The sequence below is a fragment of the Microbacterium sp. SZ1 genome, from assembly GCF_002362255.1.
Lineage (GTDB): Bacteria > Actinomycetota > Actinomycetes > Actinomycetales > Microbacteriaceae > Microbacterium.
Genome location: NZ_LPVV01000002.1, coordinates 110,869 through 166,473, shown reverse-complemented (window position 1 = coordinate 166,473; position 55,605 = coordinate 110,869). Strand labels below are relative to the sequence as shown.

General features: G+C 69.9%; 57 protein-coding genes (2 of these 57 cut by a window edge). 31 read left to right on the top strand and 26 right to left on the bottom strand.

The features are described from left to right. Nucleotides 1-373: the 5' portion of a murein biosynthesis integral membrane protein MurJ gene (gene murJ, locus AUC47_RS02150; RefSeq protein WP_096713589.1), read on the bottom strand. It extends 1,247 nt beyond the left edge of the window; the window shows 373 of its 1,620 coding nt (coding positions 1-373); the start codon lies at nt 371-373; the stop codon falls past the left edge of the window. Then, entirely contained in the window at nt 366-2,474 is a 2,109-nt protein-coding gene (locus tag AUC47_RS02145) for a DUF6049 family protein (protein WP_096713588.1), read from the bottom strand. Before AUC47_RS02145 ends, murJ begins: the two co-directional genes overlap by 8 nt. Nucleotides 2,475-2,572: 98 nt before the next feature. Between AUC47_RS02145 and AUC47_RS02140 the strand changes: the two genes are divergently transcribed. Continuing rightward, nucleotides 2,573-4,105, top strand: coding sequence for a DUF7059 domain-containing protein (locus tag AUC47_RS02140; protein WP_096713587.1), 1,533 nt, complete (start codon nt 2,573-2,575; stop codon nt 4,103-4,105). A gap of 139 nt (nt 4,106-4,244) precedes the next feature. Continuing rightward, nucleotides 4,245-5,300: an LLM class flavin-dependent oxidoreductase gene (locus AUC47_RS02135; protein WP_096713586.1), complete on the top strand. Its 1,056-nt coding sequence runs from the start codon at nt 4,245-4,247 to the stop codon at nt 5,298-5,300. 52 nt (nt 5,301-5,352) lie between these two features. On the opposite strand, the gene AUC47_RS02130 is transcribed toward AUC47_RS02135, so the two are convergent. Continuing rightward, on the bottom strand, nt 5,353-5,952 hold the full coding sequence (locus AUC47_RS02130) for a TetR/AcrR family transcriptional regulator (protein ID WP_096713585.1): 600 nt from the start codon (nt 5,950-5,952) through the stop codon (nt 5,353-5,355). A gap of 81 nt (nt 5,953-6,033) precedes the next feature. On the opposite strand from AUC47_RS02130, the gene AUC47_RS02125 reads away from it, so the two are divergent. The 5 genes from AUC47_RS02125 (at nt 6,034) to AUC47_RS02105 (ending at nt 10,018) form a co-directional block, all read left to right on the top strand. Further along, entirely contained in the window at nt 6,034-6,729 is a 696-nt protein-coding gene (locus tag AUC47_RS02125; RefSeq protein WP_096713584.1) for a GOLPH3/VPS74 family protein, read from the top strand. A gap of 88 nt (nt 6,730-6,817) precedes the next feature. After that, nucleotides 6,818-7,369 carry a small multidrug efflux protein gene (locus tag AUC47_RS02120; protein WP_096713583.1) on the top strand — a complete coding sequence of 184 codons (552 nt, stop codon included), beginning with the start codon at nt 6,818-6,820 and terminating at the stop codon, nt 7,367-7,369. Between the two features lie 44 nt (nt 7,370-7,413). Beyond that, complete coding sequence (locus tag AUC47_RS02115; protein ID WP_096713582.1) at nt 7,414-9,402, top strand: MSCRAMM family protein; 1,989 nt, start codon at nt 7,414-7,416, stop codon at nt 9,400-9,402. Between the two features lie 41 nt (nt 9,403-9,443). Beyond that, nucleotides 9,444-9,677, top strand: coding sequence for a ribbon-helix-helix protein (locus tag AUC47_RS02110; RefSeq protein ID WP_096713581.1), 234 nt, complete (start codon nt 9,444-9,446; stop codon nt 9,675-9,677). Then, nucleotides 9,674-10,018, top strand: coding sequence for a type II toxin-antitoxin system PemK/MazF family toxin (locus tag AUC47_RS02105; RefSeq protein WP_096713623.1), 345 nt, complete (start codon nt 9,674-9,676; stop codon nt 10,016-10,018). Before AUC47_RS02110 ends, AUC47_RS02105 begins: the two co-directional genes overlap by 4 nt. 6 nt (nt 10,019-10,024) lie before the next feature. Here AUC47_RS02105 and AUC47_RS02100 read toward each other — a convergent pair whose 3' ends face one another. Then, entirely contained in the window at nt 10,025-11,779 is a 1,755-nt protein-coding gene (locus AUC47_RS02100; RefSeq protein WP_256999406.1) for an alkaline phosphatase family protein, read from the bottom strand. A gap of 59 nt (nt 11,780-11,838) precedes the next feature. Between AUC47_RS02100 and AUC47_RS02095 the strand changes: the two genes are divergently transcribed. From AUC47_RS02095 to AUC47_RS02075, 5 genes are all read left to right on the top strand, one after another. Beyond that, nucleotides 11,839-12,132 carry a DUF4229 domain-containing protein gene (locus AUC47_RS02095; RefSeq protein ID WP_096713580.1) on the top strand — a complete coding sequence of 98 codons (294 nt, stop codon included), beginning with the start codon at nt 11,839-11,841 and terminating at the stop codon, nt 12,130-12,132. Between the two features lie 135 nt (nt 12,133-12,267). Next, the gene (locus AUC47_RS02090; protein WP_096713579.1) at nt 12,268-13,695 is read left to right on the top strand and encodes a CCA tRNA nucleotidyltransferase; all 1,428 of its coding nucleotides are present in this window, start codon (nt 12,268-12,270) and stop codon (nt 13,693-13,695) included. Nucleotides 13,696-13,888: 193 nt separating this feature from the next. Continuing rightward, nucleotides 13,889-15,223 (top strand): GAF domain-containing protein, encoded by a 1,335-nt coding sequence (locus tag AUC47_RS02085; protein WP_096713578.1) that lies wholly within the window; start codon nt 13,889-13,891, stop codon nt 15,221-15,223. Nucleotides 15,224-15,411: 188 nt separating this feature from the next. Further along, nucleotides 15,412-16,971, top strand: a complete 1,560-nt coding sequence (gene exaC, locus AUC47_RS02080; RefSeq protein WP_096713577.1) for an acetaldehyde dehydrogenase ExaC — start codon at nt 15,412-15,414, stop codon at nt 16,969-16,971. Further along, nucleotides 16,971-17,363, top strand: coding sequence for a DUF779 domain-containing protein (locus AUC47_RS02075; protein ID WP_096713576.1), 393 nt, complete (start codon nt 16,971-16,973; stop codon nt 17,361-17,363). The genes exaC and AUC47_RS02075 overlap by 1 nt, the downstream gene beginning before the upstream one ends. Here AUC47_RS02075 and AUC47_RS02070 read toward each other — a convergent pair. Then, nucleotides 17,353-17,985, bottom strand: coding sequence for a TetR/AcrR family transcriptional regulator (locus tag AUC47_RS02070; protein WP_096713575.1), 633 nt, complete (start codon nt 17,983-17,985; stop codon nt 17,353-17,355). The genes AUC47_RS02075 and AUC47_RS02070 overlap by 11 nt on opposite strands. Nucleotides 17,986-18,048: 63 nt before the next feature. On the opposite strand from AUC47_RS02070, the gene AUC47_RS02065 reads away from it, so the two are divergent. Further along, a complete protein-coding gene (locus AUC47_RS02065; protein ID WP_096713574.1) occupies nt 18,049-19,344 on the top strand; it encodes a glycosyltransferase in 1,296 nt (431 codons plus the stop codon). Between the two features lie 284 nt (nt 19,345-19,628). Here the strand turns inward: AUC47_RS02065 and AUC47_RS02060 are convergent, their stop codons facing one another. Both AUC47_RS02060 and AUC47_RS02055 read right to left on the bottom strand, forming a co-directional pair. Beyond that, nucleotides 19,629-20,459, bottom strand: a complete 831-nt coding sequence (locus AUC47_RS02060) for a zinc-ribbon domain-containing protein (RefSeq protein ID WP_143740686.1) — start codon at nt 20,457-20,459, stop codon at nt 19,629-19,631. A 61-nt stretch (nt 20,460-20,520) separates the two neighbouring features. Beyond that, a complete protein-coding gene (locus tag AUC47_RS02055) occupies nt 20,521-21,492 on the bottom strand; it encodes a hypothetical protein (protein WP_096713573.1) in 972 nt (323 codons plus the stop codon). 164 nt (nt 21,493-21,656) lie between these two features. Here AUC47_RS02055 and AUC47_RS02050 point away from each other — a divergent pair, with 164 nt between their 5' ends. Next, nucleotides 21,657-22,025 (top strand): hypothetical protein, encoded by a 369-nt coding sequence (locus tag AUC47_RS02050; protein ID WP_256999405.1) that lies wholly within the window; start codon nt 21,657-21,659, stop codon nt 22,023-22,025. 39 nt (nt 22,026-22,064) lie between these two features. Here the strand turns inward: AUC47_RS02050 and AUC47_RS02045 are convergent, their stop codons facing one another. Both AUC47_RS02045 and AUC47_RS02040 read right to left on the bottom strand, forming a co-directional pair. After that, nucleotides 22,065-22,331: a type II toxin-antitoxin system RelE/ParE family toxin gene (locus AUC47_RS02045; RefSeq protein WP_256999404.1), complete on the bottom strand. Its 267-nt coding sequence runs from the start codon at nt 22,329-22,331 to the stop codon at nt 22,065-22,067. Between the two features lie 45 nt (nt 22,332-22,376). Continuing rightward, a complete protein-coding gene (locus tag AUC47_RS02040; RefSeq protein WP_256999403.1) occupies nt 22,377-22,964 on the bottom strand; it encodes an Lrp/AsnC family transcriptional regulator in 588 nt (195 codons plus the stop codon). Between the two features lie 150 nt (nt 22,965-23,114). Here AUC47_RS02040 and AUC47_RS02035 point away from each other — a divergent pair, with 150 nt between their 5' ends. Genes AUC47_RS02035 through AUC47_RS02015 form a run of 5 tightly spaced genes read left to right on the top strand, consistent with a single transcriptional unit; the run spans nt 23,115 to nt 28,374 of the window. Continuing rightward, nucleotides 23,115-24,701, top strand: coding sequence for an ABC transporter substrate-binding protein (locus AUC47_RS02035; protein ID WP_096713571.1), 1,587 nt, complete (start codon nt 23,115-23,117; stop codon nt 24,699-24,701). 14 nt (nt 24,702-24,715) lie between these two features. Beyond that, on the top strand, nt 24,716-25,777 hold the full coding sequence (locus AUC47_RS02030) for an ABC transporter permease (RefSeq protein ID WP_096713570.1): 1,062 nt from the start codon (nt 24,716-24,718) through the stop codon (nt 25,775-25,777). After that, nucleotides 25,774-26,685, top strand: coding sequence for an ABC transporter permease (locus AUC47_RS02025; RefSeq protein WP_096713569.1), 912 nt, complete (start codon nt 25,774-25,776; stop codon nt 26,683-26,685). Before AUC47_RS02030 ends, AUC47_RS02025 begins: the two co-directional genes overlap by 4 nt. After that, nucleotides 26,682-27,542 (top strand): ABC transporter ATP-binding protein, encoded by an 861-nt coding sequence (locus AUC47_RS02020; protein WP_096713568.1) that lies wholly within the window; start codon nt 26,682-26,684, stop codon nt 27,540-27,542. The genes AUC47_RS02025 and AUC47_RS02020 overlap by 4 nt, the downstream gene beginning before the upstream one ends. Continuing rightward, entirely contained in the window at nt 27,535-28,374 is an 840-nt protein-coding gene (locus AUC47_RS02015; RefSeq protein WP_096713618.1) for an ABC transporter ATP-binding protein, read from the top strand. The genes AUC47_RS02020 and AUC47_RS02015 overlap by 8 nt, the downstream gene beginning before the upstream one ends. A 160-nt stretch (nt 28,375-28,534) precedes the next feature. Here the strand turns inward: AUC47_RS02015 and AUC47_RS02010 are convergent, their stop codons facing one another. Continuing rightward, nucleotides 28,535-29,239 (bottom strand): hypothetical protein, encoded by a 705-nt coding sequence (locus AUC47_RS02010; RefSeq protein WP_096713567.1) that lies wholly within the window; start codon nt 29,237-29,239, stop codon nt 28,535-28,537. A gap of 228 nt (nt 29,240-29,467) precedes the next feature. Between AUC47_RS02010 and rpsF the strand changes: the two genes are divergently transcribed. From rpsF to rplI, 4 genes are read left to right on the top strand one after another with little or no spacing between them, the layout of a single operon-like run. After that, nucleotides 29,468-29,836: a 30S ribosomal protein S6 gene (rpsF, locus tag AUC47_RS02005; RefSeq protein ID WP_096713566.1), complete on the top strand. Its 369-nt coding sequence runs from the start codon at nt 29,468-29,470 to the stop codon at nt 29,834-29,836. 5 nt (nt 29,837-29,841) lie between these two features. Then, complete coding sequence (locus AUC47_RS02000) at nt 29,842-30,345, top strand: single-stranded DNA-binding protein (RefSeq protein WP_096713565.1); 504 nt, start codon at nt 29,842-29,844, stop codon at nt 30,343-30,345. A gap of 49 nt (nt 30,346-30,394) precedes the next feature. Beyond that, entirely contained in the window at nt 30,395-30,649 is a 255-nt protein-coding gene (rpsR, locus tag AUC47_RS01995; RefSeq protein ID WP_096713564.1) for a 30S ribosomal protein S18, read from the top strand. Nucleotides 30,650-30,660: 11 nt separating this feature from the next. Further along, complete coding sequence (gene rplI / locus AUC47_RS01990) at nt 30,661-31,113, top strand: 50S ribosomal protein L9 (protein ID WP_096713563.1); 453 nt, start codon at nt 30,661-30,663, stop codon at nt 31,111-31,113. Nucleotides 31,114-31,513: 400 nt separating this feature from the next. Here rplI and AUC47_RS01985 read toward each other — a convergent pair whose 3' ends face one another. Together AUC47_RS01985 and AUC47_RS01980 are read right to left on the bottom strand one after the other, a co-directional pair. Further along, on the bottom strand, nt 31,514-33,373 hold the full coding sequence (locus tag AUC47_RS01985) for a beta strand repeat-containing protein (RefSeq protein ID WP_096713562.1): 1,860 nt from the start codon (nt 33,371-33,373) through the stop codon (nt 31,514-31,516). A gap of 107 nt (nt 33,374-33,480) precedes the next feature. Beyond that, the gene (locus tag AUC47_RS01980; RefSeq protein WP_096713561.1) at nt 33,481-34,482 is read right to left on the bottom strand and encodes a hypothetical protein; all 1,002 of its coding nucleotides are present in this window, start codon (nt 34,480-34,482) and stop codon (nt 33,481-33,483) included. A gap of 539 nt (nt 34,483-35,021) precedes the next feature. Between AUC47_RS01980 and dnaB the strand changes: the two genes are divergently transcribed. Next, entirely contained in the window at nt 35,022-36,395 is a 1,374-nt protein-coding gene (gene dnaB / locus AUC47_RS01975; RefSeq protein ID WP_096713560.1) for a replicative DNA helicase, read from the top strand. 36 nt (nt 36,396-36,431) lie between these two features. On the opposite strand, the gene AUC47_RS01970 is transcribed toward dnaB, so the two are convergent. After that, nucleotides 36,432-37,379: an SDR family NAD(P)-dependent oxidoreductase gene (locus AUC47_RS01970; RefSeq protein WP_096713559.1), complete on the bottom strand. Its 948-nt coding sequence runs from the start codon at nt 37,377-37,379 to the stop codon at nt 36,432-36,434. A 90-nt stretch (nt 37,380-37,469) separates the two neighbouring features. Here AUC47_RS01970 and AUC47_RS01965 point away from each other — a divergent pair, with 90 nt between their 5' ends. From AUC47_RS01965 to AUC47_RS01945, 5 genes are all read left to right on the top strand, one after another. Further along, nucleotides 37,470-38,009: a TetR/AcrR family transcriptional regulator gene (locus tag AUC47_RS01965; protein WP_096713558.1), complete on the top strand. Its 540-nt coding sequence runs from the start codon at nt 37,470-37,472 to the stop codon at nt 38,007-38,009. Then, nucleotides 38,006-38,206, top strand: coding sequence for an LPXTG cell wall anchor domain-containing protein (locus AUC47_RS01960; protein ID WP_096713557.1), 201 nt, complete (start codon nt 38,006-38,008; stop codon nt 38,204-38,206). Before AUC47_RS01965 ends, AUC47_RS01960 begins: the two co-directional genes overlap by 4 nt. 162 nt (nt 38,207-38,368) lie before the next feature. Next, nucleotides 38,369-39,289: a zinc-binding dehydrogenase gene (locus AUC47_RS01955; protein ID WP_096713556.1), complete on the top strand. Its 921-nt coding sequence runs from the start codon at nt 38,369-38,371 to the stop codon at nt 39,287-39,289. A 182-nt stretch (nt 39,290-39,471) separates the two neighbouring features. Then, complete coding sequence (locus tag AUC47_RS01950; RefSeq protein ID WP_096713555.1) at nt 39,472-40,431, top strand: TIGR03885 family FMN-dependent LLM class oxidoreductase; 960 nt, start codon at nt 39,472-39,474, stop codon at nt 40,429-40,431. Further along, entirely contained in the window at nt 40,428-42,779 is a 2,352-nt protein-coding gene (locus AUC47_RS01945; protein WP_096713554.1) for a glycoside hydrolase family 65 protein, read from the top strand. Before AUC47_RS01950 ends, AUC47_RS01945 begins: the two co-directional genes overlap by 4 nt. Nucleotides 42,780-42,977: 198 nt before the next feature. Here the strand turns inward: AUC47_RS01945 and AUC47_RS01940 are convergent, their stop codons facing one another. The 7 genes from AUC47_RS01940 to AUC47_RS01910 form a co-directional block, all read right to left on the bottom strand. Further along, nucleotides 42,978-43,766 (bottom strand): DNA/RNA non-specific endonuclease, encoded by a 789-nt coding sequence (locus AUC47_RS01940; RefSeq protein WP_096713553.1) that lies wholly within the window; start codon nt 43,764-43,766, stop codon nt 42,978-42,980. A gap of 137 nt (nt 43,767-43,903) precedes the next feature. Then, nucleotides 43,904-44,800, bottom strand: coding sequence for an SDR family oxidoreductase (locus AUC47_RS01935; RefSeq protein WP_096713552.1), 897 nt, complete (start codon nt 44,798-44,800; stop codon nt 43,904-43,906). Between the two features lie 75 nt (nt 44,801-44,875). Further along, nucleotides 44,876-46,681, bottom strand: coding sequence for a glycoside hydrolase family 15 protein (locus AUC47_RS01930; protein ID WP_096713551.1), 1,806 nt, complete (start codon nt 46,679-46,681; stop codon nt 44,876-44,878). Between the two features lie 103 nt (nt 46,682-46,784). Further along, nucleotides 46,785-47,012, bottom strand: a complete 228-nt coding sequence (locus AUC47_RS01925) for an RNA-binding S4 domain-containing protein (RefSeq protein ID WP_096713550.1) — start codon at nt 47,010-47,012, stop codon at nt 46,785-46,787. 322 nt (nt 47,013-47,334) lie between these two features. After that, a complete protein-coding gene (locus tag AUC47_RS01920) occupies nt 47,335-48,207 on the bottom strand; it encodes a DNA polymerase V family protein (RefSeq protein ID WP_256999402.1) in 873 nt (290 codons plus the stop codon). A gap of 81 nt (nt 48,208-48,288) precedes the next feature. Beyond that, nucleotides 48,289-49,602, bottom strand: a complete 1,314-nt coding sequence (locus AUC47_RS01915) for a sensor histidine kinase (RefSeq protein WP_256999401.1) — start codon at nt 49,600-49,602, stop codon at nt 48,289-48,291. Then, the gene (locus AUC47_RS01910; RefSeq protein ID WP_096713549.1) at nt 49,595-50,272 is read right to left on the bottom strand and encodes a response regulator transcription factor; all 678 of its coding nucleotides are present in this window, start codon (nt 50,270-50,272) and stop codon (nt 49,595-49,597) included. The genes AUC47_RS01915 and AUC47_RS01910 overlap by 8 nt, the downstream gene beginning before the upstream one ends. Before the next feature lie 219 nt (nt 50,273-50,491). On the opposite strand from AUC47_RS01910, the gene AUC47_RS01905 reads away from it, so the two are divergent. Further along, nucleotides 50,492-51,364, top strand: coding sequence for a hypothetical protein (locus AUC47_RS01905; protein WP_143740685.1), 873 nt, complete (start codon nt 50,492-50,494; stop codon nt 51,362-51,364). Between the two features lie 3 nt (nt 51,365-51,367). Here AUC47_RS01905 and AUC47_RS01900 read toward each other — a convergent pair whose 3' ends face one another. Then, nucleotides 51,368-51,571 carry a CDGSH iron-sulfur domain-containing protein gene (locus tag AUC47_RS01900; RefSeq protein ID WP_096713547.1) on the bottom strand — a complete coding sequence of 68 codons (204 nt, stop codon included), beginning with the start codon at nt 51,569-51,571 and terminating at the stop codon, nt 51,368-51,370. Beyond that, nucleotides 51,568-52,602 carry an iron-containing redox enzyme family protein gene (locus tag AUC47_RS01895; protein ID WP_096713546.1) on the bottom strand — a complete coding sequence of 345 codons (1,035 nt, stop codon included), beginning with the start codon at nt 52,600-52,602 and terminating at the stop codon, nt 51,568-51,570. Before AUC47_RS01895 ends, AUC47_RS01900 begins: the two co-directional genes overlap by 4 nt. A gap of 136 nt (nt 52,603-52,738) precedes the next feature. On the opposite strand from AUC47_RS01895, the gene AUC47_RS01890 reads away from it, so the two are divergent. Beyond that, on the top strand, nt 52,739-53,260 hold the full coding sequence (locus AUC47_RS01890) for a hypothetical protein (protein ID WP_143740684.1): 522 nt from the start codon (nt 52,739-52,741) through the stop codon (nt 53,258-53,260). 18 nt (nt 53,261-53,278) lie between these two features. Here the strand turns inward: AUC47_RS01890 and AUC47_RS01885 are convergent, their stop codons facing one another. From AUC47_RS01885 to AUC47_RS01870, 4 genes are all read right to left on the bottom strand, one after another. After that, the gene (locus AUC47_RS01885) at nt 53,279-53,728 is read right to left on the bottom strand and encodes a carboxymuconolactone decarboxylase family protein (RefSeq protein ID WP_096713544.1); all 450 of its coding nucleotides are present in this window, start codon (nt 53,726-53,728) and stop codon (nt 53,279-53,281) included. A gap of 179 nt (nt 53,729-53,907) precedes the next feature. Beyond that, nucleotides 53,908-54,669, bottom strand: a complete 762-nt coding sequence (locus AUC47_RS01880; RefSeq protein ID WP_096713543.1) for an HpcH/HpaI aldolase family protein — start codon at nt 54,667-54,669, stop codon at nt 53,908-53,910. A gap of 32 nt (nt 54,670-54,701) precedes the next feature. Further along, nucleotides 54,702-55,499, bottom strand: coding sequence for a carbon-nitrogen hydrolase family protein (locus AUC47_RS01875; RefSeq protein WP_096713542.1), 798 nt, complete (start codon nt 55,497-55,499; stop codon nt 54,702-54,704). Beyond that, a protein-coding gene (locus tag AUC47_RS01870) for a LysR family transcriptional regulator (RefSeq protein ID WP_096713541.1) crosses the window boundary here: on the bottom strand, nt 55,496-55,605 show its end. The gene runs 808 nt beyond the window's last position; only the last 110 of its 918 coding nucleotides appear in the window; its start codon lies off the right edge, out of view; its stop codon occupies nt 55,496-55,498. The genes AUC47_RS01875 and AUC47_RS01870 overlap by 4 nt, the downstream gene beginning before the upstream one ends.

Here is a 55,605-nt window from a genome sequence, read left to right as displayed (position 1 = left end):
CGACAAGTTCTGGTGTGCCCTTGGCCCCCGCGTACAGCCACACGAGCCAGGGTGAGGCGATCGTCGCGATCCCCGTGATCACCACGAGGGCCACGGTGCCGAGCGTGAACAGCTTCGAGATGAAGGCGTTGCCGCCGTCGGCATCCGCCGTCGCCTTCACGATCTGCGGGATGATCACGGCCGTCAGCACGCCCACCGAGATGAGCGAGAAGACGTTGTTCGGCAGCTGGTTCGCGACGGCGAACGCATCGGCGGCGCCGGCGCCGACGGAACCGATGACCGTGACGAGCACGATGGTGCGGAGGAGCCCGGTGACCCGGGAGATCATGGTCCCCGCGCCGATGATGGCGCTCGCGCGGCCGAGACTACTCATTCGACTCCTCGGTGGTGACGGCATCCTCGGCCTCTTCTGCACGCTTGTCGCGTCGGCGACGCACGATCGTGCGGATCGTGCCGAGACCGAGGAGCAGCACGATCAGGGCGCCGAACAGGACGAGGCCGATCGTCTCCCACTCCGCGCGCACCGAGACGCGCACGCTCTCGGGCTGGCTGATCGGGACGCCGGTGGGGCTGGAGAGCTGCAGACCGAGCCGCAGCTCGCCGCTGCCGACACGGGCGGACACCGGAACCCTGATGCGCGTCGTGGCGCCGGGCTGCAGCGTCGCGTCGGTGACCGACTGCACGTCGAGGCGAGGATCGCTCGGAGAGACCGTCAGGCGGACGTTCACGGGCCAGGGCAGGTCGTTGCGCACGGAGAACGGCAGATCGGCGTTGGCCGAGAGCAGCTGGATCGTGCTCGCGGGCGGGATGTCGACGGCCGCGAGGGTGTCGCGCGTGGCCTTCTTCACGTCGGCGACGGCCTCGTCGAACGCCTTCGCGCCGAGACCGACCGCGGTCGCGCGCATGATCTGCATGCGCTTCGGGCTCAGCATGTCCTGCGGGTCGTCGAGGATCGTCGAGAACTCGCCGAGCACCGCCTCGTCGGCGAGCATCCGCTGCAGATCGGTGCCGCGGGCCGAGTCGGGTTCGGTTGCGAGGGTCGTCGTCGCCGCGGGCGCCGCGAGGATGCCCGACAGGGAGAAGCCCGGAGTGTCGACCGCGCCGATCGTCTCCTTCAGCGCATCGGCCGAGCGGGTGTCGTCCCGACTGAGGCCCACGAGCACCGGCGCCGTGGTGCTCGCGCGGCCGGAGAGGGAGAGGTGCGCGCTCGCCTGCGCGAGGAACTGCTGTCGCACGGCGGCGTTGTTCTGGCTGGCCGCCTTGGACAGGGCGCTGGAGGCCGCGGCATCCGTCACCAGCACGTCGTGCCCGTCGATGAGGGAGTGGCCGCCGACCGTGCCGCTCGTGGCCGATGACGACAGGATCGTGATGGCGTCGCCGCCGAGGTAGGTCGAGAAGGTGGAGAGGTCGGCGTCGGTGACATCGGTGCGCGGCCAGGCGATGCCCTCGACGGCTCCGTCGACGGCGGTCAAGGTCGCGTCATCGGGGAGCAGCGGGCCGCCGTCGGCGGGCTGCGGAGTCGGATCCGCCGCGCCGTCGGACGGGGTCGGCGCAGGCGTCGCGGCGTTCGTGAAGCGGCTCGGGTCGAGATACGGCGCGAGGCTCGTCGGCTGCAGCGGAGCAGTGAGCCCCGCCTGCGACTGGGTGGTCAGGTCGGCATCGCCGAACTGCAGGGCGAATCGCTCGTTGGGGAGGGCGTCGAGCCGGCGCAGCCATTCGACGGCGGGCGCGGGGGCCGCCGAGCCGAGCACGCGGACGGATGCCGGGATCGCGGGATCGACGGCGAGCACCGCCGAGGTGCCTGACACGCCCTCGAGCGCGGCGGTGAGCGCCCCGTCGGCGGCGGTGAGGAGATTGAGCTCCTCGGAGCTCAGCAGCGCGCCGTCGTCCGGCGTCGCCGTGATCGGGACGAGCACGGCGATCGGAGCGGCGGTGGGCTCGGAGACGACGAGCACCGAGGTCGAGGTGACGTCCTCGTCGACGTCGGCGGTCGCCGCCCCGGTGAGCGTGGCGCGCAGCGGATAGACCCCGGGGGTGAGGTCGCCGAGGGTCTCGGCGGGGATGAGGATGCTCGTCGTCGCGGAGCTGTCGGGGTCGACGGGCGTCGTGGTGTCCGAGCCGATCTCGTCGAACGACCCTGCCGTCTCCGCATCGTCGAGCCAGCTCTGCAGCGTCGTCTCATCGCCGAGCGGCGTACGGCTGAGCTCGACGGTCACCCGGCCGGCGGGCAGTTCGGACGTCGACTCGTTCTGCACGGTGAGGGATGCCGTCGTCGCGCTGCCGGGGGCGACGGTGCCGCGCAGACCGGCCGACACGTGCAGCTCGACCGCGGGGTCTTCCGCGGACGAGTCGGCGACCGCCGGGACGACGCCTCCCGTGGCGCAGAGGCCGACCACGGTTGCGGCGACGACGGAACCGCGCGCCAGGCGGTGCAGGCGCGCGCGCAGGCCGTTCTGTGAGGTGCTCGCGGTCATGGGGTCTTTCCTCGAGCGCCGTGTTCTCAGGCGGCTCGTGAGTCGTGACCTTGCGATTCTAGGCGTCTGCCCGAAAGAGAACCCTGAAGACGCGTAGAGTGACGGCCGTGTCCGACACCGCAGCGCCCGTCCCCGATCACACCCTGAGCACCGCGCTCGCCGCCGACCTCGACGCCGCCGATCTGCGGTCGGAGCCCCTTCGCCGCCTCTGGGGCGAGGAGGCCGACGACGCCCTGGCGCGGGGCATGCGCGAGCCCATCCTGCGTGCGACGGCCGGCGACGACGGCGTGCTCGCGACGCTCGGACGCCTCTTCGTGCTCGGGATGCCGCAGCCGACAGCATCCGTCTCCGCCGCTCTCCCGCGGCTCGGTCTGGACGGGCTCACGGAACTCGGTCTCGCGCGGATCGATGGCGACCTTGTGGTTCCGACCGCGCTGCTGCGCCCGCAGTCGTTCGTCGACGCCGAGGGCATGGGCGAGTGGTGGATCGCGAGCGACCTCGATGAAGTTGCCCTCGACGGCGCCCTCCCGCCCGACCACGTGCTCGGCGTCGGCGGGGCGTCACGGACCCTCGCGGAGATCATCATGCCGATCGAGGTCGAGCGGGCGCTCGACCTCGGCACCGGCTGCGGCATCCAGGCGCTGCTCGTTTCGCGCCATGCGGGCGCGGTCGTCGCGACCGACATCTCGGCGAGGGCACTGGCCTACGCCGAACTCAACGCGCAGCTGAACGGCGTCTCGAACATCGAGTTCCGCCTGGGCAGCATGTTCGAGCCCGTGGGCGGTGAGGCGTTCGACCTCATCGTCTCGAATCCCCCGTTCGTCATCACGCCGCGGGTCGAGGGAGTGCCCGAGTACGAGTACCGCGACGGCGGTCTCGTCGGCGACGCGCTCGTCGAGCAGTTCGTGCGGGCGGCACCGGGATTCCTCACGGTCGGCGGGGCGGCCCAGCTGCTCGGGAACTGGGAGTCACGCGGCGGCCAGGCCGAGCTCGCCCTGCGGTCTGGCCTGGATCGCCTGTCGTCGTGGGTCTCGGCCGACCTCGACCTGTGGGTCGTGCAGCGCGAGGAGCTCACGCCGCTCGGGTACGCGGAGCTGTGGATCCGCGACGGTGGCACGACTCCGCGCGACCCGGAGTTCACGCCGCTGCTCACCGCCTGGCTCGATGACTTCGAGGAGCGGGGTGTCACCGGCGTCGGGTTCGGATACATCCTCATCCGTCGCCCGTCGGGAGCGGCCCCGCTGCGGCGGCTGGAGCGCGTCGCCCAGCCGGTGTCGAACGTGGGCGGCGCGCTGCGCGCCGGACTCGCCGCCCACGACCTCCTCGCCGAGGGTCTGCCCATGACGCTCGTCACGGCATCCGATGTCACCGAGGCCCGCCATCTGCTGCCCGGCAGCGATGACCCCAGCATCATCGAGCTTCGCCAGGGCGGCGGATTCGCGCGGACGGTGTCGGTCGACCCCGCGCTCGCCGCGTTCGTCGGCGCCTGCGACGGTGAACTGACCGTGATGCAGATCGCCGCCGCGCTCGCCGACCTGTTCGAGGTGCCTCTCGCAGTGCTCTGGGCCGACCTGGAACCGCGGATCCGAGCGCTCGTGATCGACGGGTTCCTGGCTCCGGCTGCTGCGTGACTCGGCTGCTGGGTGAACTTAACTTCTGCGGCCTCGGGCATGTTCTGCGGCCACCGTCGGCCGGCACGGCCGCAGAAGGTGACGATGGCCGCAGAAGTGACGCGGAATAGCCCGCGGCATCCATGCGTTCGAATACACCATGAAGGCTTTCGGATTCCTCTCTTTCGGGCACTATGCCGACGTGCCGGGTTCGGCGACCCGCACGGCGGGTGACATGCTCAAACAGACGATCGAGATCGCGGAGGGCGCCGACGAGCTCGGCGTGAACGGCGCCTCGGTGCGCGTGCACCACTGGGCGCGCCAGGCTGCATCCCCGATGCCGGTGCTGGCCGCCATGGCCGCTCGGACGAAGCGCATCGAAGTCGGCACCGGCGTGATCGACATGCGATACGAGAACCCGTTCCAGTTCGCCGAAGAGGCCGCGGCCCTCGACCTCATCGCCGACGGTCGGATCGCGCTCGGCGTGAGCCGCGGGTCACCCGAGACGGCGCTGCGCGGTTACGAGACGTTCGGCTTCCACGACGAGGAGGATCCGGAGCGCGGCAGCGTGCTCGCGCGGGAGAAGTTCGACCTGTTCCTGCGCGCGATCGACGGCGAGGGACTCGCCCCCGGCGACCCGCGCATGGTCGGTGCCGGGCGCTATCTGCAGATCGAGCCGCAGTCGCCGACCCTGCGCGACCACATCTGGTGGGGCTCCGGGTCGCGGGCGACCGCCGAGGAGACGGGTCGCAAGGGTCTCAACATGATGAGTTCGACCCTCGTCACCGAGGCGACGGGCCAGCCGTTCCACGAGTTGCAGCGCGAGCAGATCGACCTCTTCCGCAAGGCGTACAAGGATGCCGGTCACACCGGCGCTCCTCGTGTCTCGGTGAGCCGCAGCGTCTTCCCGCTCGTGTCCGACATGGACCGCGCCTACTTCGGTCTGCGCAGCGAGGAGAACGCCGACCAGGTCGGCATCATCGACGGGTTCCGCTCGACGTTCGGCAAGACGTATGCCGCGGAGCCCGACGTGCTCATCGAGCAGCTCAAGGCGGACGAGGCCGTGATGTCGGCCGACACTCTGCTGCTGACGATCCCGAACCAGCTCGGTCCGGCGTACAACCTGCACGTGCTCGAGGCCTTCGCGGAGCATGTCGCGCCGGCGCTCGGCTGGAAGCCCAACACCGAGGGCCCGGTGCAGGGCGACCCGGTCTGACGCGCGGTGACAAGGAGGGGCGGATGCTGCGGCATCCGCCCCTTCTTCGTCGTCAGTGCGCTGGCGCGACGGGGAAGGGCACGTCGAAGACGGCGTCGACGGCGCGCGCGAGAGTGGCGGCCTCGTCCTCAAGATGCGTGCCACGGCGGGGGAGGACCCTCGCGATGGAGATACCGTCGATCACCGTGAGCAGGAAGTGCGTGCGGCGCGCGTTGTCACCGGTCGCGAGCGCGCCCTCGGCCTCGAGGATCGCCAGCCACGCACCGACGCGCTGGTCGGCCTGCGCCGCGAGCACGTCGTATCCGGCGCGCGCCTCGGGAGTCGCCTCGGGGCCGGCGAAGGCCTCGAAGATGCTCAGCCAGACGTCGCGCGCGGCATCCGGCCCACTGAACGGCTCGAGGAGCCGCAGCAGGCACTCGCGAAGACGCTCTCGCGGGGGGACAGAGGTGTCGCGGATGCGCTCGTCGGGCATCGCCGCCTCGTACGTCGCGGTGAGCGCCGCGTTGAGGAGGTCGCGCTGCGTCGGGAAGTAATGCCGCAGCGTGCTCGCACCGCATCCGGCGCGCCTCGCGACCGCCCGCACGCTGAGACGTTCGCTGCCCTCGCGGATCATCTCCGTGGTCGCTTCGAGGATTCGCTCCCTGGTACCCATCACTGCCTCCGAACACGAGTCTAGATGGCTGGCACACCGTTCCAGTACACCGTGCTAGTACAGTGTGCTAATCTCGATTCCATGACCGACGACAGCATTCACACGCAGCGCACCGGCACCCTTCTCGCCGAGGACGTTCTCCTCGCGCTCTTCGACCCTTCCTCCGGAACGATCGCCGGGGAGAACACCCTCTTCTACGTGCTCGGCGGGGCCGTGCTGGCCGATCTGGCGAGCACGGAGCAGGCCTCAAGCGAAGACGCCGGCATCCGCGGAGTGCGCATCCATGCGGAAGGGGACGCCCCCGACGACGCCCTGCTGCGTCCGGCCTGGGACTACATCTCCGAGAAACCGCGCGAGGTGCAGGGCGTGCTCGCGGCGATCGGACCGAACCTCAGGGCTCCGCTGCTCGACCGCCTCGTCGAGCGTGGCCACCTCCACCGCTCCGAGCATCGTGCGCTCGGAGTCTTCCCGACCACGAAGCTCTCCGAGGGCGACACGGGCCGTCGCGGCGAGATCGTCGACGCCATGCGCCGCGCGCTCGTCGACGGCGAGCAGCCCGATCCCCGCACTGCCGCGATCATCGCGCTCGTCTCGGCGAGCGGGGGACTGCCGACCCTGCACCGGGAGATCCCCTGGTCCGGCACGACGGCGACCCGAGCCAAGGAGATCGAGCGCAGCGACTGGGCCGCCGATGCGGCTGCGGCAGCCGTCACCCGCACGATGATCGCGATCATCACGAACACCCTCGCGGCCACCGCCGTCATCACGAACCGCTGACCCCGCGGCATCCCGCCCGCTGCGCTCCCGAGTGCAGCGGTGCTCGGGGCGCCCGCCGATCACCACGCACTCACTCCGAGGAGCGAACATGAACGTCTTCGAATTCCTGCAGAACCTCGCCTCCGAGGTGCCTTTGCTCATCCAACCGCTGATCGTGGCGCTCGCCGCTGCCATCCCCTTCATCGAGGGCGAGCTCGCCTCCGTCCTCGGCGTCTGGGCCGGACTCCACCCGGTCGTGGCCGCGCTCGCCGCGGTGACCGGCAACTTCCTGTCGGTGCTGCTCGTCGTCGTCTTCGGCGCGCGGGTCCGTGCGGCGATCCTCGCCCGGCGTGCACGTCGCGCGTCGGCGGTGCCCGTGCCCGCCGGATCGGCTGCCGCCGACGCCGAGGCGACCGACCCCGAGACCACGACCGAGTCGAAGGGTGTGCGGCGTCTCAAGCGCTTCCTCGTGCGGTTCGGCGTCCCGGGCGCCAGCATCCTCGGACCGCTCGCTCTTCCGACGCAGTTCACAGCCGCTGTGCTCGTCTCGACGGGTGTGTCGAAGCAGTGGGTGCTGCTGTGGCAGGCTGTGGCGATCGTGCTCTGGACGAGCCTGACCACCCTCATCGCGACCGGGGTTCTGAACCTCGTCACGGCCTGAGATCTGCCCTCCCCTTCGGCGCAGTATGCCGGTACTCTGGCCGCATGCGTGCGCCGAAGAGCGGGATCCTGGCGGGCGCGGTCGCGCTCGCCGTCGTACTGGTCGGGGCCATACCGGCTGCGGCAGCCACCACCACCAGGTGGGCGACCTGGCAGCCCCTCACCGGTTCCGGCGGCGCGTACTCGGCGTCGGTCGAGATCGCCGCGAGTCCGGCCATCACCGCGACGATGACCAGTGACTCGCGCGCAGGGCAGGTCGGGGTCATCTCGGGGTCGTCGGTCTGGCTGTCGGAGGACACGCCGGTCGGTGCGAAGTATGGCTCGAGCGTCAACCAGCAGTATCTGAACCTCCGACCCCGGGCGGACAACGCGGCAAGTCCGTCGACCACCACCTACTCGTTCGCGAACCCCACCCCCACCTCGGGGTGGACGTTCGTGCTCGGCGACATCGACGCCGACGCGGTGCGCATCCAGGCAATCGGACCGGACGGGCGGCCGCTCACCGAAGCGCAGCTCGGATTCCAGGGCGGCTTCAACTACTGCGCTCCCGGCCTCCCCGCCAAGCCCTCGTGCACGGGGGATGCCGCAGACGTGCCGACCTGGGACCCCGCCACCCTCACGCTGACCGGCAACGACGCAGCGGCCGATACCAGCGGGGCGTCGGCCTGGTTCGAACCGTCCGCTCCCATCAGCTCGCTGAGCTTCGTCTTCACCCGCCGCGCCGGGTTCCCGGTCTATCAGACCTGGTTCGCCTCGATCGCGCGTGACATCACGGGAGCCGTGACCGACGTCGACGATGGTCCGCTCGGGGGCGCGCCGGTGAGTCTCACCGACGCGAACGGGGTGATCGTGGCCACGGCCACGACGAACCCCGACGGTTCGTATTCGTTCGCGGGATTCGTCGCGGCCGACGGATACACAGTCCGGATCATTCCGCCGGCGGGGAAGATCGCGGTGAGCGGGAACGCGCAGCAGGTGGATCTCACGGATGCCGACGCCGTCGCCGACTTCACGGTGCGCGACATCGTGCCGGTGGCCGTGTCGGGGCGCGTGACCGACGACGACGGGAACGCGCTTGCCGGAGTGACGGTGTCGATCGACGGGGGACAGTCCACGACCACGGATGCCGACGGCTTCTACCTGTTCGACTCCGTGGCGGTGGGCGGTCACACCGTCGTCGTGTCGGCGTTGACCGGCTACTCGATCACCGATCCGACGCAGATCATCAACGTCCCGGCTGACAGCGAGGTGCCCATCGAGGACGTCGACTTCGCGTTCGTCGAGAATCCCACGCTCAGCGGCAGCGTGCTGGCGACCGGGGCGGGCGTGCCCGGTGTCACCGTGACGGCGACGGCCCCGGGTGGAACGACCCTCACCGCCGTCACCGACGCGAACGGCGACTACTCCTTCCCGCGCCTGCCCTCCGGCGCCTACGACGTGACGGTCACGACCCCCGCGGGCTACACCGCGACCGGGGCGACCACGCGGACGGAGAACGTGGCAGCCGACGACGTCCTCGACGTGGACTTCGCGCTGGCGCGGCTGGGCGCGATCGACGGGGTCGTGCGAGGCGACGGCGGCGCGCCGATCGCGGGTGCGGTCGTCACGGTCGCGGGGGGCGGCACCTCGCAGCAGCTGACGACGGATGCCGCGGGCGCCTACGGTCTCGGAGATCTGGCGCCCGGGACCTACACGATCACGGTCACGCCGCCCGCAGGAACGACGGTCGTCGGCTCGGCGACGCGCACGGTCACGATCACAGGCGCAGGCGAGGCATTCGTCGACCAGGACTTCACCCTCGCTGCTCTCGTCGTGCCTCCGACAGACCCGGTGCAGCCCGCCGATCCCGGCTCCGGCGGTGCGGCGACCCCGGGCGGCGGGAATGGCGGAGTCACGCGCCTTCCTGGAACGGGCCTCGGTCCGGAGACGTTCGCCTGGGCGGGCGCGGGTGCGGCGGTGCTCGCGGTGGGTGCCGTGCTGCTGGTGGTCTCGCGACGCCGTTCACGTCGCGACAGCAGTGACATCGACGGCTGAGGAGCCCCTCACCGGAAGCCGCGTCTCGGTATACTCGAAGTATGACCACGACCATCAAGGTGAGTGATGACCTGCGCGATCGCCTGAAGACGCAGGCCGCCCGCGACGGTCTCACCCTCGGCGCCCATCTCGAGCGCCTCGCCGATGCGGAGGATCGCCGACGTCGGCTCGCTGCGGTCAAGGATGCCCTCGCGCGGACATCCCCGGCAGACGCGAAGAGCTATGCCGCGGAGACCGCCGAGTGGGAGCGACTCGACCGCCCCGCCGCGTCGTGACGGAACTCGAACTCCTGCCCGGCGCGGTCGCCTGGGCGTCTCTCGCCCCTGTCCGCGGGCGCGAGCAGGGTGGGCACCGCCCGGTTCTCGTGGTTGCCTCGGCTGGGTACCTCGATGCGGTGACGACCCTCGTGATCGCCTTGCCGATCACGACGGTCGAACGCGGGTGGCCGAACCACGTGCTCGTCGAGGGCCCGAGCGGACTGGACCGCCCGTCGTGGGTGATGACCGAACAGCCGCGCACGGTCTCGCGCGAACGCCTCACCGGAGTCGCGGGTTCAGTGAGTCCGCGATGTCTCGCCGAGGTGCGCACCTGGCTGGGAGACTTCCTCGACCTCTGACCGCGGTCAACCCCGGGGCGGACCGAACAGCTCCTCGCCGTGTTCGTGCAGCAGGCGGTACGCGTCCGCGAAGGTCTTCGGTTCCGGCTCGTCCGGCTTTCCGTACTTCGCGATGAGCAGACCCAGCAGTCCGCGGGCCGGGGGAGTGAGCGGCTTCATCTGCGCCTCCACTCCGTCCTGCGGCTTCCGCTCCTCGGGATTCGGCGGCGTGTAGGCGGGGGTGGTGATCGGCCAATCGGCCGGATGCCGGGGCTTGTCGAGGTTCACGACGGTGAAGATCGTGTTCGCCGACTCGTCGCGGTCGTTCAGGGGCTGCAGGCCGTGGAGCCGCGAGAGCGTGGCGGTGACGGATCCGTGGTGCATCTCATCGTGGATGATTGTGTTGCGCTTCGTGTAGGCCGACACCGCGATGGCCGGCACGCGGCATCCGAGGCGATCGAACGTGAAGTCCATCTCGCCCGGACCCGTGTCCTTCGTCGGCTTCGTGGCTGCGGGCGGCGGGACGTGGTCGTAGGTGCCGCCGTGCTCGTCGAAGGTGATGAGCAGCAGCGTGTTGACCGCGTTCGACCCCTTCGGCGACGCGCTGGTGCGGATCGCCTCGTAGATGTCGTGGATCAGGCGGTCGCCCGCGCGGACGTCGGAGATCGCGCTGTCGAACACCTCCCGCCCGTCGACCTCGCCCTCGCGCGGGGAGCCGAACGGCGGGTGGAAGTCGTTGTGGTCGTAGACCATCCGCGGCTCGATGAACGCGTATGCCGGAAGCGTGCCGTTCTTCGCGTCGGCGTAGAAGTCCTCCATCGTGCCGAAGTGCTCGGTGCGCCAGTACTTCTCCAGCACGCCGACATGCAGCATCCCGGTGTAGGAGACGAGCTGCAGCTTGTCGATGTAGATCTTCCAGCTGATCTTCTTGTCTTCGAGGCGGTTGAACACGGTGGGCGCAGCGGGGGCGGAGAGCCACTTGCCGAAGCCGGCCCCGCCCTGGTTGGTGACGAATCCGTGCGAGGTCGACGCGTGGAAGAACGAGCGGTTGCAGAACGTCTGCGACGGCACCCCGGCGAACCAGTGATCGAACACCGCGAACTCGGTCGCCAGGGTCGACAGCACGGGCAGCATCTCGGGTGAGAACGAGCCCATGATGTGCGCGGCCTCGGCGGGCTTCGGCGGCTCGCCCTTGCGCAGGCGCCGGAAGTTGATGATGTAGTCCTCGAGGAACCCCGACATCGTCGCCTTCTCGCCGTGCGTGGGCGCATTGAAGGGAGCTGTCATCTGCTCGGCGAACAGATCGGCATTGCCCTTCGGGTCGACCGTGCCGAAGATCTGGGTGTTGACGTGCGGGTACTCCTCACCCGGATCCGGGTCGGGGTAACTCATGATGCGGTCGGTGTCGCCGGTGTAGATGTGGGCGTCGACGACGGTGCCGTCGGATGCCGTGTTGCTGTGCTTCCCGAACGCCAGGCCCTCGAAGGTCTCGCCTTTCGGCAGGTTCTCGGTCGTGTAGAGGTAGCCGAGCAGGTTGTCGAACGACCGGTTCTCACCCATCACGACGACGAGGTGGTCGAAGCCCGGCTCACTGCGCGGGGTGAGGGCGGCGAACGGGTCGGGGTCAGCGGCGAATCCGTCGCGCGAGTTCCCGGCGACGCTCGCTCCGATCGCCGCACCGCCAGCTCCTCCGACGACGGCGCCCGCGAGAGCGGCCCCTCCCATCTTCAGGAAGCCCCGTCGGGAGGTGTCGTTCGGTCTGCGCTCGTCGTCTGCCGCCACGAGGCCGATCCTAGGCTTCGTCGCGTGCGAGCGCACCCGCCCTTCGCTACGGTGAGGGCATGAGCTACGCGGGGGATTCGTCGATCGGTGCACGGGTGCGAGCGGTGGAGAAGGAGTACCTGGCGAAGCAGACGCGCCTGTTCGTGACGTTCGCGCTGGTCGAGGGACCGATCCTGTTGCTGGGCGTCGTGCTGATCTACGGCTTGGGCGTGATCGACCCCGAGATCGGCGTGTGGGTGCTCATGGCGATCGCGCTGGTCGGCGGCTTCGTGCTGAGCGCCCTGCTGCTGCGCCTCATCCGAACCAGAGCTGCGGCGGTCGCGCAGGCGAGGGGCGAGAACCCTCTGTTCTGAGCCGCAGGGCGGGAGCCGACCGGAAAACGGAGAGCACACGGCATCCACCCGGCGTGTCTCGGTCCGCCACGCCGCCCTCCACGACGGGGGTCTGGGTTTTCCAGCCCCGGAAGTCCCCCCGGTACGCTGGAACCCATGCTCAACATGGCCGACGGCCTCGCCCGGCTCGGCGCGCTCGCCGAGAATCCGGTGGTCCGCACCCTCGCCGACGCATTCGCCGCAGCGGGGTTCGACCTGGCCGTCGTGGGCGGTCCGGTGCGCGACGCGATCCTCGGACGCGAGACCCACGACCTCGACTTCACGACGAACGCGCTGCCCGACGACATCCTGCGCATCGTCACTCCGGTGTCGACGGCGCAGTGGGACATCGGCCGTGCGTTCGGCACTATCGGCGCCCGCGTGCGGGGCGAGCAGGTCGAGATCACGACCTATCGCGCCGACAGCTACGACGGCGTCACGCGCAAGCCGACCGTCGAGTTCGGCGACACCATCGACGGCGACCTCATCCGCCGCGACTTCACGGTGAACGCGATGGCGCTGCAGGTGCCGGCGGTGAAGCTGATCGACCCGACGGGCGGCGTCGAGGACCTCGTCGCCGGAGTGCTGCGCACGCCCGCCGATCCGCAGGTGTCATTCGGCGACGACCCGCTGCGGATGCTGCGCGGTGCGCGGTTCAGCGCCCAGCTCGGGTTCGCGATCGACGAGGCGACGACCGCGGCGATCGAGCAGCTGCGCGGAACCCTCTCGATCGTGAGCCCCGAACGTATCCAGTCCGAGCTGGTGCGCCTCATGCAGACCGACGATCCCGTGCGCGGCATCCGAGTTCTGGTCGACACCGGGCTCGTCGACGAGTTCCTGCCCGAGATCAGCGCACTGCGCCTCGAGGTCGACGAGCACCACCATCACAAGGACGTCTACGAGCACTCGCTCACCGTGCTGCGGCAGGCGATCCAGCTCGAGCACTCGCGCCACCCCGGCGCCGGGGCCGACGTGCCGCTGCGCATCGCCGCGCTCCTGCACGACATCGGCAAGCCGCGCACCCGCAAGCTCGAGGACGGGGGAGCGGTGACGTTCCACCACCACGACGTCGTCGGATCCCGCATGGCGCGTAAGCGTCTGCAGGCCCTGCGCTTCGACACGGCCACCACCGACACCGTCGCGACGCTCATCGAGCTGCACCTGCGGTTCTTCGGATACGCCGAGGGCGCGTGGACGGATGCCGCGGTGCGGCGCTACGTGCGCGACGCCGGCGACGAGCTCGAGCGCCTGCACATCCTCACCCGCGCCGACGTCACCACGCGCAACAAGCGCAAGGCGTCGCGGCTCGCCTCGGCCTACGACGACATCGAGGCGCGCATCTCTGCGCTCCGCGAGCAGGAAGAGCTCGACTCCATCCGTCCAGAGCTCGACGGCAACCGCATCCAGGAGGTGCTCGGCATCCGTCCGGGTCGCGAGGTCGGCGAGGCCTATCGCTTCCTGCTCGAGCTGCGCCTCGACGAGGGCGTCATCGGGACGGATGCCGCCGAGCAGCGCCTCCGCGAGTGGTGGGCCGCGCGGGGCTGAGCTGCACGGCATCCCACGTTCGATCGAACCCATCTGCATGTCGGGAACACGGATGCATGCCGGATCCGGCCGTTTCGACCTGCATCCGGGCAGCCGACCTGCATCCGTTCCGCGAACACCTCACCACACCGCGCGAAGTAGCCGTTTCGCCCGCGATACCCGGCTCGTATGCTGAGACCACGCTCCACCGACGATGGGAGACGCTGTGGTTGCGTCGTGGCAGGCGTCGCGCGAGGGACCCGAGGTCTCGCGACTCCTCATCGAGCGCGCGCATGAAGAGCTGATCGCCGGCAACCTCGACGACCACCGGCTGCAGTCGGTCCGTCCTCTCGTCCGTGAGTCGTGGGTGCGATCGTGGCGCGGCCGCGTCGGACCCGAGGGGACCCCGCCGATCGACCTGATGAGCGACGAGCTCGAGGAGTATCGGCGTGCGCATCCGCTCGCCTCGGCGATGGACATGATCCGTGCGCTGCTGCTGCCGGGCTCCGCGGAGGACTCGGGCGTCGTCGTCGCCGTCGGCGACCAGGCCGGACGCCTGCTGTGGATCGAGGGCGATCGGCAGCTGCAGTCGCTGACCGACGGCATGGGGTTCGTGGCCGGTGCGAACTGGGCGGAGGATGCCGTGGGCACGAGCGCTCCGGGCACCGCGTTGGCGCTCGGGCAGTCCGTGCAGATCCGCGGCGCGGAGCACTACAACCGCCTCGTGCATCCGTGGTCGTGCTCGGCCGCGCCCGTGCGGGACCCCGAGACGCAGCGCGTCCTCGGCGTCATCGACGTCACAGGGGGCGTGGAGGTCGTGTCGACGCAGGCCCGTCTGCTCGTCGATGCCACCGCGCGCGCCGTGGAGTCGGAGCTGCTCGTCGCCCGGCTGCGGCAGCGGACCGAGGCGCAGCGCCCGGCACCCGTCTCCACCAGGGCCAGGCCCACGACGCGCGCCACCCTGCACGTGCTTGGTCGCGATCGGGCCCGGCTCGAGACCGAGTCCGAGCATGAGGAGTCCGTCATCGAGCTGAGCGCCCGCCATGCGGCGATCCTGCTCATGCTCGCCACCCACCGGCAGGGCCTGTCGGCCGAGCGGCTCGCGGAGCTCGTCTACGGCGACGAGGGCTCTCCCGACACGCTGCGGCCCGAGATGGTACGGCTCCGCAAGGTGCTCGAGAAGCACGCGCCGAGCCTCGTGCCTGAGTCGCGACCGTACCGACTGCCGGTGGCTCTCGAGACCGACGCCCATGACGTGCTGTCGCTGCTCGATCGAGGGGCGCACCGCGTCGCGCTGACCGCCTACCGCGGACCGGTGCTGCCGGAGTCGACCTCCCCCGGCGTCGAGGAGTTCCGCGACACGGTGCGCGCGGCGCTGCGCGAGGCGATGCTGTCGGAGGCGAGCCTCGACGTTCTCCTCGCCTACGCCGAGATCCCCGAAGGACAGACGGATGCCGAGGCGCTGCGGCTCGCGCTCGAGATGCTGCCCGCGCGGTCGCCGAAACGGGCGGGGCTCGTAACGCGGATCGAGCGGCTCGAGGCGGGCTGACGGTTCGCCCGGCCGGAGGATCCCCGCCCGGCGGCGGACACGCCGGGGAAAGACCGTCCAGCCGGGGATCGCTGGCCATCCGGCCCCGCAACCTCCTGCAACGTTGCGCATCGGGGTGCAACGTCGGGCGACCTACCGTCGGAGGACCAGCCGCCGCACCGAAGCGCGGCCCGTCGAAGGAGTCACCGATGACCATCGTCGAAGAAGACGTGTCCACCGCATCCGCCGCCTACGCCGCGCCGGGGCAGCCGGGATCGATCGCCGACTACCGCCCCCGCTACGGGCATTACATCGGCGGCGAGTGGGTCGACCCCGTGAAGGGGCAGTACTTCGAGAACATCAGTCCCGTGAACGGCAAGCCCTTCACCGAGGTCGCCCGCGGAACGGCCGAGGACATCGACCGGGCGGTCGACGTCGCCTGGAAGGCCTTCGCGACCTGGGGCAAGACCAGCCCGGCCGAACGCTCGGTCATCCTCAACCGCATCGCCGACCGCATCGAGCAGCATCTCGAGAGCATCGCCGTCGCCGAGACCTGGGAGAACGGCAAGCCGGTGCGCGAGACGCTGGCCGCCGACATCCCGCTCGCGATCGACCACTTCCGCTACTTCGCCGGGGTGCTGCGCGCGCAGGAGGGCGGCATCAGCCAGCTCGACGAGAACACCGTGGCGTATCACTTCCACGAGCCGCTCGGCGTCGTCGGGCAGATCATCCCCTGGAACTTCCCGATCCTCATGGCGGTGTGGAAGCTCGCGCCGGCGCTCGCCGCGGGCAACTGCATCGTCATCAAGCCGGCCGAGCAGACGCCCGCATCCATCCTGTTCCTCTTCGACATCATCGGCGATCTGCTGCCCGCCGGTGTCGTGAACATCGTGAACGGCTTCGGCATCGAGGCCGGCGCGCCGCTGGCGCAGCACAAGCGCATCCGCAAGGTCGCGTTCACGGGCGAGACGACGACCGGACGCCTGATCATGCAGTATGCGTCGCAGAACCTCATTCCGGTGACGCTGGAGCTCGGCGGCAAGAGCCCGAACGTGTTCTTCGAAGACGTCGCACGCGATACCGGCGACCCCTTCTACGACAAGGCGCTCGAGGGCTTCACGATGTTCGCGCTGAACCAGGGCGAGGTGTGCACCTGCCCGTCGCGCGCGCTGATCCAGCGGTCGATCTACGACGGCTTCCTCGCCGACGGACTCGACCGGGTCGGTAAGGTCCTGCAGGGAAACCCGCTCGACCCCGCCACGATGATCGGCGCTCAGGCGTCCAACGATCAGCTGGAGAAGATCCTCAGCTACATCGACATCGGAAAGCAGGGCGGCGCGCGTCTGCTCACCGGAGGCGAGCGGGTCGACCTCGGCGGCGACCTCAGCGAGGGCTTCTACGTCGCGCCGACGGTGTTCGAGGGCACGAACGACATGCGCATCTTCCAGGAGGAGATCTTCGGGCCCGTGCTCTCCGTCACCTCGTTCGACGACTACGACGATGCCATCTCGATCGCGAACGACACGCTCTACGGTCTGGGTGCCGGCGTCTGGAGCCGCAGCGGCGACATCGCTTATCGAGCGGGACGCGCCATCGAGGCCGGCCGAGTCTGGACCAACACGTACCACCAGTACCCCGCGCACGCGGCGTTCGGCGGGTACAAGCAGTCGGGCGTGGGTCGCGAGAACCACAAGATGATGCTCGACCACTACCAGCAGACGAAGAACCTCCTCGTGTCGTACGCGGAGGGTCCGATGGGCTTCTTCTGATGGTGAGCATCGGCACGTACCCGCGGGTCGCGGTGACGGATGCTGCGGCATCCCTCATCCGCGACCTCGCGGCGCAGCACGGTCCGCTGATGTTCCATCAGTCGGGCGGATGCTGCGACGGGTCGTCGCCCATGTGCTACCCGGTGGGCATGTTCCTCACCGGACCGAGCGACGTCCTGCTGGGGGTGCTGGACGTGGGGCTCGAGGCGCCGGTCGAGGTCTACATGTCGGAGTCGCAGTTCGAGTACTGGAAGTACACGCACCTGACCATCGACGTCGTGCCCGGGCGCGGTGCGGGGTTCAGCGTGGAGGGACCGACGGGAATGCGGTTCCTCATCCGTTCGCGGATGCTGAACGAGGCCGAGCTCGCGTACTTCGGTCTCAGCGGGTGATCTGGGCGAGCACGGCCGCTCGCAACCAGGATCCGTAGCGCTCCTCGGTCCAGCCGGACTGCGCCACCAGCTGCTGGTAGCTCTCGGGGGAGATGAGGAACGAGATCGCCGCCGCCGCGGCATCCGGATCGTCGAGGTCCTGTGCGATGCCGCGCCGCGTCAGCTCGTCGACGAGCCGCGCGAGGTCGGCGCGGCGGTGGGCGAGAATGCCCTGCAGCGCCTCGTCGACGACCGGGTCGGAGAGGGCGGCGCCGAGGAGCACGGTCCAGAGGGCGTGCCCGCGGGCGTTCGCCGTCGAGATCTGCGTGAGCACGGCGTCGAGGAAGGCATCGTCCGGCAGGTCGAGCACGCCGGCGGCGACCTCCGTGTCGGTGAGCGATTCTGCGGCCTCGGATCCGGAGAAGGTGACCTCGAAGGCGGCGAGCAGCAGCTCGGCCTTCGACGCCGTGGTCTTCACCGTCTCGGTCGAGACGCCGGCCTCGCGGCCGATCGCGGCGATCGTCGTCGCCTGGTAGCCGTGCGTGGCGAAGAGGCGCGCCGAGGCCGCGATGATGCGTGCTCGGGTCTCGCGGGCCTGACGCGCCCTCAGCTCGGATCGATAGGCGCGGGTCTCCGCAGGCATTGACTTTCCTCACATGGTGATGAATACTTCACGAGTACATTCGATCCTACGGAAAGGCCCGTCATGTCGCGCTACCTCTTCACGTGCACTCCCGCGCACGGCCATGTCGTGCCGCTGTTGCAGGTCGCGCGCCATCTGATCGATCGCGGCGACGAGGTCGTGTTCCTGACGAGCGCGCGGTACGAGCACCGTGTGCGTGCGGCCGGTGCGCGGTTCGTGGCCCTTCCGCGCGACGCAGACGTCGACCTCGACGACCCGAACGGCACCTTCCCCGAGCGAGCGAGCCTGACCGGACCCGCCGCGATCCGCTTCGACATGGCGAACCTGTTCATCCACCCGGGCGTAGCTCAACTCTCCGCCGTCAGAACGGAGCTCGATACGTCGCGGTTCGACGCCGTGCTCACCGAGCCCCTCTTCATCGGGGCCGCACTGCTGCGGCTCCTTCCCGCCGCCGAGCGCCCGCCCGTCGTCGTGCTCGGGATCTTCCCGCTCGGGGCGCGCAGTCGCGATGTCGCCCCGTTCGGTCTCGGCATCCCGCCGCTCGCGGGTCCGCTCGGTCGTCTGCGCAACGCCGCCCTGCGCACGATGGCCGAGAAGGGCATCTTCCGGCGGGTGCAGCGCGAGGCCGACGAGATGGCGCGGCGCGTGGTCGGGCGTCCGCTCGGCGGTTTCATCCTCGATTGGGCGGGGCACGCCGACGCCTACGTGCAGTTCACGGTGCCCCAGTTCGAGTACACGCGCTCGGACCTCCCCGCGACCGTGCACTTCGCGGGCCCGCTGCCGGCGCCGTCGACAGATCAGGTGCTGCCCGAGTGGTGGGGCGATCTCGACGGCGTCCGACCCGTCGTTCACGTGACCCAGGGCACGGTCGCGAACTCCGACTTCGAGCAGCTCGTGCTTCCGACGATCAGGGCGCTCGCCGCGGATGATGTTCTGGTGGTCGTCTCCACGGGCGGCCGCCCGGTCGACGCGCTGCCGGCCGACCTGCCTGGCAACGTGAGAGTCGCTTCCTACCTCCCGTACGACCGGCTGCTGCCGATGGTCGACGTCCTGGTCACCAACGGCGGCTACGGGGGAGTGCAGCAGGCTCTCGGCTTCGGCGTTCCTCTCGTCGTCGCCGGGCAGACCGAGGACAAGGTCGAGGTGTGCGCCCGTGTGGGGTGGTCACGGACGGGAATCGACTTGCGGGCTCGCACGGTGGATCCCGCTCAGGTGGGGGCGGCGGTCGCGCGCGTTCTCGGCGATCCGACCTATCGCGCGAACGCACAGCGCATCGGCGCGGCGATGCGGGAATCGGACGCGTGGGAAACGCTGGACCGAGTGCTCGCGCGACTGCAGAGGGCCTGGAGCGCGGCCTGACACGCAGGCTCGTAACGTGCGGAAATCGCAGGAATGCCGCCGTTCCGGCAGCGAACTCGAACTGTTCCGTCATACTCACCACGGGTATCGACGCTCGCAATCCCGTGCAACGTTCGCCGGGATACCATTTTCGTGTACGCGTTGATATGTCGGTCCCCAGCCGACCACGCGTCCGACGGCTTCGCCGTCCTGCGGAAGGGTCCCCAGCTCTTCCGATCCCGAGGGGGGATGGGGTGGGCAGCTGATCCCCAATCCAGCACCCACCCCCACACCTGTGGCGTCGATCACCGCAGGTAGGCGTCGACGAGCAGTTCGCCGCGGATGCCGCGGAAGGCGTCGAGCAGACGCGTGATTCCGCGCACACCGACCGACGACATCCGCAGATCGAACGGGCCGATCGGCTCGAGCGCTCCCGTACGGATCCGCACGACCTCCCATCCGGCCGCGCGCAGCGCCCGGTCCTTGCGCCGATCGGCATCCTCACGCTTGCCGACGTGCTCGAGTCCGTGGCGCCCGACCGTGTCGTACTCGACGGCGATGCGCAGTTCGGGGATCACGATGTCGGGCCACACCTCGGTGTGCCGGAAGAAGGGCCGCGACACCTTGACCGCGTTGACTCCGGTGTCGAAGAGCAGCCGGTCGGTGAGCCCTGCCCGCAGTGCAGCCTCGGCGGCGGATGCCGGCTTCGGCGCGCACACGCTGAGGAACGCGGTGCCCGACGCGAGGTCGGGCGTCTTGGTGCACAGCTCCGGTGCGCGCCGGCGAGGCGCTCGCGGGATCGCGCGCGCCTCGCCGAGGATCACGGGCTGGGGCCGCGCCAGGGTGGAGCATTCCGGACACCATGCCGAGCGCCGACGTACGCGTCCCGGTCGCTCGCGCTGCTCGGTGGGCGTCGCAGCGAAGCGATGGCCGACTGCGCACTCCCAGCACAGCAGCACGTCGGCGGCGAGGGGGATCTGCGACAGCGTCACGCCATGGTTGAGCTCCGGGTGGTACTGGCGGATCAGCTCGGGGTACGCGGCCCAGCCGGCACGGAAGGCCCCCACCTCGTAAGGCACGTCGCGGCCGCGCGAGAACTGCCTTCTCGCCCACCACTGCTGCACCGGCTCCGCCACACTCCGAAGGTAGGCGCGGGCACCGACATCGTCGTGGGTGGACGGCCCCGAATGCCGTCGACTACCGATTCACGTCGTCGGCGTCCCAGTGCAGGTCCGCCCCTTCCGGGAGGGGGAAGGCCTCGAGCGCGGGATCGGCGCAGAGCGCGGCCACGAGCTCGGCCGACCCTGCGACGACGGTCGAATCGAAGTCGATCTCGCTGACCAGCACCCACGCCCGATCCTCGGGCCAGAGGATGCTCGGGCTCTGCGCGCTCGGCGGGAACCCGTGCTGCTCGCCGGAGAAGTCGCGCCACGGCGCACGCAGGATCCAGTCGGAGTCGGTGAACTCCTCAACGCCCGCCGAGAACAGCACATACGCGCGGTCGCGGGTCTCGAACCGGGGCGCCTCCGAGATCTCCTTCGACAGGATCCCGTCATGCCATGTCGGCTTGCGGAAGACGTTGTTGAACGGGTCGTGCATGCTGCGGTCGAGCAGCGCCTGATGGGTCGGGTCGTCGCTGAGCGTGAGGAAGGCCCGCGACGGCGCGTGACCGTAGTGACCGAGGAGTCCGCCGAACCCCTCCCAGAGGGCGGCGACGCCGGCCTCGGGTGTGGTCGTCGCGGAGCGCAGGTGGGCGGCGACCCGGGCAACGACATCGGCCGGCAGCTCGCCCTCCATCGGCGCCGTGAACTCGCGACCGTCCGGCGCGATACGGCTGCGCCAGTCGCCGTCGATCGGGGTGCGCACGATCCGCTGCCACTGCGCGAGCGGATGCAGCACGGTGCCGAACGCCTCGGCGGTCTCGGCCCAGGTGGCGGGGGAGTCGACGAGGCGGTCGATGAGTTGCCGCCGCTCGGCCTCCGGCATCCGCTCCCATTCCTCGTCCGTCGGCACGGGGCGATCGGGGAGCGAACGAACGGAGGCCGGATGCAGGATGCGGGCGTACGCGGGGTACCCGTGCGGGACGACCGAGTGCATCGAGGAGTTCCACGGGTCGTCGAGCCGCTCGCGCAGCCACGCGCCGGCGGACGGGTCGGGCAACCAGTGCATACGACCCACGGTACCCGGGGCGTGCACGGGCGACGCCAGACGAAACGGATGGCGGCCGTGGAGCGCCGCGCGTTTCGTCTCGCCCGACCGGCGCGTTCCGAGCGGGCAGGAGACGCCTGGGTGCCGTGGCCGAGCGGCCCCGTGATCCACCCCATAATCGGAGGGTGAACTCCCCTGTGACGACCATTCCCTCCCTCGACGGCCGACGTTTCCGCATGGTGTCGTCGACCACCTCCGCCGTCGATCCCGAGTCGCCGAGCGAGTTCGTCTACTGGGAGAAGGACGGCGCGATCTGGGGCGACTACTCAGGCGACACCGTGACCTTCGGACGCTTCGTGGGGACCCGCACGGGCGACACCATCTGGGTGTCGTTCGTGCACGTGCTGGTCGCCGACGGAACGGTCGTCACCGGCAGTGGCGAGAGCGACCTCGAGCTGACGGATGCCGGGCTCATCCGGCTCGTCGAGCACTACGAGATGCACGGGCTGCCCCAGCTGAGCGTGTGCGAAGAGGTCGCCTCCGACGCTCGGTGAGCGAGCGCGGCGAGACGAAACGCGGTGACCCGCCCGCGGTCACCCGCCCCGCAGCTCTGCAGGGATGTCGTGGCTGTGATGACGGACGCGGAGGATGCGCATCACGTCGGAGTCTTCGCCGTAGAAGACGACATACGGGAACCGTCGCAGCGCGAGGTCGCGCAGTTCTTCGATGCCGGTTTCGACTGCGAAGCGGGGTGATCCGATCGAGGGGAACTGCGCGATGCGCCCTGATAGCTCCTGCAGCTCCACGATCAGCGAACGGAGCTGAGTGCGGGCCCGCTCGTGGCGGATGAGATCGCGCACGAACTCGCTTCGCTCGCTCAACGACCGCGGAGGGGGAGGGCGGTCTCAGCGGGGCGGGAGAGCGTCGCGGCCGGGGGACGCCGGGGTCCACCGTGTCATCCCGAGCGGCGCCGTCAGGTCGCGCTCGGGGAGGTCGGTGGGCAGCAGGTACGAGCGCCGCACGACCTCGTCGAGCACGACGACGCTCACGACCGTGCGCACCTCGGGAAGCTGCGCGATGACCCCGGTCGAGAATTCGTGGACTCCGCTGACGTCGACCGCGCGGATGAGCAGCATCGCGTCGTGCTCTCCCGTCGTGATGGCGCACCATTCGACGTCGGGCATCTCCATGACGCGATCGCGAAACGACGCCCACGCCTGCGGGTGCACCGTGACGAACACGAGGGCTCCGATCGAGAGGCCCGCCTTGGCCTGATCCACGGTCGCGCTGAACCCCGTGATCACGCCATCCTGCATCAGCGACTCGACTCGCGTGTAGGCGTTGGCGCGGGAGATGCCGACCTCCTCCGCCAGCGCGGCGATCGAGATGCGACCGTTATCGCGCAACGTGCTGAGGATTCTGTATGCGGTGTCGTCCAAAGGGGTGGCACTTCGTCCAGAATGCTGCGAAGCATCGCTGTTCTTGCTGGACATATGTCTCCTCCTGTGCGAGGTCGTGGGACAGACCGTGAGTTCGGTTGCATCCTCGCTGGACACATCGTCCCATATGATGCGAATCTGTTCACCGGTCGTCCACCCGGCATCGACCGAACCCGAATGTACTCCTCGCCTCTGGAGGCTCTCATGTCGTCACGTCGCAGCACGTCCGTCATCGCGATCGGAGCGGTCGCGCTCCTCGCGCTCGCAGGATGCTCCGGAGGAAACTCCGCGAACAACAGCGATGGCAACTCGTCGTCCGGGTCGCTCGTCATCGACACGGCGTTCTCGATCGAGACCGCCGACCCGGGCCACACCTACGACCCGACCGGCAACATGATCGCGAAGGCGCTCTACGAGACGCTCGTCGACTTCGAGGGCTCCGACGTGTCGACCCCGGTCCCCGGCCTCGCGTCCTGGGAGCAGAACGACGCCGCGACCGAGTTCACCTTCACGCTCGAGGGCGACCGCGTCTTCTCCGACGGCTCGCCGATCGAGGCGAAGGACGTCGTCTTCACGCTGCAGCGCATCCAGGGCATGGAGGACGCCAAGCCGAACTTCCTGCTCGGCGGCCTGACCATCACCGAGGTCGACGACAAGACCATCAGCATCACCTCCGAGACCCCGCTGCTGCAGCTGCCCGCGATCCTCGCGAACCCGGCGCTCGGCATCGTCAACTCCGACGTCGTGATGGAGAACGGCGGCACCACCGACGGTTCCGACTCGGCGCAGGGCTTCCTCGACGGCGAGTCCGCCGGATCCGGCCCGTTCGTGCTCGACACGCTCGACCTCTCGTCGCAGGTCGTGCTGACGAAGAACGACGAGTACAACGGCGACGAAGAGGCCGGCTACGACCGCGTCGTCGTGCGCAACGTGTCGGAGAGCGCGACCCAGCTCGCGAACCTCAAGGGCGGCGACTCCATGGTCGCGATGGACCTCAACGGCGACCAGGTCTCGGGTCTCGGCGACGGCCTCCAGGTCGACTCGGTGCCGTCCGGCCAGACGATCTTCCTGCTGCTGAACCAGTCCTCGGCCGTGGCCGGCGACCTCGCGAACGTCAAGATCGCCGAGGCGATCCGCTACGCGCTCGACTACGACGCACTGCTCGAGCTCGCCGGCGCCGGCGCCGTGCAGGCGACCGGCGTGATCCCGCCCGGATTCGAGGGTGCCCTCGACACCGGCGTGGAGCAGGACCTCGAGAAGTCGAAGGCCGCGCTTGCCGAGGCCGGCTACACCGGTCAGACCCTGAAGCTGCAGTTCCCGAACGACTACCCGGTCGGCGGCGTGGAGTTCACCCCGCTCGCCGAGCGCGTGCAGGCGCAGCTCGAGGATGCCGGCATCACGGTCGAGCTCGCTCCGGCGCCGTTCGCGACCGAGCTCGACGCGTACGTCAACGGCACCGAGGGCTTCGGCCTGTGGTTCTGGGGTCCCGACTACGCCGACTCGGCGAACTTCCTGCCCTTCGCTCCGGGGCTGAAGGTCGGCCTGCGCGCGGGCTGGGCCGCCGAGGCGAACCCCGAGATCGCGGGCATCGCCGCCGGTGCGGCCGCCGCGACCGACGAGGACCAGCGCAGCGCCGCGTTCACGGAGTTCGCCGAGGCCATGCAGGCCGAGGGTCCGTTCGTGCCGCTGATCGTCCCCGGCCGCAACATCGCCACGGCGGATGCCGTCTCCGGCGCCGTGTACAACTCGGTGTGGGAGATGGACATCGCCGAGATCCAGCCCGCCGGCTGAGAGGGCTCTGACGCATGACGACGGTGGCCGTGCAACGCCAGGCGCAGCGTCGCAGGTCGCCGCTCGTCGGCTACCTGCTGCGCCGGGTGGGCACCTCCCTGCTCCTGCTCGTGGGGGTCACGATCGTGACCTTCGCGCTCACGAACCTGGTTCCGGGCGACCCCGTGTCGGCCGCGCTCGGTGAGGGCGCGTCGCAGAACCCGGCGACGCGCGAGGCCTTCATCAAGGCGAACGGACTCGACCAGCCGTTGATCGTGCAGTACGTCATCTACATGGGGAACCTGCTCCGCGGGGACCTCGGCACATCGCTGGTGACCGGGCGACCGGTCACCAGCGATCTCGCCACCGCGGTGCCGGCGACGATCGAGATCGCGATCGGCGCGATCATCCTGAGCCTCGCCGTCAGCATCGTGCTCGGAACGCTCGCCGCCTACCGGCGCGGGCTCGTGACCGACCAGGTCATCCGGGTCGTGACGCTCATCGGCCTCAGCGTCCCGACCTTCTGGCTTGCACTCGTGAGCTTCTACGTCTTCTTCCTCGAGCTGCGGATCGCCCCGGGCTCGGGTCGCATCTCGCCATCGATCACGCCACCGCCCCGCATCACGGGGCTGTACACGGTCGACTACCTCCTGAACGGCGACGGCGTCGGCTTCTTCGACGCCCTCGCGCACCTCGCTCTGCCGGTCATGGTGCTGTCGCTCGTGACGATCGGTCTGCTCACCCGGTTCATCCGCACATCGGTGCTCGAGGTGCTGGGCAGCGACTACGTCCGCGCTGCGAGGGCCAAGGGCCTCCCCGCCATGCGCGTGATCCTCGATTATGTGCTCCGCGGCGCCTCGCTCCCGATCCTCACCGTCGTGGGCGTCGCCTTCGGATCGCTGCTCTCCGGCACCGTGCTCGTCGAGTCGGTGTTCGCGTGGCCCGGTCTCGGCACCTACGCCTACAACTCCGCCGCCAACCTCGACCTGCCCGGCATCATGGGCGTCGGTCTCGTCGTCGGCGTCATCTACCTCCTCATCAACTTCGTCGTCGATCTGCTCTACGGCGTCCTGGACCCGAGAGTGAGGATCGCATGAGCCGCATCGACTCGGCATCCGGACCCTGGCGGTTCCGCTTCCGCTGGCCGCGCGCCTGGCGTACGCCGCTCGGCGTCATCGGCACAGTGATCGCCGTCGCCTGGATCGTCATCGCCTTCACGGCCCAGTGGTGGGTGCCGTACGGCCCGAACGCCCAGGTGCTCCCTCGTCTGCAGGAGCCGGGCATCGACACGCTTCTCGGCACCGACGGCAACGGACGCGACATCTTCTCGCGCCTCATGACCGGCGCGACCGTCAGCCTTCCGCTCGCGCTCATGCTCGTGATCGCCGCCATGATCATCGGCACCACGATCGGCGCGGTCGCCGGGTACTTCGGTCGCGCGGTCGACGAGACGCTCATGCGCATCACCGACCTGTTCATGGCGTTCCCGACCGTGATCCTCGCGATGGTGGTCGCGGCATCGCTCGGCCCGTCGCTGTTCAACGCCGTGATCGCCGCGATCGTTGTGTCGTGGCCGCAGTACGCCCGTGTGACCCGCAGCATCGTCCTCGGCCTGCGCGGACAGAACTACGTCATCGCCGGGCGTCTGCTCGGTCACTCGCCCGTGCGCACGCTGTTCGTCGACATCCTCCCGAACATCGCCGGACCCATGCTCGTGCTGGCGACGCTCGACATCGGCGCGGCGATCCTGCTGCTCTCGGGGCTGTCGTTCCTTGGCCTCGGCGCGCAACCGCCGACGGCGGAGTGGGGATCGATGATCTCCGCCGCGATGCAGAACTTCGACGCCTGGTGGCTCGGCGTCTTCCCCGGTCTCGCGATCCTCACGGTCGTGCTGGCCTTCAACTTCCTCGGCGACGCGATGCGCGACGTGCTCGACCCGACGGCCGAGGTCACGCACGAGAAGCAGGCCGACCACGTCGCCTCGGCGAAGGGAGCGGCAGCATGAGCGATTCCACCGCAGCCCCGGCACTGAGCATCCGCGACCTGACGATCGAGATCGGCCGCCCGCTCGTGCACGGCATCTCGCTCGACCTGCGGGCCGGCCGCATCCACGGACTCGCCGGCGAATCCGGCTCGGGCAAGACCCTCACCTCGCTCGCGGTGCTCGGACTGCTGCCGCGACAGGCCCGCACCGGCGGCTCGATCACCCTCGCGGGGGAGGAGCTCGTCGGCCTCCGTCGGCGCGGCTTCAACCGCATCCGCGGGAAGCGCATCGCGATGATCTTCCAGGACCCGTCGGCGTCGCTGCATCCGCAGCTGCCGGTGGGCCGCCAGCTCACCGACCACATGCGGGTGCACCTCGGCCTCCGCGGCGACGCGGCGAAGAAACGGGCGATCGAGCTGCTCGAGATCGTGCAGGTGCCGAATCCGGATGCTGCGCTGAAGCGCTACCCGCACCAGTTCTCGGGCGGTCAGCGCCAGCGCATCGCGATCGCGTGCGCGCTCGCCTGCGATCCGGAGGTGCTGCTCGCCGACGAGCCGACCACGGCCCTCGACGTGACGGTGCAGGCCGGCATCCTCAAGCTGCTCCGCGACCTCGCGACTGAGCGCGACCTCGCGGTGCTGCTCGTCACGCACGACCTGGGCGTGATGAGCGCGATCGCCGACGAGGTCGCCGTCATGAAGGACGGCCGGATCGTCGAGCGCGCCGACCGCGAGACGCTGTTCCGCGACCCGCAGCACGAGTACACGCGCACGCTGCTCGCCGCGCTTCCCGGCTCGAAGGTCGAGGATGCGCCGCACGAGCCGGTCGAGCCGGTCGCGCCGACCGTGATCGTCGAGAAGGAGGATGCCGATGAGTGACGTCTCCGTGCTCGACGCGCAGGGCGTGGTCGTGCGCTACCCCGGCAATCCGCCGGTCGTGGCCGTCGACCAGGTGTCGATGCAGGTGGCTCCGGGCGAGACCGTGGCGCTGGTCGGCGAGTCCGGCAGCGGCAAGTCCAGCCTCGCCCGCGCGGTCGTCGGCATCGAGAGGATCGCGGCCGGAGAGGTGCGGTTCCGTGATGCGCCGGTCACTCCCCTCGGCATCCGTCGCCGCAAGCTCGCGCTGACCGGCATCCAGATGGTGTTCCAGGACCCTTCGACATCGCTGAACCCGCGCCGCCGGGTGGGCGACCAGATCGCCGACGGCATCGCGACCGCCCGCGCGCGCGGCGCCGAGGGCCCGCGCGTCGAGGAGTGGCTCGAACGGGTCGGACTGCCGGCGCAGGTGGCGACCCGGTTCCCGCACCAGTTCTCGGGCGGACAGAAGCAGCGCATCGCGATCGCCAGGGCGCTTGCCGCGCGGCCGTCGCTGCTCGTGGCCGATGAGCCGATCTCGGCGCTCGACGCCTCGACGCAGACCAGCGTCGCCGGACTCATGCGCGACCTCGTCGCCGAGGCCGGTGCCGGGATGCTGTTCATCTCGCACGACCTCGCGGTGGTCCGCCGCATCGCCGACCGCACCTTCGTCATGTACGCGGGGCGCGTCCTGGAGTCGGGGCCGACCGATCGCGTGTGGGCGGCGCCGCAGCATCCGTACACCCGGGCACTGCTCGCGGCGATCCCGGAACCGGACGGCGCAGGGCGCATCCCCGCCGCGCCGTCGACCGACGAGCGGATCGCCTGGTCGGAGATCCCGCCCGTCATCGGCTGACCTGCGAGTGCGCCGCGCGCGTGACGACGGAGAACGCACGCACTGCAGGACCGGATACGGCGGATGCTCCTGCACAGCGTGCGATCTCCTGCATGACGCCCCAGCGGGAAAAGCGAAGCGGGCCGGGGCGTCAGCCCCGGCCCGCTTCTTCAGCTCTCGATCAGAGCGGCGCGACGATGTCCTGCTTCACGTCCCACTCGGTGATCTCGAGGGTGGTCTCGATCGACTGACCCGCGGCCTCGGTGGCGCCGGTGGTCGCGAGCACCACGTAGTCGGCGGTGACCTCGTAGGTCATGTCGACGGAGACGCCCTGCTGCTCGGCGGTGCCCGTCAGGATGTAGACGTCCTGACCCAGGCGCGAGCCCTTGCCCGTGACGGTGAACTCGCCCGACAGGGCGCCGGCTGCGACGGCCGGGTCGGTGTCGTTCGCGGTCGCCGCGGCCTGGCTGAGGCCGGCGACGATCGGGTCCGTCGAGTTCGGGTCGGCGACCTGCCACTCGCTGGTGGAGGACTTGACCCACTCGTCGTCGCCGATCACGATGACCGAGCCCATCGGGGTCGACCATGCGACGGCGTCGTTCGACGGGTTGTACTGGGCCGTGGTCTCCATGCCGAGCACGGTCATCTTGGCGGCGTAGCCCTGCGAGTCGGTCATCGCCTCGGTGATGCATCCGCCGAGGGTGGCCCCGTCGACCGTGGCTCCCTCGGTGAGCTCCGGGCAGTCGGATGCCGGAGCGGTGCTCTCCTCCGCGGCCGGCGTGGACGACGCGGTGTCGTCCTTCGGCTCGTCCGCCGGTGCGGAACAGCCGGTGAGCAGGATGGCGGCGGCCAGGACGATGCCTGCCCCGATCTTGTTGACGCGCATGCGCGTTCCCCCTTCGGTCGTCTGTGCGCGCTGACGATCAGCACGCACCCCACCAGCATGCCAGCCCATCGCAGGCCGGCTGGCAGCAGCGCAGAGGAAACTCCGCTAGACTGACGAGGTTGTCTGCCCTCAGGCGCCCATTCGGATGCCCGGACGGACGACGTGCTACACACCCTCCTGCTTCCGGGAAAGTCCCGGAAGCCGTTCTAGTCCGAAGGAGGTGGGTAAGTGACGCACCAGTACGAACTCATGGTCATTCTGACCCCCGAGATCGACGAGCGCCAGGTCGCTCCTACGCTCGACAAGTTCCTGAAGGTCATCACCAACGATGGTGGCTCTATCGAGAACGTCGACGTCTGGGGCAAGCGCCGTTTCGCGTACGAGATCCAGAAGAAGACCGAGGGCATCTACGCCGTCGTCAACTTCACCGCGACCAGCGAGGCCACGCAGGAGCTCGACCGTCAGCTCAAGCTGAACGAGCAGATCATGCGCACCAAGGTGCTGCGCGCCGAGGAAGCTCAGGCGATGATCGCTTCCGAGGCCAAGCGCGCCGAGGAGAAGGCCGCCCGCAAGTCCGCCAAGGCAGCGAAGGCGTAAGTCTCATGGCCGGCGAAACAGTCATCACCGTGGTGGGAAACCTCACGGCCGACCCCGAACTGCGGTACACGCAGAACGGACTGCCGGTGGCGAACTTCACCATCGCGTCGACCCCGCGCAACTTCGACCGCCAGGCGAACGAGTGGAAGGACGGCGAAGCGCTGTTCCTCCGCGCGTCGGTCTGGCGTGAGTTCGCCGAGCACGTGGCGGGTTCGCTGACCAAGGGCATGCGCGTCATCGCGCAGGGCCGTCTGCGTCAGCGCTCCTACCAGGACCGTGAGGGCAACCAGCGCACCGCGATCGAGCTGGAGGTCGACGAGATCGGCCCCTCGCTCCGGTACGCGACCGCGCAGGTCACCCGTGCGGCGTCGAACGGTGGCGGCGGTGGCGGACAGTCCCGTCCCGCTCAGCAGCAGGTGTCGGAGGAGCCGTGGTCCACGCCCGGCTCGTCGACCAGCGCCGATGCCTGGAGCACTCCGGGCAGCTTCGGCGACGACACCCCCTTCTGAAACAGATCTCCGGATGCTGCGGCATCCGTCTCATAACTAAGGAAAACCAATGGCTGGAAAGTCGAGCGGCGACCGCCGCAAGCCGCGGAAGGGCGCGAAGAACGCCGCTCCCGCGAAGTCGATCCGGGTCGGTGTCATCGATTACAAGGATGTCTCCACCCTTCGCAAGTTCATCTCGGAGCGTGGGAAGATCCGCGCCCGTCGTATCACCGGTGTCTCCGTGCAGGAGCAGCGTCTGATCGCTCGCGCGATCAAGAACGCTCGCGAGATGGCTCTCCTGCCCTACGCCGGCGCTGGCCGCTGAGGGGTACCGACATGGCAAAGCTGATTCTCACGAACGAGGTCGCCGGGCTCGGAAGCGCCGGTGACGTGGTCGAGGTCAAGAACGGGTACGCCCGCAACTACCTCATCCCCCAGGGCTTCGCTACGGCGTGGACCCGCGGCGGCGAAAAGCAGGTCGCTTCGATCCAGGCTGCTCGTCAGGCCCGCGCGATCCACGACCGCGACGAGGCCGTGGCGCTGAAGAACTCGATCGAAGACACCAAGGTCCGCCTGGCCGTCAAGGCCGGCAACGAGGGTCGTCTCTTCGGTTCCGTCAAGACCGCCGATGTCGCCGACGCTGTCGCGGCTGCCGGTCTCGGTTCGATCGACAAGCGCAAGGTGCACATCACCTCCGCGATCAAGTCGGTCGGCGAGCACGAGGCCACCGTCCGTCTTCACGACGACGTGACCGCTGTCATCACCCTGCAGGTCGTCGCCGCCAAGTAAGCGACGCTCCGCGAGAACGCCCTCTGTCCCTCGGGACAGGGGGCGTTCTGCATCCCCCGTCCTTCTCTCGCCGTCCGTCGCCTCGCTCCCTGCGCCGAGACCCACCTCCCGCGTCGAAGCCCACCGTCCGCGACGTGGGGGGTGGTGGGTCTGGACGCGGGTGAGGGGTTTCGACGCAGGGGAGTCCGCGGACAGAGGGTGCGGGCGCAGGTGCGCTAGGGGAGGGGATGCCGAGGGCATGGCGGATGCCCCGTGCTGGGGACACGGGGCATCCGCGTGCTGCGCGGCGTCGCGATCCACCGGCGGGCGGGGGAGGGGTCCCCCTCCCGACGGTCCGGGACCCGCGCACCGGCGGTGCGGCGCCTCCTCCCCCGAGGACGCAGCACCACCGGGACCTGGGTCACGCGGTCAGGCGGCGACGCAGCAGCATCCCTGCTCCGAGGAGCAGCAGCACTGCGGCGAGGACGGCGAGACCCGTGGAGGAGGCGTCACCCGTCTGGGCGAGTCCCTGCGACGAACCGGCTGCCGTCATGGCTCCGCTCGACGACATCATCGATGCCGTCGTGGTGACGGTCGTGCCGGGCGTGGTTCCCGGGTCGGTACCGGGGTCAGTCCCCGGGTCCGTGCCGGGGTCCGTACCGGGGTCCGTACCGGGGTCGGTACCGGGGTCGGTACCGGGGTCGGTGCCGGGGCCGGTCACCGTGCTGTCGCCGCCGACCGAGACGGCGTTGCCGCCGAGGGTGATCGGGAGGGTGATGGGCGCGGTGATCTGGGTTCCGCCGAGGATGCCGTCGTCACCGGTGGTCACGCCACCCGTGGTCGGGCTGCCCGTGGTCGGGGCTCCGGTCGTGGAGCCGCCGGTGACCTCGCTGTCTCCGAGCACGGAGATGGCGTTGCCGGTTCCCGTCACCGGAGCGGTGATGGGCGCGGTGATCTGGGTTCCGCCGAGGATGCCGTCGTCACCGGAGGTGGTGCCTCCGGTCGAGGTGCCGCCGGTGGCCGGAGCGGCCGGAGCCGTTCCGCCCGCGACGTCGCTGTCTCCGAGGACGGAGATGGCGTTGCCGGTGGCGGTCACCGGAGCCGTGACGGGAGCGGTCACCTGCGTGCCGCTCGCGACACCGTCATCACCGTTCGTGGTCGCGCCCGTGGGCGGAGACGTCGAACCGGCCGGAGCCGCCGGCGTGGAACCGCCGTCGGTGGCGCTGTCGCCCAGGAGGGAGATGGCGTTGCCGGTGGCGGTCACGGGAGCCGTGACGGGAGCGGTCACCTGCGTGCCGCCGAGGACGCTGTCGTCGCCCGAGGTCGAGGCCTCGGTCGACGGGGTTCCCGAACCCGCGGGAGCGGCGGCGGGGGTGCCGCCTGCGACGTCGCTGTCGCCCAGGAGGGAGATCGCGTTGCCGCTGACGTTCACCGGGGCCGTGACGGGGGCGGTGACCTGGCTGCCGCCCAGGATGCCGTCTTCGCCGGTCGTGGTACCGCCGGTGTTCATGCTGCCGGCCGGTGCGGTCGCAGCCATGCCGCCCTCGCTCGAGCTGTCGCCCAGGAGGGAGATGGCGTTGCCGCTGACGTTCACCGGGGCGGTGATCGGTGCGGTGACCTGCGTGCCGCTCGCGACGCCGTCGTCACCCGAGGTGCTCGGAGCTGCGGCATCCGACGTGCCGGACCCGGATGCCGGTGCCGCGGCCTCCTGTCCGGTCGAGGCGCTGTCGCCGAGGAGCGAGAGCGAGTTGCCCGACACGGTGATCGGAACGTCGACATCGAGCAGCGCCTGCGAACCCGAGAGCACGCCGTCGGCACCGTTCGTGGTGATCGACGGGGTGGCGGCGGGGGCTGCCGGAGCGGGTGCGGGTGCTGCCGGTGCGCTCGACGAGTCGCCCGTGAGGCTGATGCCGTTTCCGCTCACCGTCACGGGGACGGTGACGGTGACGACCGCCTGGGTGCCCGACGCGACGCCATCGTCACCGCTCGTCGCCGGAGCGGGAGCGGGTGCCGGAGCGGGAGCCGGTGCGGGTGCGGGTGCGGGGGCGGGTGCCGGTGCGGGGGCGGGTGCCGGAGCCGCCTGCGCGGAGGAGTCTCCGAGCAGCGAGATCGCGTTGTCGACGATCGTGACGGGCACCGAGATGGGGGCGTCCGCCTGCGTTCCCGAGAGCAGTCCGTCTGCTCCCGAGGTGTCGGCCGCGTTGGCGGCCGTCGCGCCGAACAGGGTGACCCCGCCGGCGATGAGCGTGCCCCACAGGGCCCGCTTGAGGATGGTGCGCATGATGTCCTTCTCCTGACTGGAATCGAGTCGTCTGATGTGGGTGCGCGCGGGGTGAGTGCGCGCGCAGCACGGCATCTGTCGCTCACGAGGAGCGACCGGACGACCCGTCAGTCAGGGGAGACGTCGGTGTCGGCGACCAGCGACGTCGGCAGGACGTCGTCGGGTGCACCGGGGGTGCGCTCCACGGCACGGAGCGCGAAAGGACCCACGTCGCTGAGACGCGCGTGGGAGAGACCGGAGGAGCCACCGGAACCGGCGGACGCAGGGATGGCGGGAGAACCGCCGTGCGAGGGAGACGGGGCGTTCTCCTCGCCGGTCGCGGGCACACTCGTGGCCGGGGCGGCGGGGACGGCTACCGGCTCGAGTGCCGGGACAGCGGCTATCTCGCCCACTGCCGATGCGGGCGCACGGGTACCCCGCGCCTGCGAGCTCGACACGGCGGATGCCGCGGAATCAGGGCGATCCGCGGCGATCCCCGGGGTCGGGTCAAGGGCGACGAGCACCGGCGGAAGGGTGTTCTCGACGACCCCGCCGACGACGGCGGTGGTCTCGTCCACGACCCCGACGACGTCGTCCACGAGGGTGTTCACGCCCAGGCCATCGACGAGCTTGCCGACGATCGGCAGAGCCGACACGGCATCCTGAACCGGGCGGACGATCTGCGAGACCGGAGCCTCCTGCAGCAGGTCGGTGACCGGAGCCACGGCGGCCTGCGCCGTGTCGGTGACGGTCTCGACGACGGGCGCGGTCGCCGGTCCGACGACGGGGACGGCTGCGACGGTCTCGGTCACGGTCTCGACCACGGCGGGGGCTGCCTGCTGCACGGGCGCTGCCACGTGCTCGACGGCCGGAGCAACGACCTGGGTGACGACGGGAGCGACGACCTGGGTGACCACGGGCTGCGTGACCGCGGTCACGGTGTTGCCGACGGTGGAGACGGTCTGGCTCACGAGCGAGGAGACGCTGTCGAGAAGGGGAGCATCGGACTGCTCGTCGGCGTGAGCGGAGGAGCCACCCGTGAGGATCGTGATCGCGGCCCACGCGACAGCGCCCACGCCACCCCAGAGGACGGCGGCGGGTACGCCACGTCGGGTCGCTTGAGCGTTCACGTCGGCTTCCCTCCCCGAAAGACGATCGTTGCTGAATCCCACTTCAATGTGGGGGTGACGATACTCCCAGTATTTTGCTCTGTCTAGCCCGATCTGCTACGGCATCGATGACAGTTCGCGCACGATCTGCGGTGCCGCGAGGGCCGACGCGCCCGGTGAAATCTCCGCTTGACTTTCCCCAGGTTCTACACATGGCGGCAGTGAATCGAAGAACCTTCAATGTGCACTTGAAGCACTTTCTCATCCACAAGGTGGGGAAACGGTAAAAACCAGTTCAGCCGGGAAAAGAAAACTTCTACGACCAGTACTCCACCGGGTTATCCACACCCGTTCTGCACAGACACTCCGGACTTCTCCGCACGCTCTCCACAAGGTTATCCACAGGCCGTGTTGCGACCGAAAACACCCCCTCGTAGCGTGGTCCAGCGACCCGATGTCGGAAGCCCATGGTTTGCTGCGCAGACCGTCTTCCGACCGGAATCAGAGCGTGCCGCGAGTCGCGATGTGCGCCGGGGGACAGTCGCAGCGAAGGGAGCCGTGTGTCGATCGCCGACATCTCCGAGGAGCGCCTCGGGGGCCAGCGCAAGCCTGAGCGCACCCCGCCGCACGACCTGCTCGCCGAGCAGAGCGCGCTCGGCGGAATGCTGCTGTCGAAGGATGCCGTCGCCGATGTGATCGAGACGCTCAAAGGCGCCGACTTCTACATCCCGAAGCACGAGCTCATCTACGAGGCGATCCTGTCGCTCTACTCGCACGGCGAGCCCACCGACGTCGTGGCCGTCACCGACGAGCTCATCAAGACCGGTGAGCTGAGCCGCGCCGGCGGCGCCGACTACCTGCACACGCTCACGTCGATCGTGCCCACCGCGGCCAACGCCGGCTACTACGCGGGCATCGTCTCGGAACGCGCGATCCTGCGCCGTCTCGTCGACGCCGGCACGCGCATCGTGCAGCTCGGGTACGACGGGCAGGGCGATGCGACCGACATCGTGAACAACGCCCAGGCCGAGATCTACTCGGTCACCGGTTCGGAGACGGCGGAGGACTACGTGCCGCTCACGGTCGCGGTCGACGCCGCGGTCGAGGAGATCGAGGCGGCCAACGGGCGCGATGGCTCGATGACCGGCATCCCCACCGGATTCCGCGAGCTCGACGAGCTCACCAACGGCCTGCACGGCGGTCAGATGATCGTCGTCGCCGCCCGACCGGCCATGGGTAAGTCCACCCTCGCGCTCGACTTCGCGCGCGCGGCATCCATCGGTCACGACTACCCGTCGATCTTCTTCTCGCTCGAGATGGGCAAGAGCGAGATCGCCATGCGTCTGCTCAGCGCCGAGGGTGCGATCCCGCTGCAGAACATGCGCAAGGGAACGCTCGACCCCCGTGACTGGACGACCGTCGCCTCGACCCGCGGCCGTATCAACGACGCCCCGCTCTACATCGACGACAGCCCGAACATGACGCTCGTCGAGATCCGCGCGAAGTGCCGTCGGCTCAAGCAGCGCGCCGGGCTCAAGATGGTCATCATCGACTACCTGCAGCTCATGACCTCGGGCAAGCGCGTCGAGTCGCGTCAGCAGGAGGTCTCGGAGTTCTCGCGAAGCCTCAAGCTCATCGCCAAGGAGCTGCAGGTCCCCGTCATCGCTCTCTCGCAGCTGAACCGTGGACCCGAGCAGCGGCAGGACAAGAAGCCCGCGATCAGCGACCTGCGTGAGTCCGGCTCGATCGAGCAGGACGCCGACATGGTCATCCTGCTGCACCGCGACTCCGTGTACGACAAGGACGTGCGCCCGGGTGAGGCCGACCTGATCGTCGCGAAGCACCGTAACGGTCCGACCGCGACGATCACCGTGGCGTTCCAGGGTCACTACTCGCGCTTCGCCGACATGGCTCCGGGCGGCGACTTCAACTGAGTCGTACCGGCACGGACTGGCGAGTCCCGGCGCCGATCACCGCAGCGCGGGCACCGGGATCTCCACGCCAGCGAGGTCTTCCAGCTGCGCCCACACCGATGCCGCGGTCTCCCGGTCGGGGTCGTGCGTGCGGGCGAGGGGCGTGATGCGGGTCGGCTGCCCCCGCAACGCACCGGTGGGCGAGTAATACTCGCCGCCCTCGGCCTGCGGATCGGTGAGCGCTCGGACCGAGGACCACGCGGCTGTGTCCTTGCCCTGCGCCCACGGCGTGTAGGGATTGCGTTGGTACGGCGTCGTGGCATCGCGGATGCCGGCGCGCTCCGGCGTCTTCGCGTCGACGCCGACGCCAGGGCGGGCGACGAGCGACGCGACGGGCGTCCCGTTGGCCCGCAGCCGTCGATCGAGTTCGAAGGCGAAGACCTCGGTGACGGTCTTCGCCTTCGTGTACGCGCTGAGTGCCAGTCGCGGGACGCGGGCGACGTCGGACACGTCGGCCGGGAAGCGGCTGACGAACCCCGTGGACGTGTGCACGATGCGGCCGTCGGCGGAGTGCGCTTCGGCCGACGAGACGAGCGCGGGCAGGATGCCGGCGAGCAGCCGTACGGTGGACACGACGTGAGTGCCGAGCAGCAGCGGGAGCCCGTCGCGGGTCGTCGCGCCGCGGGCCTTCGTCAGAGTCATGGCACCGCCGTTGAGCAGCAGTCCGTCGAGGCGGGGTAGAGCGCGCAGGGTCTCGGCCGCGCGGTCGATCGATTCGAGAGAGGCGAGGTCGACGACGACGCTCCGCACGGATGCGCAGGGGACCTGTTCCCGGATCGACGCCTCGGCGCGCTCCAGCTTGGAGGCGGAGCGCGAGGCGAGCACGACGTCGGCACCGGCTCCGGCGAGCTGCTCGGCGGAGAAGTAGCCGATGCCGGCCGTGGCGCCCGTGACGACGAACGTGCGTCCGGTCTGGTCGGGGAGCTGAGCAGGATTCCAGGTCATGAGTGGTCTTTCGTAGGAAAACGGATGAGTTATCCGCTTCACCGTAGCACAAGCGGATTCGCTATCCGCTTGTGCTGATAGACTTCGGACATGCGACAGGCGCGGGCGGATGCGGTGCGCAGCCGCCAACGGATCCTCGATGTCGCCCGCACCCACTCCCGCAGCTCTCTCAGCCTGAACGCCGTCGCCCGTGACGCCGGACTCGGCGTCGGCACCGTCTACCGCCACTTCCCGACCGTGCACGCGCTCGTCGAGGCGCTCTCCGTCGAGACACTGCAGCGCATGGTCGAGATCGCGCGCACAGCATCCGCGCAGACCGACACCCGTGCGGCACTCGCGACCTTCCTGGAGAACGCGCTCGCCCTGCAGCTGGAGGACGGCGGACTGCAGGCCGTCCTCCTCTCGCCTGACGACGAGGAAGACGACGTGCGGGCGCTCAAGAGGGAGATCTTCGAGTCGTTCGAGGGCGTCCTGGATCGTGCTCGCCGCGAGCGGCTGGTGCGTGAGGATCTTTCGATCGTCCAGCTCGAGCACCTCATCTGCGGTGTCGAGCATGCCGTCCGCCTCGGCGACCACGATGACCGGCGCCTCTTCCTCGACGTCCTCCTCGGCGGCATCCGACCCGAGTGACTCTCGGGTTCGATGGGGCGCTCGCCACGCGAACGGGTCGAGGGCGCCTGTCCTGTTCTGCAAGACTCGCCGTCACCGGTGGCGAGGTCGCGGCGTGGGTCGTGGTCGCCGCACTGGTGCTGCTCGCCAGCGCTGGGGCTCTGCTCCTGATCCGTCGGAGGCGCACGACGGAGGATGCCGATCAGCTGATCGGCTGACGCCCTGACAATGTGCGGTGCACGCGGTGACGCGTGCACCGCACAGTCGTGTCCGGGGCGCGGTGCTGTGCAGTGGGTGCGATCGGAGCCGCCGGACTCGGTCGGGGGAATGCCGTCGTGCCGGCTCCCGTTCCGGGTACACAGGACGGGAAGGAACGGTGCATGCTCGCGTGGACGAAGGACTCGGGTGCTCTCGGCGGACTGACGCTCACGGAGGTGCCTGACCCCGTCCCCAGGCACGACGAGCTCGTCGTGCGCGTCGACGCCTTCGCCCCGAACCCCGGCGACCTCGCCGGTCTCCGCGAGCTGCCCGGCGGTGCCGTCCCGGGCTGGGACGGGAGCGGGGTCGTGATCTCTCCGGCCGCTGACGGCGAGGGACCGCGAGCGGGGGAGCGCGTCATCTTCCTCAGCCTGGATGCGGCGGGCTGGGCCGAATGCAGGGCCGTGCCGCATTCCATGACGGCTCGTGCGACGTCAGCGATCTCAGCGGAGCATCTCGCGACCCTCCCCGTGCCGGCGACGAGCGCGTTGCGCGGGGTGCGGCGGCTCGGCTCGGTCCTCGGGCGACGGGTCCTGATCGTCGGCGCAACCGGCGCGGTCGGACGCGTCGCCGTGCAGCTCGCCTCCCGCTCCGGCGCGTACGTCATCGCCGTGGCGAGGGATGCTGGTCGGCACGCTGACCTGCGTCGCCTCGGAGCGAGCGAGACGCATCGAAGCGTGGAGTCCGTCCGGGGTCGCGTCCACGGTGCCCTCGATCTGGTCGGCGGCGAGCAGCTGGTCGCGGCGTATCGTCTTCTCGACGCCGGGGGCACGGTGATCGCATTGGGCCACTCGGCCGGAGCCGACGAGGTGTTCCCCTACGGTGCGTTCGTCGCCGACCCGAGCACGGCGAACCGCTCGGTCACCAGCTTCTTCCTGGGCGCCGAACCGGATCTGGTGCCGGACATGACGTACCTCGCAGCGGACCGAGACCTCGACGTCGGCCCGCTCGACATCAGGCAGTGGACCGAGCTCGGCGACTGGGTCGCCGCGGGAGGACCCCGGTCGGGCGGCCGGGTCGTCTTCCGCGTCGAACGGGCGTGACGACCGGCCGCTGATGTCGTCGGCGCGACTCTCTCCGTCGACGGCGGGGTGAGCCAGGTCTGATACCCGCTCGGGCAGCGCGAAGGCAACCCGCTGTGTCGGGTGATCGCGACCCGATAGCGTCGTCGCCACACGGACGACGCGACGGCGGACCGACGGTTCCGCCGCGGGGAGGAGCCCAGATGGTCACGATCGGCTACCACGCATCGCATGAGCAGCACACGCCCCGGGAGCTGCTCTCGGCGGTTCGCCTCGCGGAGCTGGTGGGCTTCGACGAGGTGATGTGCTCCGACCACCTCGCCCCGTGGACGACTGCGCAGGGGCAGTCGGGCTTCGCCTGGAGCTGGCTGGGGGCCGCGATGGCGCAGACCGGCATCCCGTTCGGCCTCGTGAACGCACCAGGCCAGCGGTATCACCCGGTGGTGATCGCGCAGGCGATCGGCACGCTGGCGCAGATGTTCCCGGAGAGGTTCTGGGTCGCGCTCGGCAGCGGCGAGAACCTGAACGAGCACGTCACGGGCGATCGGTGGCCGGAGAAGCCGGTGCGCCAGCAGCGACTGCGGCAGAGCGTCGACGCGATCCGCGCGCTGCTCGACGGGCAGCGGGTCGACGTGGACGGGCTCATCCGCATCCACGACGCGAGGATCTGGACGCTTCCCGAGCAGCCGGTGCCGTTGGTGGGGGCCGCCGTCAGCGCCGAGACCGCAGCGTGGGTGGCGGACTGGGCCGACGGGATGATCACCGTCGGCTCCCAGGCGGAGCAGACGGCCGAGGCGCTTCGGCGGTTCCGCGACGCCGGCGGCCGCGGGCCCGCCCGACTGCAGATCCACCTGAGCCTCGAGCCCACTCGGGAGATGGCCCTCGCGACCGCGCGCGAGCAGTGGTCTCAGACGATGGCCCAGGGTGTGAGCACGTGGGACGTCGAGAATCCCGAGGACTTCGAGGCCGCGATCGTGCCCTCCGACGACGCCCTCGAGCAGGGTGTGCTCATCGCTGCTGATCCGGCCGACCTCGCCGAGCGGATCGCCGAGGTCGCGCAGGGCTACGACCACATCTACCTGCATCACGTCGGACGGGATCAGGCCGACTTCCTCCGGCGCTGCGAGAGCGACCTGCTGCCCCGTCTGAGGAGCGTGCTGTGACCACGGCGCGCTTCGACGTCGATGCGTGGACCGTCGGTGTCTCTGGTGTGACATCGGATCGCCTGGCGCATGAGGAGTCCGTCTTCGGGCTGTCGAACGGGCACCTCGGCTGGCGCGGCAACCTCGACGAGGGCGATCCGCGCGGCGTGGCGGGCAGCTACCTCAACGGCGTCTTCGAGGAGCATCCGATGCCGTACGCCGAAGACGGCTACGGCTATCCGGACGTCGGGCAGAGCGTGATCAACGTGCAGAACGGGCAGATCATCCGGCTGGTCGTCGACGACGAGTCCTTCGACGTCGAGACCGGCACGCTGACGTCGCACGAGCGGCGGCTCGACCTGCGCGCGGGAACCCTGCATCGCAGCTTCGACTGGACCAGCCCCGGCGGCCGGCGGGTTCGCGTCGAGGCGACGAGGATCGTCTCGCTCCGTCACCGGGCGATCGCCGCGGTCCGCTACCGTGTCGAGGCCGTCGATCATGCGTCGGACATCACGCTGATCTCCGAACTGCTGGCGAACGAGCCGCTGCCGATACAGTACGACGACCCGCGCGTGCAGGAGCTGCTCACCGAGCCGCTCGACGCCGTCGAAGCCGATGTGGTCGGCACTCGTGCGACCCTGGTCCACCGCACGCGCCGAAGCGGACTGATCGTCGGCGTCGCGATGGATCACGAGATCATCGAGTCGGAACCGAGCGTCTCGACCGAAGCGGACGGCGACCTGGCGCGCACCACGATCCGCGTCCGGCTGGAGCCGGGCGCGCACCTGGAGATCGTGAAGTACGTGGGGCACGATTTCGAGTCCGCACTGACCGCCGCGACGGTGCGCGACCGAGCGGAGGTCGCGGTGGCGCGGGCACGAGCGGACGGGTGGGACTGCCTCCTCGCCGGTCAGCGCGAGGTCCTCGACGACTACTGGCGCTGCGCGGACGTCGAGGTCGAGGGGGAGCCGCGACTGCAGCAGGCCGTACGGTTCGCGCTGTTCCAGGTCTTCCAGGCTGCGGCGCGCGCCGAGCTGCGTTCCGTCCCGGGCAAGGGACTCACCGGCTCCGGGTACGAGGGGCACACGTTCTGGGACTTCGAGGCCTTCGTCCTCCCGGTGCTCACGGCGACGGCTCCGGATGCTGCGGAGCAGGCGCTGCGCTGGCGACACTCGACGCTCCATCACGCGCGCGATCGGGCGAAGGAGCTGCACCTCGACGGCGCCGCGTTCGCGTGGCGCACCATCGACGGCAGGGAGAGCTCGGGGTACTGGCCCGCGAGCACCGCGGCCTTCCACATCAACGCCGACATCGCCGCGGCGGTGCTCCACTACGTGCGCGCGACCGGCGACCACGACTTCGAGCGCGACTACGGGCTCGAGATCCTGGCCGAGACGGCTCGGCTGTGGCTGTCGCTGGGGCATCGCGACGCAGAGGGTCGTTTCCACATCGACGGCGTGACGGGCCCGGACGAGTATTCGGCCGTCGCGAACGACAACGTCTTCACGAACCTCATGGCGCAGCTGAATCTCCGGGGAGCCGCCGCGGCCGCGCGCCGCTACCCCGAGAGGAGTCGTGAGCTCGGCATCCGAGCCGCCGAAGCGGAGGAGTGGGATGCTGCGGCATCCGCGATGCACATCCCCTTCGACGAGGTGCGCGGTGTGCATCCGCAATCCGCCGGGTACACCGACCTCGAGCGCTGGGATTTCGAGTCGACCGGCTCCGACCAATACCTCCTGCACGACCACTTCCCCTACTTCGACCTGTATCGCAAGCAGGTGCTGAAGCAGGCCGATCTGGTGCTGGCGCTGCACTTCGCGCATGAAGCGTTCACGCCGGAGCAGAAGGCTCGGGCATTCGCGTACTACGAGGCGCTGACCGTGCGGGACTCGTCTCTGTCCGCCTCCGCGCAGGCGGTCATCGCGGCCGAGGTCGGACACCTCGACCTCGCCTACGACTATCTCGCCGAGGTCGCGACGATCGACCTCGACGACGTGCACGGGAACACCGAGGAGGGCCTGCACATTGCCGCGCTCGCCGGGGTGTGGACGGCGATCGTCGCCGGTTTCGGCGGCATGCGTGAGACCGCCGAGGGGTTCCGATTCGCCCCACGTCTGCCGCAGCCGATGACCCGCCTCGCCTTCGGCGTGCGCATTCATGGCGACACCCTGCGCGTCGAGGTCTCGCCGACCGAGTCGACCTACCGCTACAGCGGCAGCACGCCGGTGACCATCAGGCACTTCGGGAAGGAGATCGTCGTCGGAGGGGACGGTGTCACGGCGATGACACCACCGCTCGCGGATCCCGGCCCGCGGCCACGGCAGCCGCAGCACCGCGAACCACGACCGGCGGACGAGGCCTTCGGCTGAGGCGGCAGGCGATCGGATAGGCGGGACGCCCCCACCACGGGGGAGGCGGCGGAAAGGGCGCCCCGCCTGGCATCGCCACAGGAGCGACGCCGCGCCCGCCCGCGTTGCGGCGCGAACGGGTGCTTCGCAAGCGTGACACCAGTGGCTCGCCGATGCAAGAGGGGATTGTCGATCGGAATATCGCTTGAGCAGACGCGGTCAGAGCAGGATGTCGTCTGCCGATCGCAGCGGGATGCGTTCGACGGGCCACACCGAGAGGCGATGCGGGAGAACATCGGCATCCGTCAGAGGACCGAGATCGATGCCCGTCGTACTCGCGATGTCCGCGATCGGCACCTGGAAGGTGCGGTAGGCGCCGAGAGGCGGCGCGGCCAGCATCCCCTCCGCCGTGTCGACGAGCTCGGACTGGTCGAGCACGAAGCCCGCGGCGGCGAGCCCGTCGGCGCTCTGCCAGGCCGCGACCTTCCAGAACTGCAGGGGGATGCGGATGCCCCGATACGGCGGATCGTCATCGCCGAGCACGGGAGCGGTGAACACCGATATCCGCTGGTCGGTGGTCTCCGCGTACGCGAGCACGTGGTCTTCGAGCCCGAGCCACAGCTCCTTCGACTGGTTGAATCCGGCGGCCTGCGGCGCCGCGTTCGGATAGAAGAAGGTCGCCTCCATCGCAGCGCGGGCCTCGGCGGTTGCTCCCCAGCCCGGGTCGCGACGACGCACCAGGTGCCCGCGGTCGAGGTCGTTGCGCGCGTACACCTCGGGGCCGGTCTGCAGCTCGTCGTCGACGCGCGGATCGAGTCGCCACTCGCCCGAGCGCGGCAGGTCTTTCAGCTGCGCGCCGTCGATGTTGACGGCCGTGACCGCGGCGAGGCGGCGCTCGGGGTCGAGCAGCACCGTGAATCGCGGGTAGGTCAGCTCTCGGGCCGCGCCCGCCGGTCGGGGCAGCGGCACTCGTGTCGGCAGGAAGTCGAGGTCGTATCCGTCGGCCATGTCCCCATCGTGCCGTGCGCCACCGACACGCGTCGAGACCCACCTCGCACGCCGAGACCCACCGCCCCCGACGTACCGGGCGGTGGGTCTCGGCGAGCGCGATGGGTCTCGACATCACGAATGTGAGACCTGTGCCATCACGGAGTGGGCATGCCGCCGTTCACGTTGAGCGTCTCGCCGGCGACGTAGCTCGACTCGGCTGAGGCGAGGAACACGTACGCGGGGGCGAGCTCGGCCGGCTGACCCATGCGTCCGAGCGGAGTGTCCTCGCCGAACTGGTCGATCTTCTCCTGAGGCTGGCCGTCGCTGGGCTGCAGCGGCGTCCAGATCGGGCCGGGTGCCACGGCGTTCACGCGGATGCCCTTCGGAGCGAGCTGCTGCGCGAGGCCCTTCGTGAACGCGTTGATCGTCGCCTTGGTGGAGGCGTAGTCGACGAGGATGTCCGACGGCGAGTAGGCCTGGATCGACGTCGTGTTGATGATCGTCGAGCCGGGCTTCAGGTGCGGCAGCGCCGCCTTCGTGATCCAGAACATCGCGTAGACGTTGGTCTTGAAGGTGTCGTCGAACTGCTCGTCGGTGATGTCGGTCAGCGACTCCTGGAAGATCTGCTTGCCGCCGTTGTTGACGAGGATGTCGAGTCCGCCGAGGGCACCGACCGCCTCCGACACGAGGGTGCGGCAGTACTCGGGGTCGCGCAGATCGCCGGGGATCTGCGCGACGTTCGCGCCCGCCTCGCGCAGAATGCCGGCGATGCGCGCCGCATCCTCCTCCTCCTCGGGCAGGTACGACAGGGCGACGTCTGCACCTTCGCGGGCGAAGGCGATCGCCGTGGCCGCGCCGATGCCGGAGTCGCCGCCCGTGATGAGGGCCTTGCGCCCCTTCAGGCGGTCGGAGCCGCGGTACGACTCCTCGCCGAGGTCGGCCTTCGGCGTGAGATCGGCGTCGAGGCCCGGCTCGGGCATGTGCTGCTTCTGCGGCTCGATGTCGGAGTAGAGCTCGGCGGGGTTGACGAAGGTGTACTGGTCACGAGACATGGTGTGTCCTCTCCTTGTTTCCGGTCGTGGTGGTCGGTCGTTGTGGTCGTGGTTGTGGTTGTGGTCGTGGTCGGTTCAGCTGTCGGGCAGCAGTTCTGCGGGCATGACCTCGCGCATGGTCATCGCGGCGGTGAGGAACGCCAGGTGGCTGAGCGCCTGCGGGGTGTTGCCCCAGGCCGAGCCGTCGTCGGCGTCGATCATCTCGGCGTAGATGCCGACGTCGTTCGCGAGGGCGAGCAGCTGGTCCATGCGCTCGCGCGCCTCCTCGTGGCGGCCCACGCACGCGAGCGCCTCGGCCAGCCAGAAGGCGCACGCGACGAACGTCTTCTCCTCGACCGAGACACCGCTGTAGCGGTACAGCAGCGCGCCGGCGCCGAGCTCCTCGACGAGGGCGTCGATCGTCGTCGACATGCGCTCGCCGCGGTCGAAGCCGCTCGGCGCGTGCAGCAGCACGGACGCGTCGAGGGCGTCGGCGCCCGGGTAGAAGACGTACGCGGAGCGCTCCTCCGACCAGCAGTGTTCGTCGATCCAGTGACGGATGCGGTCGCGCTCCGTCCGCCAGCGCTCTGCGCTGCCCGGGATCGCACCCGCCTCGGCGAGGGCCACGGCATCCTCCAGCGCCTTCCAGCAGCCCATCTTCGACGACGTGTAGTGCCGCTGCTCCGGCAGCTCCCACATGCCTGAGTCGGGGTTGCGCCAGACATCGCAGGTCCGGTCGGCGATCTGCGACAGCATCCGCCCTGTCCCGATGTCGAGCACGTTGCCTGCGTCGACGTAGGTGCGGCAGATCGCGATGAGGTCGCCGTAGACGCCGAGCTGCAACTGATCGCCCGCCGGGTTGCCGGTGACGACCGGTCCGATGCTGTTCCACCCGGAGACGTCGTACTCGGTCGGCGCCGGTACGAGATCTCCGTCGAGCGTGTACATGACGTGCAGGTCATCGCCGTGTCGGCGGATCGTGTGCAGCATCCACGACAGCGCCGCGTGGGTCTCTTCGCGGAGCCCGAAGCGCACGAGCGCGTGGGTGGTATAGGCGAGGTCGCGCACCCAGGCGTGCCGGTAGTCCCAGTTCTTCCCGCCGTCGGGGCTCTCCGGCAGCGACGTCGTGGCAGCCGCGGCGATCGCGCCGGACGGGCTGTAGATCAGCAGCTTGAGAGCGAGCGCGCTGCGCTGCACCTGCTCGCGCCACGGGCCGTCGTACGAGAACACGCGCGACCAGTGCTGCCAGTTCTCGATCGTGCGGTCGATGCCGTCGTCGACGTTGTAGGGGTCGGGAAGGTGCAGCGGCTCATCGTGGGTGGCCGCGAGCGAGAGCAGATGACGCGAACCGGGAGAGGTCGCGAAGGAGCCGGTCAGCTCGGCCCCGAGCGGGGCATCCGGGTCGGGGTCGGCCGGGCCGTGCTCGAATCCCGTCAGGGCGAACGCGGTCTTGCCGCTGCGGATGACATCGCCGTGCTCCGTGCGCTCCAACCAGGGGGATGCCGTCTGGAGCGACGATCCCGGCTGCACGCGCCACCGCATGGCGACCTCGCCCGCGACGCCGTCGATGCGCCGCGCGAGCTCGGCCCACGGCATCCGTCCGGCGACCCCCGAGACCATCGCGTCGGTCACCCGCACCACGCCGTCGTCGGTCGTGAAGGTCGTCTCGAGCACGTTCGTGTCGGGGATGTAGCGGCGCTCGGAGCGGAACTCCCCGACGGGCCGAAGCTCGAAGCATCCTCCGGTCTCGTCGTCGAGCAGCCGTGCGAACACCGGAAGATCGGTGATGTCGGGCAGCGGCAGCCAGTCCACCCGTCCGTCCTCGCCGATCAGGGCGACCGTGCGCCCGTCGCCGATGGGCGCGTACGAGCCGATCGGACGAGCGGGGGGTGCGGGGGGCATGCCCCCATGCTCGATCGCCGCAGCGGACCTGGCAAACGCCTTGCGCGGAGCCCGGGCGTGAGTTACACGCGAGAGCGCCGGGTGGTCGCGCAGCGCATACAGGTCAGGGTCGTACGCGGACCGTGCGCCCCTCGAAGGTGACGAGATCGCCGTCGTGCAGCTGACGTCCTCGGCGTCGATCGACCTCGCCGTTGACCTTCACGAACCCGTCGATCACGACCTCCTTGGCGTCGCCGCCCGAGTCGAGCAGCCCGGAGTACTTGAGGAACTGCCCGAGCCTGATCATCTCGCCGCCGATGGAGATCTCGTCGATCGGGCCGGAAGTCGTCATCTCAGAATGCTATCGCCGGAGGTGGCTGTCCAGATGGAGGTGGTGGGCGGAGCGGATGAAGGCTCCGCCCACCGGTGCCGTCGACGAGGAGGACGGCGGGAGAACGACCGCTCGGCACCCCTGCCGCGTGCGGTCGTGTCACCAGGAGATCAGAGTCGCGTTCACGGCTCGGCGCCTTCGTGTGAACGGCAGAGGCGGGCGGGCGCCGATGGCTGCGGAGGTGGGCCGAGAACAGGATGATGCGCCGAGGTCAGGAGGATGCGGGGCTGATCCTCCTGACCTCGGCGCACGATCCTGTTCTCAGCGACGAGACCGCGCGGGGTCAGTCGTCGGTGTCGGTGCCGACCACGGCGAAGTCGGCGTTGAAGTCGATGTCGACGGACCGACGGTCGCTCGACACGACGCGCGCGTCGTAGGGGCTGGAGGCGTCGTCGTCGACATCGAGGTCGGTGATGAGACCGTCTGCCTCGTCGAGCGCCGCCGTCACGAGCGCCTGGATCGCCGCGTCGTCGAGCACGTACGCGGGAGCCGTGTCGTCGTCGGCCTCGTCGTCCGAGGAGATCACGGTCGCCGAGCCCTCGGCGTCGACGCGGACCTCGGTCTCGCCCCCGGTGCCGTTCGTCAGCTCGACCTCCCACGTGCCGTCGCGCTTGGCGTCGAGCGAGGTGACCTCGCCGTCGGCGGCGCCGCGCGCGGCGTTCGCGATGTCGATGAGGTCCGCCGCCGAGTCGGTGCCGATCCCCGTGACGGGACCGTTCGACGGTCCGTCCTCGCGTCGGTCGTCGTCGCGGTCGTCACCGGGCCGCCCGCCCTGCTGGCCCTGACCGGGTGCGTCGTCGTCGCGCGGACCCTCGGAGAAGCCGGGACGATCGTCGTCGTCTCCGAACTCGTCGCCGATCGCGGCACCGACGGCCACTCCGCCGCCGGCGAGCAGCACGGCAGCGGCGATGCCGCCGCCGATCAGCCATCCGCGGCGGCTCTTCTTCGCCGGAGCGGGTGCGGCCGGAGCGGGTGCGGCCGGAGCGGTCGCGTCCGTCGCGGGGTGCTGCGCGGAGTGCGCCGCGGGGAGGTCGGATGCCGGGGCGACGGGAACCGTCGGCGCATCCGGAGACGAGGTCGGGGTGGTCTCGGGCGCCGTGCGCGCGGCATCCTCCGACTCGGGGCTGTGGTCCTGGTTCGGGGTCTTGTCGTTCATGTCTCCGATGGTGTCGGACGGGCGCTGAAGTGATCCTGAAGCGACCTGAAGCGGTTTTCAGGAAGGCGGCGGTCCGCGGTGTCAGGCGAGGGGAAGCGTCACCACGAAGCGGGCGCCGCCCCAGCGCGACTCGTCGACTGCCACCGTGCCGTGAGCGGAGGCCGCGATGGCTCGGACGATCGACAGTCCGAGTCCGCTGCCCCCGGCATCCCGGCTGCGCGCCTCGTCGAGCCGCACGAAGCGCTCGAAGATCCGCTCGCGCTCCTCGGGCGGGACGCCGGACCCGTCGTCCTCGACCGTGACGAACACGTGCCGTTCGACAGGCGCGACACCCACCGCCAAGCGACCGCGGCTGTGCCGGGCGGCGTTGTCGGCGAGATTGCGCAGGAGCTGACCGAGGAGCCGCGGATCCCCCTGCACACGGGCCGCCGCGATGCCCGAGCCGTCGACGTCGAGACCAGACGCGCGCAGCCGTCGCACCTCACCCAGGGCGAGGTCGTCGAGATCCACCGGTTCGGCGTGCGAGCCTGCACCCTCGTCGAGGCGCGCGAGCAGGAGCAGCGATTCGACGATGCCCTGCAGGCGGAGCCCCTCCTCCGACGCGACCTCGGCGAGCTCGTCGAGGCTGGTCGTGGCCGGGTGTGTGCGGGCGAGTTCGGCGTGCTGACGGATCGTCGCGAGCGGAGACCGCAGTTCGTGGGACGCGTCGGACACGAACCGGCGCTGAGCGGTCGCCGAGGCGTCGAGCCGGTCGAGCATCCCGTTCATCGTGGTGGCCAGAGCCGCGATCTCGTCGGATGACGACGGCACCTCGACCCGGCGGTGCAGGCGTTCGGCGGTGATCCCGTCGACCTCCTCACGGATGCGGTTCACGGGTCGCAGCGCGCGCCCTGTGACGAGCCAGGTGGTCACGGCGACCAGCACCAGCAGCAGGGGAACGGCGATCGCGAGGAGCAGGGCGACCGTCGACAGCGCCTCATCGTCGTCGTCGAGCGGCACAGCGAGCACGAGGGTCTGGTCGTCCCGCAGGTCGTCCGACACCACGAGCATCGGCTTGTCGTCGATGGTCATGGTGTGTGTGTCTCCGTCGGAGGGGAGCGCGGTCGAGCCGAGTTCGTCCTGCGCCTCCTCGCTCGCGGCGCGCACGGTTCCGTCCGGTCCGATCACCTGCACGATCTCGTCGTCCAGCGTGCGGACGTCCCGCCCGCCGGGGCCGTCGAGGCGGTCGGCGAGTTCTTCTACCCGCTGCTCCGCGGCACGCTCGGTGGTGGCCCTGATGCTGGCGCTGAGGATGCCGTAGAACGAGAAGGCTCCGACGAGCAGCGCCACGGCCACCACGAGGGTGGCCCCGAGCGTGGTCCGCCCCCGCACCGAGCGCCAGCCGCGGCTACCCACCGTCGGCCGCCAATCGGTAGCCGGCACCGCGAATGGTCTCGATCGCCTCGCGGCCGAACGGCTTGTCGACCTTGCGGCGGAGGTGGCCGACGTAGACCTCGACGATGTTCGGGTCGCCGTCGAAGTCGTCGTCCCACACGCCGTCGATGAGCGCGCGCTTCGAGAGCACCTGGCCGCGGTGCCGCATCAGGTGCTCGAGCACGGCGAACTCGCGGGCCGTGAGGGCAATGAGCGAGTCGCCACGCCAGACGCGGTGCGCGGCCGGGTCGAGCCGCAGGTCGCCGGCTTCGAGGATCGCGGGTCGTGCGACGGCGCCCCGCCGTACGAGGGCACGGAGCCGGGCGACGAGGATCGCGAACGAGAACGGCTTCGTCACGTAGTCGTCGGCGCCGGTCTCCAGCGCCTCTACCTGATCCCACTCGCCGTCCTTCGCGGTGAGCATCAGCACGGGCGTCCAGTTCTCCTCGGCGCGCAGCGCCTCGCAGACCTTCCAGCCGCTCATGCCCGGCATCATGAGGTCGAGCACGATCGCGTCGTAGCGCGTCTCGCGCGCCCGCCAGAGTCCGTCGACGCCGTTGTGCGCGACGTCGACCGCGAAGCCCTCGGCCTCCAAGCCTCGCCGAACGGCGTCGGCCAGGCGCACCTCGTCGTCCACCACCAGGATCCGCATCCCCCCAGTGTGGCGGCCGTGCGCTGAATCCGCGCTGAAGGACGCTCGGGCCCAAGTGACGAGCCGGATCATGAAAGCCGATAACGGTGCCGTGCGCCCGAGCGGATGTCCCTCAACCGATATACAGCGCTGGCGTCACGGGATGGCTCGTTCGGTCGCGAAGCCACTCTGTCACAATCGCGATGGCGGGGGAGGCCGCCGCCGTTCCGAGGGAGGCGAATGGGAAGCGATGAATCACCCCCGAGCGCGTTCGCCCAGGCGCTGAGAGAGGCACTCGAACGCCGCGGGATGTCGCTGCGCACGCTGCGCAGCCGGCTGCGTGACCGCGGGCATGAGGTGAGCATCGCGTCGCTCTCGCTCTGGCAGTCCGGAGCGCGCCGGCCGAGCACGGATGCGTCCGCCGACGTGGTTCGGGAGCTCGAAGACCTGCTGGGTCTCGACGACGGTCAGCTGGCCGGGATGCTGCGGCCGCACCGCCGTGTCCCGCCGGACCGCAACATCTCCTTCGCCGGCTTCGTCGGCCTCGAGCACAACAGCGTGACGGACGAGAGCGCGGCGCGGCAGCTGTCGGAGCGCTCCTCGACCCTCATGTCATACGTGGACGCGACCGGGAGACTGACGCGCAATGTCGCCAGGAACGTCTGGCAGGCCCGAGTCGACGGCGCGCAGGAGGTGGCCGCGTTCCTCACCGTCGAACCGGAGGAGGTGGCGCCGCCGCAGGTGCGCGGCCTGATCGGATGCGAGCTGTCCGACGTCGTGACCGATATGCAGCAACGGGTCATGCGCGTCACCGTGCGACTGAACGCACCGCTGCTCAAGGGCGACATGGCGCTCGCCGAATGGGAGTCGTTCGACCACCGCTACGAGCCGGACGCGGTGAGCGATTTCCAGGGACTCGTCGCGGTGCGGCCGGAAGCCGAGGTCGGGGTGTTCATCTACTTCGATCCGGAGCACCTGCCCCGCCGATGCCTCGTCTCCGTGGAGACCGAGGACACCCAGCGCGTGTTCACGACGTCGCCCGTCGGCGCCTGCGTCTCGCACATCGAGTACGACTTCGGCCCCGGGATGATCTCGGTCGAATGGGAGTGGTAGCCCTCACACGTCGGTGCGGAACCCCGCCGCCTTGTGCGTGCCGTCGCAGAACGGCTTGATCGTCGAGAGACCGCACCGACACAGGGCGACCGTGCGACGGGTCACCTCGATCGGCTCGCCCTCGACGGTCTGCAATGACGCCGCGCCCCGCACCAGCAGCGGTCCATCGGGATAGGCGGTGATCGTCACCTCGTCGGATGTCGTCATGCGAGTGCTCCCGTGCGCAGCGACGACTCGCCCCGCTGCCAGGCGTCGAGCACGTGCCCGCCCATCCAGCCGTCGACGGTCAGGCAGGCCGACGCTCCGAACATGATGTCGTCGAGCAGCTCGGGGTGGTCCTCGGCGAGGGCTCCGGCGAGGTCGCGCCCCGCGATCTGCTCGTGCACGGCATCCGCCTCGACGTGCTCGTCGAAGTAGTCGGTGACGGCCTCGGGGTAGCCGAGTCGGCGCAGCCCGTCGGCGTACAGGCGGCACGGGATCGACGAGGTCATCTCATAGGCGGCGAGGTGCCCGACGATCGCGCCGACGAGGCGTCGGTTCAGACCGAACATCGACATGAGGTTGTGCGAGGCGAAGGTGATCGCCGGCACGTCGTCGACGTAGGCGCCGTAGGTGTCGTCGAGACCCATGCCGCGCATCGCGCGCGCGAAGATCGCGGCGTGCACGCGGTCGGGTCGCCCGCCGCCGTACTCGTCCGCCTGGATCTCGACGAGGGCCGCCTTCGCCCGGCCGTGCAGACGCGGAATGGCCCACGAGTGCGGGTCGGCCTCGCGCAGCGTGTAGATCGAGCGCTGGATGAACATCTCCGGGATCTGCTCGCGGGTGGCCTTCTTCGCCACGTACCGCGACAGGCTCGGACCCGTGTCGGCTGCGGCGAGGGAGAAGAGCGCGCGGCCCACGGCATCCACCGTCGGCTCGGGCGATTCCGGCTGAGGCACCTGTGCGCGGAGCGCCGCCTCGAACGACTCCTCGAGGATCCGTCGCGCGGCGATCAGCTCGGCATCCCACTCCAGCTCCGGGTCGAGGCCGGGAAGCGACCCGTACGACGAGGCGTACAGCAGGAACAGCGCCAGCTGCACGTCGTCGTCGCGAATGGCGTCGACGACCGCAGGGAGCGCCGCGCGGGCGGCGTCCGCGGGAGCGGTGTCGGCGTGCCCGCGGAGACGGCCGAGCACGGCCTCGCTGATCGGACCCCGCGCCGTCACGGTGTCGAGAGTGGAGTGCGCGAGCGCAGTCATCGGTGGTGCTCCCATCGGTCGGATTCTCGCAGTCTGCGCGCGCGCACGCCCGCGACAAAGGGACTTGACGCGGGGTGCTGCTTTGCGGAAGCGCACGATGCTCGACGGGACGCGGGCGATGTGGTTGCATGGCGGCATGACCGGGATCCGGGGGGATGCGGCGAGGCGGGCCGGCGTGCCGCTTATCGTCGCGACGATGCTGCTGCTGGGCGGATGCGCGACCGCGACGGGACCGGGGGCCGCGACATCCTCGCCGAGCGCGACTCCGACGGTGGCGTGCCCGCAGGTCGAGGGCCAGACCCTGCCGCCGGAGTGCGCGCCCTATGACCCCGATCACGCGATGGCGCAGAACGACCGGTATCGCGAGCGGATGGATCTCGGCGAGGAGGAGCGAGCCGCCGCTGCCCAGCCCGTGGCGGAGCTGCAGCAGAGTCTCGAGGCGCTGCGGGCTTCGGGGAGCATCTCGGTCGACGCCGTCGAGCAGGCCCTCGACGACGCCGGCCTCTCGGACCCGCAGGTGCTGGGCGACGAGCGCGCCGTGGCGTTCGGCGCCGTGGCGCCGCAGGGCGGGTGCGTGTTCGGCGAGCTCCGCGCCGACGGGGTGACCGTCGACGTGGGCGGCTACATCATGGACGGCGGCTGCCTGCCCGCCCAATGACGCCCGCCTGCCCGCGGGTCAGGGATGCACCGGGTAGTGGCTGCTGATCGCGATGCGGTTCCAGCTGTTGATGACCACCGCGAGCCACGTCACGGCGGCGATCTGCTTCTCGGTGAGCACGCCCTCGACCTCGACGCCGCGGTCGGCGAGCCGGCCGTGATCGCCGATCATCGTCACCCGCTCGACGATCTGCAGCGCCGCCTGCTCCTCGGCAGTGAAGTACTGCGACTCCCACCACCCGGCGAGCACGGCGAGCCGGTCGGCGGTCTCCCCGGCCTTCACGGCGTCGGCGCTGTGCATCCGCAGGCAGAAGGCGCAGCCGTTGAGCTGCGACGCCCGCACCTTGACGAGCTCGACGAGCAGCGGTGAGAGTCCGGCATCCACCCCCGCGGCCACCGCCTGGTCGTTGAACTCGAGCATCGCCTTATAGGGGGCCGAGTAGATCTTGCCGATGTTCACGTGCGACACGTCGTCTCCTTGTTCTCGGGCGCCGGATGCGCCACTACCCCCTATGACGACGCAGGGGGTGGAAGTGTGAGGGCAGGGGAGATCGAAAACGCCTCCGAAGCGAGCGGTTCGGAAGCGTTTTCGATCTTTCGACGGTCACCGCGAGGGATGCCGTGGGCGGATGCGGCGGGGGCGGCCGATCAGGAGGCGACGGAGACGGATGCGTCGGCGATGAGCCCGTCCATCAGGGCGCGGGCGTTGCCGTAGCCCTCCGAGATCGCGGCGTGCTGCATGGTGAGCAGCACATAGTCGGCGTTCTCGGCGATCGCGAACTCCTTCTCGACCGTGGTCCAGGCGGGCAGAACCCATGGCTTGTCGTTCGCCCTGGCGGCCGCGATCACCTTGCGGAAGTCGTCGAAGTCGGCCTCGGTCTGCCGGTACGCGCCGCGACCGCTCATCGCTGCGAGGTCGCCGGGGCCGATGAAGATGCCGTCGACCGTGGGCAGTGCGGCGATGCCCTCCACGTCGCGCAGAGCCCGCGGATCCTCCACCATGGGGAAGACCTTGATGTCGCGGTCCTGCGCGGCGATCCACTCGTCGGAGTAGCCGCGGTAGCCCATGGTGCGGCCACCCGCCAGGCTGCGCGAGCCGAGCGGCGGGAACTTCGCGAAGTCGGTGATGCGCTTGGCGTGCTCCAGCCCCTCGATGTGCGGGATGATGACGCCGTCAGAGCCGAAGTCGAGTGCCTGCTGGATCGCGCCGCGCTCGGGCACCAGCACCTTCGAGAGCACCTCGAGGCCGAGCCCCTTGAGCAGCGGGATGAAGCGCTCCAGGATCGCGAGGTCGAACGAGCCGTGCTCGATGTCGAGCACGACGAAGTCGTAGCCGAGCCCGGCGACGATCTCGCCGATCGCGCTGCTGCCGTCCGAGAGCCAGGCCCCCTGCTTGAGTGTGTGAGTCATGATGTTCCTTTCGGTGTTCCGGGGTGCGGGCGTCAGGCGGACGCGACGACGGTGAAGCGGCGGTTGGCGAGCGAGGGGTTGACGCTCCGCACCTGGGCGATGCGCTCGGGGCGGGCGTCGGCGACGGCGATGCCGGTCGACTCGCCGATCTCACCGAGAGTGATGCCCATCGGGTCGACGATGATGCTGCCGCCGGTGCCCACCCCCGGTCCCTGCGAGACGGCGGCGACGTAGAGGGTGTTCTCGATAGCGCGGGCGCGGGCGAGGGTGTTCCAGTGGTCTTCCTTGCGGGCGCCGGGCATCCAGGCGGCGGGATAGAGCAGCAGGTCGACGCCGGCGTCGGCGTGCTCGCGCGCGACCTCGGGGAAGCGCAGGTCGTAGCACGTCAGCATCCCGACGGTGACGTCGTCGACCGTGAACGTCACGGGCCCGGCGATGTCGCCGGGGCGGATGTGGTCGGACTCCAGGAACCCGAACGCGTCGTACAGGTGCAGCTTGTGATACACCCTCGAGAGGCCCTCAGCGGGTGTCACGAGCACGAGCGTGTTGTAGCCGCGCGGCTCGCCGTCGATCGACTCGAGCATGCCGGCGACGATCGAGACCCCGGTCCGGCGCGACAGCTCGGCGAGCCCGGTCACGAACGGACCGTCGAGCGGCTCGCCCTGCTTCACGAACTCCTCGTCGAGCGTCGGGACGTCGAACATCGCGAACTCGGGGAAGACGACGAGGCGCGCTCCGGCCGCCGCCGCCTCCTCCGTGAGCCGCGAGATCTCCGCGAGGTTCGCGGCCTTGTCGTCGCCCGAGACCATCTGGCCGATCGCGAACTTCATGATGAACCTTCTTCCGTGGTGAGGCTCTCCGGGACGGAGAGCTCGGTGATGCAGTGCTGCACGAACGCCCGGCCGACCGCGTCGAGGCGGCGATCGAACCAGGAGA

Excerpts from the sequence above, each read along its gene's own strand:
- AUC47_RS01890 (WP_143740684.1), top strand. The coding sequence starts at position 52,739 with ATGACCGGGATCCGGGGGGATGCGGCGAGGCGGGCCGGCGTGCCGCTT.
- AUC47_RS01880 (WP_096713543.1), bottom strand. The coding sequence starts at position 54,669 with ATGACTCACACACTCAAGCAGGGGGCCTGGCTCTCGGACGGCAGCAGC.
- rpsR (WP_096713564.1), top strand. The coding sequence starts at position 30,395 with ATGGCTGGAAAGTCGAGCGGCGACCGCCGCAAGCCGCGGAAGGGCGCG.
- AUC47_RS02075 (WP_096713576.1), top strand. The coding sequence starts at position 16,971 with ATGGTGAGCATCGGCACGTACCCGCGGGTCGCGGTGACGGATGCTGCG.
- AUC47_RS01910 (WP_096713549.1), bottom strand. The coding sequence starts at position 50,272 with ATGCGGATCCTGGTGGTGGACGACGAGGTGCGCCTGGCCGACGCCGTT.
- AUC47_RS02040 (WP_256999403.1), bottom strand. The coding sequence starts at position 22,964 with ATGTCCAGCAAGAACAGCGATGCTTCGCAGCATTCTGGACGAAGTGCC.
- AUC47_RS02070 (WP_096713575.1), bottom strand. The coding sequence starts at position 17,985 with ATGCCTGCGGAGACCCGCGCCTATCGATCCGAGCTGAGGGCGCGTCAG.
- AUC47_RS02125 (WP_096713584.1), top strand. The coding sequence starts at position 6,034 with ATGACCGACGACAGCATTCACACGCAGCGCACCGGCACCCTTCTCGCC.
- AUC47_RS02130 (WP_096713585.1), bottom strand. The coding sequence starts at position 5,952 with ATGGGTACCAGGGAGCGAATCCTCGAAGCGACCACGGAGATGATCCGC.
- AUC47_RS01970 (WP_096713559.1), bottom strand. The coding sequence starts at position 37,379 with ATGACCTGGAATCCTGCTCAGCTCCCCGACCAGACCGGACGCACGTTC.
- AUC47_RS01935 (WP_096713552.1), bottom strand. The coding sequence starts at position 44,800 with ATGTCTCGTGACCAGTACACCTTCGTCAACCCCGCCGAGCTCTACTCC.
- AUC47_RS01920 (WP_256999402.1), bottom strand. The coding sequence starts at position 48,207 with ATGAACGACAAGACCCCGAACCAGGACCACAGCCCCGAGTCGGAGGAT.
- AUC47_RS02110 (WP_096713581.1), top strand. The coding sequence starts at position 9,444 with ATGACCACGACCATCAAGGTGAGTGATGACCTGCGCGATCGCCTGAAG.
- AUC47_RS01930 (WP_096713551.1), bottom strand. The coding sequence starts at position 46,681 with ATGCCCCCCGCACCCCCCGCTCGTCCGATCGGCTCGTACGCGCCCATC.
- AUC47_RS02020 (WP_096713568.1), top strand. The coding sequence starts at position 26,682 with ATGAGCGATTCCACCGCAGCCCCGGCACTGAGCATCCGCGACCTGACG.
- AUC47_RS02055 (WP_096713573.1), bottom strand. The coding sequence starts at position 21,492 with ATGCACTGGTTGCCCGACCCGTCCGCCGGCGCGTGGCTGCGCGAGCGG.
- AUC47_RS02095 (WP_096713580.1), top strand. The coding sequence starts at position 11,839 with ATGAGCTACGCGGGGGATTCGTCGATCGGTGCACGGGTGCGAGCGGTG.
- AUC47_RS01950 (WP_096713555.1), top strand. The coding sequence starts at position 39,472 with ATGGTCACGATCGGCTACCACGCATCGCATGAGCAGCACACGCCCCGG.
- AUC47_RS01925 (WP_096713550.1), bottom strand. The coding sequence starts at position 47,012 with ATGACGACTTCCGGCCCGATCGACGAGATCTCCATCGGCGGCGAGATG.
- AUC47_RS01895 (WP_096713546.1), bottom strand. The coding sequence starts at position 52,602 with ATGACTGCGCTCGCGCACTCCACTCTCGACACCGTGACGGCGCGGGGT.
- AUC47_RS02135 (WP_096713586.1), top strand. The coding sequence starts at position 4,245 with ATGAAGGCTTTCGGATTCCTCTCTTTCGGGCACTATGCCGACGTGCCG.
- AUC47_RS02115 (WP_096713582.1), top strand. The coding sequence starts at position 7,414 with ATGCGTGCGCCGAAGAGCGGGATCCTGGCGGGCGCGGTCGCGCTCGCC.
- AUC47_RS01875 (WP_096713542.1), bottom strand. The coding sequence starts at position 55,499 with ATGAAGTTCGCGATCGGCCAGATGGTCTCGGGCGACGACAAGGCCGCG.
- AUC47_RS02015 (WP_096713618.1), top strand. The coding sequence starts at position 27,535 with ATGAGTGACGTCTCCGTGCTCGACGCGCAGGGCGTGGTCGTGCGCTAC.
- AUC47_RS02120 (WP_096713583.1), top strand. The coding sequence starts at position 6,818 with ATGAACGTCTTCGAATTCCTGCAGAACCTCGCCTCCGAGGTGCCTTTG.
- AUC47_RS01965 (WP_096713558.1), top strand. The coding sequence starts at position 37,470 with ATGCGACAGGCGCGGGCGGATGCGGTGCGCAGCCGCCAACGGATCCTC.
- AUC47_RS02065 (WP_096713574.1), top strand. The coding sequence starts at position 18,049 with ATGTCGCGCTACCTCTTCACGTGCACTCCCGCGCACGGCCATGTCGTG.
- AUC47_RS01955 (WP_096713556.1), top strand. The coding sequence starts at position 38,369 with ATGCTCGCGTGGACGAAGGACTCGGGTGCTCTCGGCGGACTGACGCTC.
- AUC47_RS02035 (WP_096713571.1), top strand. The coding sequence starts at position 23,115 with ATGTCGTCACGTCGCAGCACGTCCGTCATCGCGATCGGAGCGGTCGCG.
- AUC47_RS02025 (WP_096713569.1), top strand. The coding sequence starts at position 25,774 with ATGAGCCGCATCGACTCGGCATCCGGACCCTGGCGGTTCCGCTTCCGC.
- AUC47_RS01900 (WP_096713547.1), bottom strand. The coding sequence starts at position 51,571 with ATGACGACATCCGACGAGGTGACGATCACCGCCTATCCCGATGGACCG.
- AUC47_RS01985 (WP_096713562.1), bottom strand. The coding sequence starts at position 33,373 with ATGCGCACCATCCTCAAGCGGGCCCTGTGGGGCACGCTCATCGCCGGC.
- AUC47_RS02010 (WP_096713567.1), bottom strand. The coding sequence starts at position 29,239 with ATGCGCGTCAACAAGATCGGGGCAGGCATCGTCCTGGCCGCCGCCATC.
- AUC47_RS02145 (WP_096713588.1), bottom strand. The coding sequence starts at position 2,474 with ATGACCGCGAGCACCTCACAGAACGGCCTGCGCGCGCGCCTGCACCGC.
- AUC47_RS02000 (WP_096713565.1), top strand. The coding sequence starts at position 29,842 with ATGGCCGGCGAAACAGTCATCACCGTGGTGGGAAACCTCACGGCCGAC.
- exaC (WP_096713577.1), top strand. The coding sequence starts at position 15,412 with ATGACCATCGTCGAAGAAGACGTGTCCACCGCATCCGCCGCCTACGCC.
- AUC47_RS02090 (WP_096713579.1), top strand. The coding sequence starts at position 12,268 with ATGCTCAACATGGCCGACGGCCTCGCCCGGCTCGGCGCGCTCGCCGAG.
- rplI (WP_096713563.1), top strand. The coding sequence starts at position 30,661 with ATGGCAAAGCTGATTCTCACGAACGAGGTCGCCGGGCTCGGAAGCGCC.
- AUC47_RS01905 (WP_143740685.1), top strand. The coding sequence starts at position 50,492 with ATGGGAAGCGATGAATCACCCCCGAGCGCGTTCGCCCAGGCGCTGAGA.
- AUC47_RS02030 (WP_096713570.1), top strand. The coding sequence starts at position 24,716 with ATGACGACGGTGGCCGTGCAACGCCAGGCGCAGCGTCGCAGGTCGCCG.
- AUC47_RS01940 (WP_096713553.1), bottom strand. The coding sequence starts at position 43,766 with ATGGCCGACGGATACGACCTCGACTTCCTGCCGACACGAGTGCCGCTG.
- AUC47_RS02085 (WP_096713578.1), top strand. The coding sequence starts at position 13,889 with ATGGGAGACGCTGTGGTTGCGTCGTGGCAGGCGTCGCGCGAGGGACCC.